The sequence below is a fragment of the Allobosea minatitlanensis genome, assembly GCF_964020775.1.
In genome coordinates this window covers 572,150-628,782 of the sequence record NZ_OZ224509.1, presented here as the reverse complement: position 1 = coordinate 628,782, position 56,633 = coordinate 572,150, and the positions used below count along the sequence as shown (strand labels likewise).

50 protein-coding genes and 1 tRNA gene (1 of these 51 cut by a window edge) are annotated in these 56,633 nt (G+C 67.9%); 17 read left to right on the top strand and 34 right to left on the bottom strand.

Annotated features, from left to right (window positions below):
- Together ACWH43_RS02895 and ACWH43_RS02890 are read right to left on the bottom strand one after the other, a co-directional pair.
- A protein-coding gene (locus tag ACWH43_RS02895; protein WP_158444429.1) for an aspartate aminotransferase family protein crosses the window boundary here: on the bottom strand, positions 1–305 show its 5' end (the start). Its footprint begins 1,141 nt before the window's first position; 305 of the gene's 1,446 nt are visible here — the first part of the coding sequence; the start codon lies at positions 303–305; its stop codon lies beyond the left edge, outside the window.
- Positions 298–990, bottom strand: a complete 693-nt coding sequence (locus ACWH43_RS02890) for an MtnX-like HAD-IB family phosphatase (RefSeq protein WP_158444430.1) — start codon at positions 988–990, stop codon at positions 298–300. Before ACWH43_RS02890 ends, ACWH43_RS02895 begins: the two co-directional genes overlap by 8 nt.
- A 468-nt stretch (positions 991–1,458) precedes the next feature.
- Here ACWH43_RS02890 and ACWH43_RS02885 point away from each other — a divergent pair, with 468 nt between their 5' ends.
- The gene (locus ACWH43_RS02885; RefSeq protein WP_158444431.1) at positions 1,459–3,033 is read left to right on the top strand and encodes a Re/Si-specific NAD(P)(+) transhydrogenase subunit alpha; all 1,575 of its coding nucleotides are present in this window, start codon (positions 1,459–1,461) and stop codon (positions 3,031–3,033) included.
- A gap of 13 nt (positions 3,034–3,046) precedes the next feature.
- The gene (locus tag ACWH43_RS02880; RefSeq protein WP_158444432.1) at positions 3,047–4,480 is read left to right on the top strand and encodes an NAD(P)(+) transhydrogenase (Re/Si-specific) subunit beta; all 1,434 of its coding nucleotides are present in this window, start codon (positions 3,047–3,049) and stop codon (positions 4,478–4,480) included.
- Positions 4,481–4,552: 72 nt separating this feature from the next.
- Here ACWH43_RS02880 and ACWH43_RS02875 read toward each other — a convergent pair whose 3' ends face one another.
- The 10 genes from ACWH43_RS02875 to ACWH43_RS02830 are packed head-to-tail and all read right to left on the bottom strand — an operon-like array spanning position 4,553 to position 13,266.
- Positions 4,553–5,632 (bottom strand): LLM class flavin-dependent oxidoreductase, encoded by a 1,080-nt coding sequence (locus tag ACWH43_RS02875; protein ID WP_158444433.1) that lies wholly within the window; start codon positions 5,630–5,632, stop codon positions 4,553–4,555.
- Between the two features lie 5 nt (positions 5,633–5,637).
- On the bottom strand, positions 5,638–6,573 hold the full coding sequence (locus tag ACWH43_RS02870) for an ABC transporter substrate-binding protein (protein ID WP_448153399.1): 936 nt from the start codon (positions 6,571–6,573) through the stop codon (positions 5,638–5,640).
- A 45-nt stretch (positions 6,574–6,618) separates the two neighbouring features.
- A complete protein-coding gene (locus ACWH43_RS02865) occupies positions 6,619–7,551 on the bottom strand; it encodes an ABC transporter substrate-binding protein (RefSeq protein ID WP_158444435.1) in 933 nt (310 codons plus the stop codon).
- 26 nt (positions 7,552–7,577) lie between these two features.
- The gene (locus ACWH43_RS02860; protein ID WP_158444436.1) at positions 7,578–9,389 is read right to left on the bottom strand and encodes an amino acid ABC transporter permease/ATP-binding protein; all 1,812 of its coding nucleotides are present in this window, start codon (positions 9,387–9,389) and stop codon (positions 7,578–7,580) included.
- 38 nt (positions 9,390–9,427) lie between these two features.
- Entirely contained in the window at positions 9,428–9,964 is a 537-nt protein-coding gene (locus tag ACWH43_RS02855; protein WP_158444437.1) for a GNAT family N-acetyltransferase, read from the bottom strand.
- Between the two features lie 42 nt (positions 9,965–10,006).
- A complete protein-coding gene (locus ACWH43_RS02850) occupies positions 10,007–11,350 on the bottom strand; it encodes an LLM class flavin-dependent oxidoreductase (protein ID WP_158444438.1) in 1,344 nt (447 codons plus the stop codon).
- A gap of 23 nt (positions 11,351–11,373) precedes the next feature.
- On the bottom strand, positions 11,374–12,375 hold the full coding sequence (locus ACWH43_RS02845; protein WP_158444439.1) for an MsnO8 family LLM class oxidoreductase: 1,002 nt from the start codon (positions 12,373–12,375) through the stop codon (positions 11,374–11,376).
- A 14-nt stretch (positions 12,376–12,389) separates the two neighbouring features.
- The gene (locus tag ACWH43_RS02840; protein WP_375797041.1) at positions 12,390–12,776 is read right to left on the bottom strand and encodes a flavin reductase family protein; all 387 of its coding nucleotides are present in this window, start codon (positions 12,774–12,776) and stop codon (positions 12,390–12,392) included.
- Positions 12,776–13,036: a hypothetical protein gene (locus ACWH43_RS02835; RefSeq protein ID WP_260349490.1), complete on the bottom strand. Its 261-nt coding sequence runs from the start codon at positions 13,034–13,036 to the stop codon at positions 12,776–12,778. The genes ACWH43_RS02840 and ACWH43_RS02835 overlap by 1 nt, the downstream gene beginning before the upstream one ends.
- 20 nt (positions 13,037–13,056) lie before the next feature.
- Positions 13,057–13,266 carry a hypothetical protein gene (locus ACWH43_RS02830; RefSeq protein ID WP_158444440.1) on the bottom strand — a complete coding sequence of 70 codons (210 nt, stop codon included), beginning with the start codon at positions 13,264–13,266 and terminating at the stop codon, positions 13,057–13,059.
- Between the two features lie 613 nt (positions 13,267–13,879).
- Here ACWH43_RS02830 and leuA point away from each other — a divergent pair.
- On the top strand, positions 13,880–15,544 hold the full coding sequence (gene leuA / locus ACWH43_RS02825; protein WP_260349489.1) for a 2-isopropylmalate synthase: 1,665 nt from the start codon (positions 13,880–13,882) through the stop codon (positions 15,542–15,544).
- A 64-nt stretch (positions 15,545–15,608) separates the two neighbouring features.
- Here leuA and ACWH43_RS02820 read toward each other — a convergent pair whose 3' ends face one another.
- On the bottom strand, positions 15,609–16,667 hold the full coding sequence (locus tag ACWH43_RS02820; protein ID WP_158444441.1) for a YeiH family protein: 1,059 nt from the start codon (positions 16,665–16,667) through the stop codon (positions 15,609–15,611).
- 278 nt (positions 16,668–16,945) lie between these two features.
- On the opposite strand from ACWH43_RS02820, the gene hmgA reads away from it, so the two are divergent.
- From hmgA to maiA, 3 genes are read left to right on the top strand one after another with little or no spacing between them, the layout of a single operon-like run.
- Positions 16,946–18,301: a homogentisate 1,2-dioxygenase gene (hmgA, locus tag ACWH43_RS02815; protein ID WP_260349487.1), complete on the top strand. Its 1,356-nt coding sequence runs from the start codon at positions 16,946–16,948 to the stop codon at positions 18,299–18,301.
- A gap of 8 nt (positions 18,302–18,309) precedes the next feature.
- Positions 18,310–19,629 carry a fumarylacetoacetase gene (gene fahA, locus ACWH43_RS02810; protein ID WP_158444443.1) on the top strand — a complete coding sequence of 440 codons (1,320 nt, stop codon included), beginning with the start codon at positions 18,310–18,312 and terminating at the stop codon, positions 19,627–19,629.
- 43 nt (positions 19,630–19,672) lie between these two features.
- Entirely contained in the window at positions 19,673–20,320 is a 648-nt protein-coding gene (maiA, locus tag ACWH43_RS02805) for a maleylacetoacetate isomerase (RefSeq protein ID WP_158444468.1), read from the top strand.
- Positions 20,321–20,422: 102 nt separating this feature from the next.
- Here the strand turns inward: maiA and ACWH43_RS02800 are convergent, their stop codons facing one another.
- From ACWH43_RS02800 to ACWH43_RS02775, 6 genes are all read right to left on the bottom strand, one after another.
- Entirely contained in the window at positions 20,423–22,363 is a 1,941-nt protein-coding gene (locus tag ACWH43_RS02800; RefSeq protein WP_158444444.1) for a hypothetical protein, read from the bottom strand.
- 13 nt (positions 22,364–22,376) lie between these two features.
- Complete coding sequence (locus tag ACWH43_RS02795) at positions 22,377–23,354, bottom strand: ABC transporter permease (protein ID WP_158444445.1); 978 nt, start codon at positions 23,352–23,354, stop codon at positions 22,377–22,379.
- Positions 23,355–23,374: 20 nt separating this feature from the next.
- Entirely contained in the window at positions 23,375–25,273 is a 1,899-nt protein-coding gene (locus ACWH43_RS02790) for a sugar ABC transporter ATP-binding protein (RefSeq protein ID WP_158444446.1), read from the bottom strand.
- 176 nt (positions 25,274–25,449) lie between these two features.
- Entirely contained in the window at positions 25,450–26,433 is a 984-nt protein-coding gene (locus tag ACWH43_RS02785) for a substrate-binding domain-containing protein (protein ID WP_158444447.1), read from the bottom strand.
- 54 nt (positions 26,434–26,487) lie between these two features.
- Positions 26,488–27,255 (bottom strand): FadR/GntR family transcriptional regulator, encoded by a 768-nt coding sequence (locus ACWH43_RS02780; RefSeq protein WP_158444448.1) that lies wholly within the window; start codon positions 27,253–27,255, stop codon positions 26,488–26,490.
- A 199-nt stretch (positions 27,256–27,454) separates the two neighbouring features.
- A complete protein-coding gene (locus ACWH43_RS02775; RefSeq protein ID WP_260349486.1) occupies positions 27,455–28,453 on the bottom strand; it encodes a helix-turn-helix transcriptional regulator in 999 nt (332 codons plus the stop codon).
- Between the two features lie 264 nt (positions 28,454–28,717).
- Here ACWH43_RS02775 and ACWH43_RS02770 point away from each other — a divergent pair, with 264 nt between their 5' ends.
- Genes ACWH43_RS02770 through ACWH43_RS02760 form a run of 3 tightly spaced genes read left to right on the top strand, consistent with a single transcriptional unit; the run spans position 28,718 to position 32,622 of the window.
- Positions 28,718–30,988 carry a TonB-dependent receptor gene (locus ACWH43_RS02770; protein ID WP_158444450.1) on the top strand — a complete coding sequence of 757 codons (2,271 nt, stop codon included), beginning with the start codon at positions 28,718–28,720 and terminating at the stop codon, positions 30,986–30,988.
- Between the two features lie 15 nt (positions 30,989–31,003).
- On the top strand, positions 31,004–31,381 hold the full coding sequence (locus ACWH43_RS02765; protein WP_158444451.1) for a hypothetical protein: 378 nt from the start codon (positions 31,004–31,006) through the stop codon (positions 31,379–31,381).
- Positions 31,382–31,425: 44 nt separating this feature from the next.
- The gene (locus tag ACWH43_RS02760; protein WP_158444469.1) at positions 31,426–32,622 is read left to right on the top strand and encodes an MFS transporter; all 1,197 of its coding nucleotides are present in this window, start codon (positions 31,426–31,428) and stop codon (positions 32,620–32,622) included.
- 333 nt (positions 32,623–32,955) lie between these two features.
- Here ACWH43_RS02760 and ACWH43_RS02755 read toward each other — a convergent pair whose 3' ends face one another.
- A complete protein-coding gene (locus ACWH43_RS02755; protein ID WP_260349484.1) occupies positions 32,956–33,294 on the bottom strand; it encodes a hypothetical protein in 339 nt (112 codons plus the stop codon).
- Here ACWH43_RS02755 and ACWH43_RS02750 point away from each other — a divergent pair.
- Positions 33,293–34,129, top strand: a complete 837-nt coding sequence (locus tag ACWH43_RS02750; protein WP_260349482.1) for a polysaccharide deacetylase family protein — start codon at positions 33,293–33,295, stop codon at positions 34,127–34,129. The two genes, ACWH43_RS02755 and ACWH43_RS02750, sit on opposite strands and share 2 nt — an antisense overlap.
- A 30-nt stretch (positions 34,130–34,159) precedes the next feature.
- Here the strand turns inward: ACWH43_RS02750 and ACWH43_RS02745 are convergent, their stop codons facing one another.
- The 10 genes from ACWH43_RS02745 to ACWH43_RS02700 form a co-directional block, all read right to left on the bottom strand.
- Positions 34,160–35,545: an FAD-binding oxidoreductase gene (locus ACWH43_RS02745; RefSeq protein ID WP_260349480.1), complete on the bottom strand. Its 1,386-nt coding sequence runs from the start codon at positions 35,543–35,545 to the stop codon at positions 34,160–34,162.
- The gene (locus tag ACWH43_RS02740) at positions 35,542–36,984 is read right to left on the bottom strand and encodes an aldehyde dehydrogenase family protein (RefSeq protein ID WP_158444454.1); all 1,443 of its coding nucleotides are present in this window, start codon (positions 36,982–36,984) and stop codon (positions 35,542–35,544) included. The genes ACWH43_RS02745 and ACWH43_RS02740 overlap by 4 nt, the downstream gene beginning before the upstream one ends.
- The gene (locus tag ACWH43_RS02735; protein WP_158444455.1) at positions 36,981–38,252 is read right to left on the bottom strand and encodes a Zn-dependent hydrolase; all 1,272 of its coding nucleotides are present in this window, start codon (positions 38,250–38,252) and stop codon (positions 36,981–36,983) included. Before ACWH43_RS02735 ends, ACWH43_RS02740 begins: the two co-directional genes overlap by 4 nt.
- Before the next feature lie 8 nt (positions 38,253–38,260).
- A complete protein-coding gene (locus tag ACWH43_RS02730; RefSeq protein WP_158444456.1) occupies positions 38,261–39,802 on the bottom strand; it encodes an acetolactate synthase large subunit in 1,542 nt (513 codons plus the stop codon).
- Between the two features lie 67 nt (positions 39,803–39,869).
- The gene (locus ACWH43_RS02725) at positions 39,870–40,877 is read right to left on the bottom strand and encodes a dimethylarginine dimethylaminohydrolase family protein (RefSeq protein WP_158444457.1); all 1,008 of its coding nucleotides are present in this window, start codon (positions 40,875–40,877) and stop codon (positions 39,870–39,872) included.
- 47 nt (positions 40,878–40,924) lie between these two features.
- A complete protein-coding gene (locus tag ACWH43_RS02720) occupies positions 40,925–42,523 on the bottom strand; it encodes an amidohydrolase (RefSeq protein ID WP_158444458.1) in 1,599 nt (532 codons plus the stop codon).
- Between the two features lie 19 nt (positions 42,524–42,542).
- The gene (locus tag ACWH43_RS02715) at positions 42,543–43,337 is read right to left on the bottom strand and encodes an ABC transporter permease (RefSeq protein ID WP_260349478.1); all 795 of its coding nucleotides are present in this window, start codon (positions 43,335–43,337) and stop codon (positions 42,543–42,545) included.
- 4 nt (positions 43,338–43,341) lie between these two features.
- Positions 43,342–44,223, bottom strand: a complete 882-nt coding sequence (locus tag ACWH43_RS02710; RefSeq protein WP_158444459.1) for an ABC transporter permease — start codon at positions 44,221–44,223, stop codon at positions 43,342–43,344.
- Positions 44,224–44,317: 94 nt separating this feature from the next.
- Positions 44,318–45,421, bottom strand: a complete 1,104-nt coding sequence (locus ACWH43_RS02705) for an ABC transporter substrate-binding protein (protein ID WP_158444460.1) — start codon at positions 45,419–45,421, stop codon at positions 44,318–44,320.
- Between the two features lie 45 nt (positions 45,422–45,466).
- A complete protein-coding gene (locus tag ACWH43_RS02700; RefSeq protein ID WP_158444461.1) occupies positions 45,467–46,567 on the bottom strand; it encodes an ABC transporter ATP-binding protein in 1,101 nt (366 codons plus the stop codon).
- 167 nt (positions 46,568–46,734) lie between these two features.
- Here ACWH43_RS02700 and ACWH43_RS02695 point away from each other — a divergent pair, with 167 nt between their 5' ends.
- Entirely contained in the window at positions 46,735–47,376 is a 642-nt protein-coding gene (locus ACWH43_RS02695) for a TetR/AcrR family transcriptional regulator (RefSeq protein WP_260349476.1), read from the top strand.
- 16 nt (positions 47,377–47,392) lie between these two features.
- Here the strand turns inward: ACWH43_RS02695 and ACWH43_RS02690 are convergent, their stop codons facing one another.
- On the bottom strand, positions 47,393–48,871 hold the full coding sequence (locus tag ACWH43_RS02690) for an NAD-dependent succinate-semialdehyde dehydrogenase (protein WP_158444463.1): 1,479 nt from the start codon (positions 48,869–48,871) through the stop codon (positions 47,393–47,395).
- A 4-nt stretch (positions 48,872–48,875) separates the two neighbouring features.
- Positions 48,876–50,156 (bottom strand): 4-aminobutyrate--2-oxoglutarate transaminase, encoded by a 1,281-nt coding sequence (locus ACWH43_RS02685; RefSeq protein ID WP_158444464.1) that lies wholly within the window; start codon positions 50,154–50,156, stop codon positions 48,876–48,878.
- 191 nt (positions 50,157–50,347) lie between these two features.
- Between ACWH43_RS02685 and ACWH43_RS02680 the strand changes: the two genes are divergently transcribed.
- The 4 genes from ACWH43_RS02680 to ACWH43_RS02665 all read left to right on the top strand — a co-directional run bounded on the left by ACWH43_RS02680 (position 50,348) and on the right by ACWH43_RS02665 (position 53,102).
- A complete protein-coding gene (locus tag ACWH43_RS02680; protein WP_375797042.1) occupies positions 50,348–51,136 on the top strand; it encodes a cupin domain-containing protein in 789 nt (262 codons plus the stop codon).
- A gap of 198 nt (positions 51,137–51,334) precedes the next feature.
- Complete coding sequence (locus ACWH43_RS02675) at positions 51,335–52,540, top strand: hypothetical protein (protein WP_158444465.1); 1,206 nt, start codon at positions 51,335–51,337, stop codon at positions 52,538–52,540.
- Positions 52,507–52,749: a hypothetical protein gene (locus tag ACWH43_RS02670; RefSeq protein ID WP_158444466.1), complete on the top strand. Its 243-nt coding sequence runs from the start codon at positions 52,507–52,509 to the stop codon at positions 52,747–52,749. The genes ACWH43_RS02675 and ACWH43_RS02670 overlap by 34 nt, the downstream gene beginning before the upstream one ends.
- A gap of 167 nt (positions 52,750–52,916) precedes the next feature.
- Entirely contained in the window at positions 52,917–53,102 is a 186-nt protein-coding gene (locus ACWH43_RS02665) for a hypothetical protein (RefSeq protein ID WP_260349473.1), read from the top strand.
- A gap of 510 nt (positions 53,103–53,612) precedes the next feature.
- Here the strand turns inward: ACWH43_RS02665 and ACWH43_RS02660 are convergent.
- Together ACWH43_RS02660 and ACWH43_RS02655 are read right to left on the bottom strand one after the other, a co-directional pair.
- The gene (locus ACWH43_RS02660) at positions 53,613–54,857 is read right to left on the bottom strand and encodes a DUF6538 domain-containing protein (RefSeq protein ID WP_260349470.1); all 1,245 of its coding nucleotides are present in this window, start codon (positions 54,855–54,857) and stop codon (positions 53,613–53,615) included.
- A gap of 78 nt (positions 54,858–54,935) precedes the next feature.
- Positions 54,936–55,011, bottom strand: a tRNA-Glu gene (locus ACWH43_RS02655).
- A 518-nt stretch (positions 55,012–55,529) separates the two neighbouring features.
- Between ACWH43_RS02655 and ACWH43_RS02650 the strand changes: the two genes are divergently transcribed.
- Together ACWH43_RS02650 and grxC are read left to right on the top strand one after the other, a co-directional pair.
- Complete coding sequence (locus tag ACWH43_RS02650; RefSeq protein ID WP_448153656.1) at positions 55,530–56,282, top strand: ComF family protein; 753 nt, start codon at positions 55,530–55,532, stop codon at positions 56,280–56,282.
- A gap of 47 nt (positions 56,283–56,329) precedes the next feature.
- Entirely contained in the window at positions 56,330–56,587 is a 258-nt protein-coding gene (gene grxC, locus ACWH43_RS02645) for a glutaredoxin 3 (RefSeq protein ID WP_158445845.1), read from the top strand.
- Positions 56,588–56,633: the final 46 nt, after the last annotated feature.

Genomic DNA, 56,633 nt, shown 5'->3' with positions numbered 1-56,633 from the left:
ACCTGCGGCAGCGTATCGATCTGGCGCTTCAGCGCGGTGTTGAGGCGCGGATTGGCGTAGCCGAAATTGACCGCCGAATACCACATCTGCAGGTCGAGGAAGCGGTTGCCGGCCGCGTCGAGCATGAAGGAGCCCTCGCAGCCCGAGAAGATCTTCGGGAACTGCGTGTAGTGCACCGTGTCGCCATGCGAGCAGTACTCGGCTTCCAGCGCGAGCAGGCGGGCCTCCTCGGCGGCGAGCCCGGCCGCGTTCGCCGCGGCGGAAGCGGCCGGGTCGCGGTCGAGCTGGGGGAATCCGTCATCCATCGATCATGTCCTTGGCGTGGTGGCCCGCGACGGCCGGCCTGGCGCCGGTCAGCATTTCGTCCAGGAGACGAGCCGCATCCGCGAGCTGGGAAAAGGGGTGGTGTTCGATACCGTTCGCGCGGCAATGCCCGATCAGCCCGCTCTTGGCGAAGACCCGGTCGGCCCGCTCGGCCAGGCAGAAATCCGAGCGGCCGTCGCCGACGAGGATGGTCGCCAGCCGGCCGAAGCCGCGCGCCACGTCGCATTTGCAGGTGCCGCTGACGCAGCTTCCGTCCCGCGCCGCATGCGGAGAGGTCAGTCGCCAGCGGTCGCCCCCGACGGATTCGAGATGGTTGGCGATGACCGGCAGGCCGGCGAGCCCGGTCCGGCGGAGCACCGCGTGAATCGTGCGGTCGAGCCCGTCGGACACCACCGTCACCGGAATGCCATGGCGCTGGCAGACCCGCACGAAGAAGGCGAAGCCCCAGTCGATCTCGAAGCTGTCGACGAAGGTGTCGAGCACGTCGGGCGAGACCCGCAGCAGGTCGATCTGCCGCTGCATGCAATCGCGCGAACCGATGCGCCCCGCCACCCATTCGGCCTCGATCTCCTCCCAGCCCGGCGCGGCGAAGCGGCCGAGAATCCGGTCCGTCGTGTCTTCCAGGGAGATGGTGCCGTCGAAATCGACGATGGCCTGCCACTGCATCCGTGCTGAAGCTCCGTTACGCGGCGCCCTTCAGCAAGTGCCATGCCACGCATTAAGATATTGTTTTCAGAAGAGATTCGAATGGAGGGACCGGCACCGATACTGCAAAATTAAGAGATTGCTACATTTTTTGTAGCTTCCCCGGCGTTGCCGGAGGACGCCTGCGCCGGGCAGCTCCGCGACCGCGCCCGACCGGGCCCCGGGGACGACGGTTGCGATCGCCCCACACCCGGCCGAAAGAGCCCGCCCGGCCTGCAAAAGGGAATCGATATTTTCCCTCGTGGCATGTAGAGGCAATAGCGGTCATCGGCGGAAGCCGCGACGCGCAGGCTGGCTTGCGCGCCCGGTGTCGCGATCATCGGATTGAGCCTTCCGGCTGCGAGCCGGCGACCGTGGGAGCGGCGCCGGGGGCGGGAAGACGGGCAGGTGCGCGCCGCGACGGCGGATGCGGAGTGGATAGGGGGTACCGTGAGGATCGGATCACCGAAGGAAGTGCTGGCGGGCGAGGCGCGGGTGGCGATGACGCCCGACAGCGCCGTGCAGCTTCAGAAACTGGGCTATGACTGCCTGATCGAGACCGGCGCGGGCATCGCGGCCGGCTTCAGCGACGACGCCTATCGCGCCGCCGGCGTCACAGTGGTCGAGACCGCCGCCGCGCTCTGGGACGAGGCTGACGTCGTCGCCAAGGTGCGCCCGCCCGAGACGGCGGAAGCCGAGCGGCTGAAAGCCGGCAAGACGCTGATCTCCTTCTTCTATCCGGCGCAGAACAAGGAACTCCTGGAGCTCTGCAGGGACAAGGGCGCCAATGTCATCGCCATGGACATGGTGCCGCGCATCTCGCGCGCCCAGAAGATGGACGCCCTCTCCTCGATGGCGAACATCGCCGGCTACCGCGCGGTGATCGAGGCCGGCAACAATTTCGGCCGCTTCTTCACCGGCCAGATCACGGCGGCGGGCAAGGTGCCGCCGGCCAAGGTGCTGGTGGTGGGCGCCGGCGTCGCCGGCCTCGCCGCGATCGGCACGGCGACCGCGCTCGGCGCCGTCACCTACGCCTTCGACGTGCGCCCGGAAGTCTCCGAGCAGATCGAATCGATGGGCGCCCAGTTCGTCTTCCTCGACTTCAAGGGCCAGCAGCAGGACGGCGCCACCACCGGCGGCTATGCCGCCCCGTCGAGCCCCGAATTCCGCGAGGCGCAGCTCAAGAAGTTCCGCGAGCTCGCCCCGGAGATGGACATCGTCATCACCACGGCGCTGATCCCGGGCCGCGACGCCCCGGTGCTGTGGACGAAGGACATGGTCGAGGCGATGAAGCCGGGCTCGGTCATCGTCGACCTCGCCGCCGAGCGCGGCGGCAATTGCGAATTGACCAAGGCCGACCAGAAGATCGTCACCCCCAACGGCGTCACCATCGTCGGCTACACCGACTTCCCGAGCCGGATGGCGTCCCAGTCCTCGACGCTCTACGCCACCAATATCCGCCACATGATGACGGATCTGACGCCGGGCAAGGACGGCAAGCTCGTCCACAACATGGAGGACGACGTCATCCGCGGGGCGACGGTGACCTATGAGGGCGCCGTCACCTTCCCGCCGCCGCCGCCGAAGGTCGCCGCGATCGCGGCGCAGAAGCCGAAGGAGAAGGCGAAAGAGCTGACGCCGGAGGAGAAGCGGGCGCAGGAGGCCGCCGCCTTCCGCGAGCAGACCCGCTCGCAGCTCACCCTGCTCACCGTCGGCACGGTGGTGATGCTGATCGTCGGTGCCTATGCGCCGGCGAGCTTCATGAGCCACTTCATCGTCTTCGCGCTCGCCTGCTTCGTCGGCTTCCAGGTGATCTGGAACGTGTCGCACGCGCTGCACACGCCGCTGATGGCCGTCACCAACGCGATCTCCGGCATCATCGTGCTGGGCGCGCTGCTGCAGATCGGCTCTTCCGGCTGGCTCGTCACCATCCTGGCGATGATCTCGGTGCTGATCGCATCGATCAACATCGTTGGCGGCTTCCTGGTCACGCGCCGGATGCTCGCCATGTTCCAGAAGTCCTGAGGGGGGCTCGGACGTGAGCATCGGTATCGTTTCCGCGGCCTATATCTCCGCCGCCATCCTGTTCATTTTGTCCCTCGGCGGCCTGTCGAACCAGGAGAGCGCCAAGCGCGCGGTCTGGTACGGCATCGTCGGCATGGCGCTCGCCATGCTGGCGACGGTCTTCGGCCCGGGCAGCGGCAAGCTCTGGCTCGTCATCGTCATGTTCGCCATCGCGGCCGCCATCGGCTGGCAGGTGGCGATGAAGGTGCAGATGACCGAGATGCCGCAGCTCGTCGCGGCGCTGCACTCCTTCGTCGGCCTCGCGGCGGTCTTCATCGGCTACAACGCGCATCTTGAGCTGGGAGCGGTCCAGGCGCTCGATCCGGCGGCGCGCGAGGCGCTGACCGGCTTCGCCGCCGTGCTCGCCCACAAGACCGGGGTCGAGATCTCGATCCTCAAGGTCGAGGTCTTCCTCGGCGTCTTCATCGGCGCGGTCACCTTCACCGGCTCGGTCATCGCCTTCGGCAAGCTCGCCGGCAAGGTCGACGGCAAGGCGAAGAAGCTGACCGGCGGCCATCTTCTCAATGCGGGCGCGGCCATCCTCTCGCTGCTGCTGCTGATCCTCTATGTGAAGGGCGCCGGCATCTGGGCGCTCCTGCTGATGACGCTGCTCGCCTTCTTCATCGGCTACCACCTGATCATGGGCATCGGCGGCGCCGACATGCCGGTCGTGGTCTCGATGCTGAACAGCTATTCGGGCTGGGCGGCCGCCGCCATCGGCTTCACGCTCGGCAACGACCTGCTGATCGTCGTCGGCGCGCTGGTCGGCTCCTCGGGCGCGATCCTGTCCTACATCATGTGCAAGGCGATGAACCGCTCCTTCGTCTCGGTCATCCTCGGCGGCTTCGGCAACACCACCGGCCCGGCCCAGGCGATCGAGGGCGAGCAGATCGCCATCGACGTCGACGGCGTCGCCGCCGCGCTGAACGAGGCCGACAGCATCATCATCGTGCCCGGCTACGGCATGGCGGTGGCGCAGGCCCAGCAATCGGTCTCGGAGCTGACCCGCAAGCTGCGCGCCGCCGGCAAGGAGGTGCGCTTCGCCATCCACCCGGTCGCCGGCCGCCTGCCGGGCCACATGAACGTGCTGCTCGCCGAGGCGAAGGTGCCCTACGACATCGTGCTGGAGATGGACGAGATCAACGACGACTTCCCGAATACGGACGTCGTGATCGTCATCGGCTCGAACGACATCGTCAATCCGGCGGCGCAGGAGGACCCCAACTCCCCGATCGCCGGCATGCCGGTGCTCGAGGTCTGGAAGGCCAAGCAGGTCTTCGTCTCCAAGCGCGGCCAGGGCACGGGCTATTCCGGCATCGAGAACCCGCTCTTCTACAAGGAGAACACGCGGATGTTCTACGGCGACGCCAAGGCCTCGGTCGACAAGCTGCTGCCCCTGATCGGCTGAGCGCGGCCGCGAACGAAACGTCGCGCGGACCGGCTCCGGCCCGCGCGACGCTGTGAAAGGACGATGGAAGCGTCAGGCGACGGCTTGGCGCTTCTCTTCGTCGAGGGCGACGCCGGAAGCGGCCTCCGCCGCGGCGTCCCGCGCCCGCCAGCCGAGCCGCGGCGCGATCAGCCCGGCGAAATCCCCGAGGATCTGCCGGTAGTCCGCGGCGCTGAAATTATAGGGCAGCTCCAGCCGCAGCGTGTCCACCAGACGCAGCACCGGGTCGGCCTGCAGGCGCGCGACGATCTCCTCCGCCGTGCCCACGATATCCGGCGCGAACAGGGTCCGCCGCTCGCCCTGCGGCGCGAGGGTGCGCGCATGCCGGCTCGCGGCATAGTCGCGGTAGCGCTGCCGCGTCGCCGCATCGGCTCCGTCGAGGGGCACGATCACCCGGCCGACGGCGATACGCGGCTCGCCCGGCCCGCGCCACTGCGCGCGGAAGCTCTCGACATGGCGCTGCTGCGTCCTGAGGAAATCCTCCGTCTCCTCGGCGGTGTTGATGTTGCCGACGAGCAGGTGGAAGCCGTTCTCCGCCGCCCAGCGCACCGAGCGCAGCGAGCCGCCGCCATACCACAGCCGCTGGCGCAGGCCGGGCGCATGCGGGCGCGGGCGGGGCCGGTGCTCGCCGGCGGCGGAGGAGATGCGCGTTTCCGGCTCCCCGACCCAGTTGCCGTCGATATTCGCCGCCAGCCGGGCGAGGCGGGCATGCGAGAAGTCGATCGCGGCCGGGTCGCCGTCGAAGAAGCGCTCGCCCAGGAGCTTGCCGAAGGGCGGCGGCCCGGCGCTCAAGCCGATGTTCAGCCGCCCGCCGGAGAGCACGTCGACCAGCGAGAGGTCCTCGGCCAGCCGGAACGGGTTCTCGTAGCCCATCTGGATGACGGCGCTGCCGAGCCCGATGCGGCGCGTGCGCTGGGTCGCGGCGGCGAGGAAGGTCGCCGCCGAGGAGACGCCCGGCTCGAGATGGCGCTGGCGCACCCAGGCGCCGTCGAAGCCGAGTTCCTCGCCATAAGCGAACAGCGCGAGCGTCTCCTCCAGGCCGGTGCGCGGATCGGCGTCGTCGTAATTGCCCGGCGTCAGGAAGGCGATGTTGCGGATCGAAAGCTGGCTCATGGCGGTCAGAACTTCGGCAGGCCGGGCGGATTGGTCTCGGAGCGCGGCAGCGCCTCCTCCTCCAGCGCCCAGCGGGCGAGCGCCTGCCGGTACTTGCCGTTGTCGATCAGGTCGTTGAGCGCCAGCGTCAGCGCGTCGACCAGGCCGCTGCCCTTGCGGGTGGCGATGGCCACGTCGGATTTGAGCGGCCAGCCGGCGCTGAGCGTCCCGATCCGCTTGATGTCCTTGTCGCGGGCGGCGACGAAGACGAGCTGGGCATGCGGCTGGACGATCACGTTGGAACGGCCCGAGCGCAGCGAGACCAGGCGCGCCGCCTCGTCGTCGAAGAGCTGCAGCTCGATCGGCTTCAGCCCCGCCGCGACGTTCTGCTTGCTCCATTCGACCAGGATGCGCTCCTGGTTGGTGCCGCCGCCGACCGCGATGGTGAGCCCGGCCGCGTCCTTCGGTTCCCGGATCGCGGCGATCCTGCTGTCCGCCTTGACGAAGAAGCCGTGCAGCCCCTGGCGGTAGGTCGAGAAGTCGAACTTCTCCTTGCGCTGCTCGGTGACGCCGACATTGGAGATGACGGCGTCGTATTTGCCGGAGCTGAGGCCGAGCGGCCAGTCCGCCCAGGCCACCGGCACCAGCTTGAGCGTGAGCCCGAGGCTGTCGGCCACGAGCTGGGCGAGATCGGGGTCGGCCCCGATCACCGTCCTGGCGTCGGTGGCATAGGTCGCCAGCGGCGGCCCGCCGGGGCTGATGCCGACGATGAAGGCGCCAGGCTCGGCGAAGCGGTAATCCTTCGGGATGCGCGCGATCGCGGCGGCATCCTTCTCCGCCCGGATGCGGCCGGGCTGTTCCGGCCCGAGGTCGAAAGGCGCCTCCTGCGCCAGGCCGGGGCCGAGCCCGGCCCCGGCGATGGTGCCGGCGAGGAGCGACAGCAGGCTGCGTCGCGAGATCATGGTAAGCTCCAGTCCTGAGGAAACGATGGGTGCGCCGGCCGGGCCTCAGGCCTTGGGCAGGCCGGGCGGGTTGGTGCGCGATTCCGGGATCGCCTCGGCGGTGAGGTTCCAGCGCGCGAGCACCTTGGCGTAGTTGCCGTTGCGGATCTGGGTGTTGATCGCATGGGTGATCGCGTCGGCCAGGCCCGCGCCCTTGCGGGTCGTCACCGCGATCTCGGCCAGCACCGGCCAGCCGCCGCTGAAATTGCCGGCGAGCCGGGTCTTGCCCTCCTGCGCCGCCTTGAAGCTCAGCAGGGCGTTGGGGCCGAGATAGGCGTCGGCGCGGCCGGATTCGAGCGCCAGATAGAGCACCACGTCGTCGTCGTAATACTGGATCTCGACCGGCTTCAGCCCGGCCTTGACGTTGGCCTCGTTCCAGCGGAGCAGGATCTGCTCCTGGTTGGTGCCGGAGGAGACGATGACCTTGAGCCCGGCCACGTCGCGCGGGTCGCGGATGGTGATCTCGTTGTCCTTCCTGACATAGAAGCCGAGCAGGTCCTTGCGATAGGTCGAGAAGTCGAACTTCTCCTTGCGCTGCTCGGTGACGGTGACGTTGGAGATCACCGCGTCGAACTTGCCGGAGACGACGCCGAGCGGCCAGTCGGCCCAGGCGGTCGGCACGATCTCGAGCTTGCGGCCGAGCGCGTCGGCGACGAGCTGGCCGATCTCGGCTTCCGCGCCGATCACGGTCTTGGTGTCGCTGGCATAGCCGCTGAAGGGAAAGCGCCCGGTGTTGTTGGCGACGGTGAAGACGCCGTCCCTGGCGAATTTGGCGTCCTTGGCGATGAGCCGGATCGCCTCCTCGTCGCGCTCGGCCCGGGGCCGGCCGGGCTGCTCCGGCGAGAGGTCGACGCCCTGCTGGGCGAAGGCGCCGGCGGGGATCAGCGCCGAGGCGGCGCCGCCGGCGAGAAGAGCGAGCGAACTGCGTCTGGTCAGCATGGTCGTGGTCCTTGTCCGAGGGAGGATCAGAGCACCTTGGCGAGGAATTCGCGGGTGCGGGGATGGTCGGGCTCGCCCAGCACCTTGGCCGGCGCGCCGGTCTCGAGGATGCGGCCGGCTTCCATGAAGACGACCTGGTCGGCGACCTCGCGGGCGAAGCCGATCTCGTGGGTGACGATCACCAGCGTCGTGCCGGAGCGGGCGAGCTCCTTGATGACGTCGAGCACCTCGCCGACGAGCTCGGGATCGAGCGCCGAGGTCGGCTCGTCGAAGAGCAGGACCTTGGGCTTGAGGGCGAGCGCGCGGGCGATGGCGACGCGCTGCTGCTGGCCGCCAGAGAGCTGGCGCGGATAGGCGCCGGCCTTGTCGGCCAGGCCGACGCGGGCGAGCAGTTCGCGGGCCTCGGCCAGGGCCTGCTCGCGGGAGAGCCCGCGCACCGCCACCGGCGCCTCGACGATGTTCTCGATCGCGGTCAGATGCGGGAAGAGGTTGAAGTTCTGGAAGACCATGCCGACGTCGACGCGGCGCTTCAGGATGTCCTTCTCCTTGAGCTCGTAGAGCGTCTCGCCCTCCTGGCGGTAGCCGATCAGCTCGCCGTCGATGGCGATGAAGCCCTCGTCGACCCGCTCCAGATGGTTGATCGAGCGCAGCAGCGTCGACTTGCCCGAGCCGGACTGGCCGATGATCGCGGTGACGCTGCCGGGGCGCAGCGCCAGGCTGACATCGTCGAGCACCTTGAGCGTGCCGTAGCTCTTCGAGACATGGCTGATGCGGATCTCGCCGCCGCGGCGCGGCGAGAGCGTCGCGAGGGAGGCCGCCTGCTGCCGCGCCGCGGCCGGCGCCGGGATGCTGGCCGCGGGCTCCGGGCCGGCGGCGGCGGCCGTGGCGGTTCGGCCGCGGCCGAGCCAGCGCAGGGCGCCGTCGATGACCGAGGGCGGCGGGTTGCGCAGCGCGCCGCGGGCGTAGTGGCGCTCGATATGACGCTGGAAGAAGGAGAGCACGCTGAGGATGACGAGGTACCAGACCGTCGCCACCATCAGCAGCGGGATCACCTCGAGATTGCGCCGGTAGATCACCTGGATCGTGTAGAACAGCTCCGGCAGCGCCAGGATGTAGACCTGGCTGGTGCCCTTGGCGAGGCTGATGATCTCGTTGAAGGCGGTCGGCAGGATCGAGCGCATCGCCTGCGGCAGCACGATGCGGGAGACCTGCCGGCGCTTCGGCAGGCCGAGCGCGGCCGCCGCCTCGTGCTGGCCCTGGTCGACCGCGAGGATGCCGCCGCGCACGATTTCCGAGGAGAAGGCGGCGGCGTTGAGTGTCAGGCCCAGCACGGCGGCGTAGAACGGCGTGATGAGCTGCGTCGTCTGCCAGGAGCCGAAGCTGATCCCGGTGAACGGAACCCCGAGCCAGATCGTGCTGTAGAGATAGCCGAGATTGTTCAGGATCAGCAGCAGCACGATCAGCGGGATCGAGCGGAACAGCCAGACATAGCCCCAGGACAGCGAGGCGAGCAGCGGCGAGCCGGAGACCCGCGCCAGCGCCAGCAGCGTGCCGAGCAGGAAGCCCAGCACCGTGCCCAGCAGCGTCAGCAGCAGCGTGCGCCCCAGCCCCGCCAGCACCGGCTCGGCGAAGAACCACTCGGCGAAGACGTCCCAGCCCCAGCGCGGATTGGACAGCACCGAATTCAGGATCGCGAAGATCACGATCCCGGCGAAGATCGTGCCGATGATCCGCCCGGGATAGCGGGCGGGCACGATCCGATATCGGCTGAAATCGCGGTTCGGGGCCGGGTTCTGGGTATGCGCGGGCAGGCCCGCGAAATCGCTGGCGAGGGTCATGGCGGACTCTGGGTTCGGAAGAAGGAGGAGGCGGGCCGTCAGGCGGCGCTGAGCGAGGAGCGGGGATCCGGCGGCCGGGGCAGCACGGCCGGCACCTGCGACAGCTCCTTCTCGAAGGGCAGCTTGCCGTAGGTCTCCGGGTCGACCGCGACATCGAAGAGCGGCCGGTAGCCGGTCTCCAGATAGAGCGCCTTGGCTTCCGGCTGCCGGAAGCCCGTGGTCAGGTAGATCTTGCCGTAGCCCTGGCGCAGGGCCTGCGCCTCCAGCTCCGCGACGATGCGCCGGGCCAGGCCCTGGCGGCGGAAGCCGGCATCGGTCCAGACGCGCTTCAGCTCGGCCGTGCGCGCGTCGTAGCGCTTGAAGGCGCCGCCCGCGATGGCCCGCCCGTCGCGCAGCAGCAGGACGAAGTTGCCGTCCGGCGGCGCGAAGAGCTCGGCCGGATAGCGGCTCATCTCGGCGCCCGGGGGCTCGCCGAAATAGCTGCCGTAGCGGGTGGCGTATTCCCAGGTGAGCTGCTCGACCAGCGGCTGGGCCAGCGGGTGCAGCGGGGTGGTGTAGAAGAACCTATCGGCCATGATCGCGAGCCTTTCGATCTCTGGAGCGGGCTTCGCGGCGGCTCAGCCGGCCCGCCGGACCGGAGCCTTATCCGTGGCAGCGGCATAGCGGCTCTCGCGCCGCGGCAGCCCGAGATGGTCGCGCAGGGTCGCCCCCGGCAGGGTGCGGTCGTAGACGCCGCGCGCCTCCAGCACCGGAATGACCAGCTCGACGAAATCGTCGAGCCCCTGCCCGATCACCGGGAAGCCGAGCACGAAGCCGTCGGCCGCCTGCTTCTCGACGCGCTCGATCAGCCGGTCGGCGACCTCCTCGGCCGAGCCGATCAGCTCGGTGCGCGGCGTCGCCGCCTCCAGCGCCGCCTCGCGCAGGGTCTGACCCTTCAGCGCGGCGTTGCGCTTGATCCGGTCGGTCGTCGAGCGGAAGCTGTTCTTGCCGATGTCGCCGAGCTCCGGAAACGGCGCGTCGAGCGGATAGGCGCTGAAGTCGTGATGGTCGAAGAAGCGGCCGAGATAGGCCAGCGCGTCCTCGATCGAGACCAGCTCGCGGATGGCGCGGTACTTCTCCTCCGCCTCGGCCGCCGTGCGTCCGACGATGGGGCCGGCGCCGGGGAAGAGCTTGACCTCGTCGGCCAGGCGGCCATGGGCGACGGCGCTGGTCTTGATGGCGCGGTAGAAGGCCTGCGCCTCCTCCAGCGGGACATGGTTGGCGAAGACGGCATCGGCATGCTTGCCGGCGAGGCCGATGCCGGCCTCGGAGGCGCCGGCCTGGAAGATCAGCGGCTGGCCCTGCGGCGAGCGCTGGATGTTGAGCGGCCCCTCGACCTGGAAGAAGCGCCCCTTGTGATCGAGCCTGTGCAGCTTCTCGCGGTCGAAGAAGCGGCCCGTCTCGCGGTCGCGGAGGAAGGCGTCGTCGTCCCAGGAATCCCACAGCCCCTTGGCGACGTCGAGATATTCATGCGCGATCTCGTAGCGCAGGGAATGCTCGGGATGCGGGCGGCCGTAATTGCGCCCCGAGCCCTCCAGCGGCGAGGTGACCGCGTTCCAGCCCGCTCGGCCGCCGCTGATCAGGTCGAGCGAGGCGAACTGACGGGCGATGGTGTAGGGGTCGCTGTAGGAGGTCGAGACCGTGCCGACGAGGCCGAGCTTCCGCGTCGCCACCGCCAGCGCCGAGAGGATGGTCAGCGGCTCGAAGCGGTTGAGGAAATGCGGGATCGACTTCTCGTTGATGTAGAGCCCGTCGGCGACGAAGGCGAAGGCGATGCCGTTCTCCTCCGCCTTGCGGGCGTTGCGGATGAAGAAGTCGAGATTGACGCTGGCGTCGGGCGGGTTGCTCGGATGGCGCCAGGCGTTCATGTGGCTGCCGCCGCCCTGGAGCATCAGGCCGAAAGTCAGGTGGGTACGGGACATGGCTGCGATCCTTTGTAAAATGGTCAGGCTGCCAGCGCCGGCGCTTCGCCGGCCAGCAGCAGCACGGAGGCGAGGCGCTTCGCCGGCCCCGCCGCGGGGGTGTCGATGACGAATTCGGAGACGCCGAAGCGCGCCTGCAGCCGCTCGAACTCGGCGCGGACCTGCTCGGCCGTGCCGGCGAGGATTTGCGGCCTGCGGATCTCGGTGCGGTAGCTGGCCGCGCCGGCCTGCCGGGCGAATTCGGCCGCCTGCTCCTCGGTGCCGAGATTGACGCTTTGGCCGTCCTCCAGCGTGACGCGCACCATCTTCAGCCCCTCGGTGACGGCATGGGCCTCCTCGGGCGTCGGCGCCGCCAGCGCCGTCACGGCCAGGATCGGGGGGGCCTTGCCGCCCGCCGCCGCATAGGCCGCGAAGCTGTCCTCGATCGTCTTCTCGTCGCCATTGTGCTGGCCGGCGAAGACGAAGCTCCAGCCGAGCGCGCCGGCCAGCCGGGCGCTGTCGGGGCCGCCGCCGAGCAGGAAGCGCTCCGGGGCCGCGGGCGGCAGCGGCAGGGCGCGAGCCTCCGCCGCCTCGCCGGCCGGGGCGCCGCCGCCGAGAAAGGCATCGAGATCGGCGAGGAGATCCGCGAACGGCCTCGGCCGGCCCGAGGCATGCAGCGTCCTCAGCGCCCGCGTCGAGGCCGGCAGGCCGCCGGGCGCCCGGCCGATGCCGAGATCGATCCGCCCGGGCGCCAGCGTCGCCAGCAGGTTGAACACCTCCGCGACCTTGTAGGGGCTGTAATGCGGCAGCAGCACGCCGCCGGAGCCGAGCCGGATGCTGCGCGTCCGGGCGGCGAGAAAGGCCAGCAGCACCTCCGGCGCCGAGCTCGCCAGGCCCCGGAAGCCGTGATGCTCCGCCACCCAGAAGCGCGCATAGCCGAGGCGCTCGGCCGTCTGCGCCAGCGTCACGGTCCGCTGCAGCGCCGCCGCGGCCGCCTCGCCTTCGGGAATCGGGCTCTTGTCGAGCAGGCTCAAGCTGTAGGCCATGATCCGGACTTTCCTCAGTAAGCGCGCAGGCCGAGCGCGGTCGCGACCTCCTCGGGCATCCAGCCGAGGCGCTCGTAATCGCCCCGCCAGTAGAGCAGCGCCGCGGCGTCGCTCCCCAGCCTGATGCCGCGGATGCGGCCGATGACGATCGCGTGGGAATGGCGCTCGATCAGCTCCTCGACCTCGCAGTCGAGCGAGGCGAGCGCGCCGTCGAGCAGCGCCGCGCCGGTCCGGCCCTCGGTCCAGCGCGCGCCCTCGTAGCGCGCCGGCCCCTTCTCGCCGCCGCGCCCGGCGAAGCGGTCGGCGATCTCCTTCTGGTCCGCCGCCAGGACGTTGACCGCGAAGGCGCCGTGCTCGCGCAGCACCGGAAAGCTCGACGAACCGAGATTGAGCCCGAACATCAGCGTCGGCGGCTCGGCCGAGAGCGAGGAGACCGAGTCGCCACCAGCCCGGTGCGGCTCGCGCCGCGCCCGGTGGTGACGACGCTGACGCCGCCCGCCAGATGCCGCAGCGCCGCGCGGAACCCGCCGAGATCGGCCGTCTGGATCTCCGGCGGGACCGCTGCCCGGGACGGCCCGGTCCCGGCATTTCGGGCCGCGGAATTTCTGGTCAAAGAACTCTTGGCCCCAAAATCCTTGGGCACGAGCGGAACGATCGTCATGGCGGACTCCGGTGGAAGGATCAGGCCGCGCGGCCGAGCGGCCGGTCGCGCGGCGCCCGGCGGGACGTCAGCGCCTTGACCGCGCGCTGCGCCGCGACGACCGAAGGAAAGAGCTGGCCGTCGAGCGCGTCGAAGGCCGGCTGCGAGGAGAAGAAGCGGAAGCCGGCCTCGGCGCCGACGACCAGCCCCGCGGTCTTGCCGCGGATTTCGAGAATGGTGGCGTGAGACATGCGTCATCCTTCGCCGGGAGGCCGGCGTTGCCGTTCGATTGCGCTTGCGGTGGAGAGGCGCCCGCGGGCGCCGTCACGTCATCGGCAACATCGGCGCGCCGTCCTGCGCGCCTGGCGGAATGCGATGAGCCTCGTCATGGATCCGACTCCGTTGCGGAGCCCACGATCGTCTCGTGGTGCTTTTAGCGTTGTTGACGCGGCGCAAGCTGCTCCAGCAAATCCCGCGACCGACCGGCGAGGTGCCGATCGATGCTGGCATTTTTCCGCTGAAACCTCGCCTCGTCAATGAAACCGCTTGCCAAAGATTGCCGGCGGCGGAGGTCAAATCAGCGGTGCGGCAGGCAGCCGGAAGGTGATTTTTACGCGCCGCCGCGCGGCGCAGCCGGCGGCGAAAGCCCGCCGGCCGGCACGCGATCCGGCCGGATCGCGTTGCAATCCGCTCCGCGCCTGCTCTAGAGTGCCGCCATGCGATATCGGTCTGTCATGCGGGATCCGGCCCTTCGACTTAGCCGCCCGGCGCTGTAAGCGCCGGGATTTTCAGGCTGTCGATCGTATCGCGGCGCGAGCGGCCCTGAGCAGGCCGGCGAGGCGCCACCACCGCAAGGGTCCAATCATGTCAGAGATGCCGATTTCCAAGTACCGCGCCTATGCGCCCGTCAACCTGCCGGACCGCAAATGGCCGTCGCAGGTCCTCACCAAGGCGCCGATCTGGTGCTCGGTCGACCTGCGCGACGGCAATCAGGCGCTGATCGAGCCGATGGGCGTCGAGCGCAAGAACCGCATGTTCAACCTGCTCGTGAAGATGGGCTTCAAGGAGATCGAGGTCGCCTTCCCCGCCGCGTCGCAGACCGATTTCGACTTCGTGCGCGCGATCATCGACGCGGGCGCCATTCCCGACGACGTGGCGATCCAGGTGCTGACCCAGTGCCGGCCGGAGCTGATCGAGCGCACCTTCGAGGCCGTGAAGGGCGCCAGGAACGTCATCCTGCACTTCTACAACTCGACCTCGACCCTGCAGCGCGACGTCGTCTTCCGCGCCGACCGGGCGGGCATCACCAAGATCGCCGTCGACGCCGCCGTCCAGATCAAGGCGCTGGCCGAGCAGGCGCCGGAGACCAACTTCACCTTCGAATATTCGCCGGAGAGCTTCACCGGCACCGAGCTCGAATACGCGCTCGAGATCTGCGAGGCGGTCAAGGCCGTGATCAGGCCGACGCCGCAGAAGAAGCTGATCCTCAACCTGCCCGCCACCGTCGAGATGGCGACGCCGAACGTCCATGCCGACCAGTTCGAATGGTTCGGCCGCCACATCTCCGACCGCGACAGCGTGCTGCTCTCGATCCATCCGCACAACGACCGCGGCACCGCGGTCGCCGCCGCCGAGCTCGCCCTGATGGCCGGCGCCGACCGCGTCGAGGGCACGCTGTTCGGCAATGGCGAGCGCACCGGCAATGTCGACATCGTCACCATGGCGCTGAACCTGTTCACGCAAGGCGTCGACCCCGAACTCGACCTGCGCGACGTCAACGAGATCCGCAGCGTGGCCGAATACTGCACGCAATTGCCGGTGCATGAGCGCCACCCCTATGTCGGCGAGCTCGTCTACACCGCCTTCTCCGGCTCGCATCAGGACGCGATCAAGAAGGGCTTCGAGGCGCAGAAGAAGCGCAACGACCCGCTTTTCCAGGTGCCCTATCTGCCGATCGACCCCAAGGATGTCGGCCGCGACTACGAGGCGGTCATCCGCATCAACTCGCAATCGGGCAAGGGCGGCATCGCCTATCTCCTCCAGGCCGACCACGGCCTCGACCTGCCGCGCCCGCTCCAGGTCGAGTTCTCGAAGATCGCCCAGGAGCAGATGGACGCCGACGGCAAGGAATTGACCGCCCCGGCGCTCTGGGCGCTGTTCAGCCGGACCTATCTGCTGAGCGGGGCGCCTCTGGAGCTCGTCTCCCACAGGACCCTGCCGACCGGCCCCGACACCCGCACGCTGACCGCCGATCTGAAGCAGCGGGACGGCACGGTCCGCACCATCGAGGGCGAAGGCAACGGGCCGGTCGACGCCTTCGTCGACGCGCTACAGAAGACCTATGGCGTGACGTTCTCGCTGCTCGACTATCACGAGCACGCCGTCGGCCGCGGCGCCAACGCCACCGCCGCCTGCTATGTCAAGCTCGAGGATGCCGAAGGCCGGATCGTCCATGGCGTCGGCATCGATCCGAATATCGTCATGGCCTCGCTCAAGGCCGTGCTGAGCGGCATGCAGCGGATGATCTGAGACGGGGCGCGCGCCCGGCGGGGGCGCGCCCCCCATCTCTTCGCTTGAGAGCGGAAACGCCCGGTCAGGCGACGCCGAGGAGCCGGATCAGCGCGATGCTGACGGCCGCGAGCGCGATCAGGGAGAGGGTGACCGCCGCCGTCACCCGCCCCCCGGCCCTCGCGACGGAGCGGACATCGACGCCCAGCCCCAGCGCCGCCATCGAGATGATGGTGAAGACGGTGGTGATCCGCGCGAGCGGCGCGAGCGCGGCCTCCGGGATGGCGCCGTGCGAGCGCAGCGCCGCCATCGCCAGAAAGCCGATGATGAACCAGGGCACGAGCTTGTGCACGGCCAGGCGCCCGCGCGCCGGCCGGTCTCCCGCCGTGACATGCGGCGCCGGGGCATCCGGTTCCTCGCGCAGCCGGCTGCCCAGGAGCGAGAGCACGAGGACGACCGGGCCGAGCATCAGCACCCGCACGAGCTTGACCAGCGTGCCGATCTGGACGCTGGCGGCGGCGACCGGCGCCGTCGCGGCGAGGACCTGCGGCACGGCATAGACCGTCAGCCCGGCCAGCACGCCGTATTGCGTGTCGGAGAGCCGCAGCAGCGGCACCAGCAGCGGCAGGCCGAGAACGACCAGCACGCCGAGCACGGCGGTGAAGGCGATCGACGCCGCCACGTCCTCGCCATCCGCGCCGATCACCGGCGCGACCGCGGCGATGGCGGAATTGCCGCAGATCGAATTGCCGCAGGCGACCAGCACCGCCATCCGCTTCGGCAGGCCGAGCATCCGGCCGAGCAGGAAGCTCGCGGCCAGCGCCAGCGCGACGACCACGGCGATGCCGACGATCAGGCCCGGCCCGGCCGCGACCAGCATGGCGACGTTGAGGGAGGCGCCGAGCAGGACGACGGCGATTTCCAGCACCGTCTTGGCCGAGAAGGCGATCCCGGCCCGCCAGGGCGCGGATGGCGTCCAGACGCTGCGGACCAGTGTCCCGATCAGGATGGCCAGCACCAGGGCCTCGAACCAGGCGCGGCCCGCCAGACGGGTTTCGAGATGTTCGAGGCCATAGGCCGCCGCGCTGATCAGCGCGCACAGCAGGAAGCCGGGCAGAAGGCGCCCGAGGGGATGCGAAGCCAAGGTGAGGAATTCCGGAAACAGGAGCGATGGAACGGTTCGGAGATTGAGAAGAAAATTCTTCTCTGCGCAACATCTCCGATCGAAATCATCCGATCCAATGCATAACTTCGAACGTTCCGATCTCCCCGGCCGAACGATGGAGGCCCATCGGCCGGCGGGTCAGGCTCCGGGCGCGGGTGCGTCCGGCTTCAGCCCGAAGGCGCGCGCCACCGATCCCGCGCGTTGTTGGTTACAAAATCAACGGTTACTCTTGTAACAAAATGCGAGAGGGCTTCCCCATGACCAAGCAAGACATCCCGACGGGCGCTTCGGCCGCGACCCAGCCCGAGAGCGCGATCCAGGCGAACTACATGTCCGGCTTCGGCAACGGTTTCGAGACCGAGGCCCTGCCCGGCGCGCTGCCGCTCGGGCGCAACTCGCCGCAGAAATGCGCCTACGGCCTCTATGCCGAACAGCTCAGCGGGTCGCCCTTCACCGCGCCGCGCACAACCAACGAGCGGAGCTGGCTCTACCGGATCCGCCCCACCGTCGCGCATTGGGGCGATTTCAGGAAGGTCGATGCCGGCCTGTGGCGCACGGCCCCGGCCGTCGAAGCCGAGCCGCCGATCGGGCCGATGCGCTGGGATCCGCTGCCGGTCCCGACCGAGCCGCTCTCCTTCCGCGAAGGCGTGCGGACGATCACCACGGCCGGAGACGGCGGCGCGCAAGCCGGCATGGGCGCCCATGTCTATCTGATCACCCGCTCGATGGAGCACGAATACTTCTACAACGCGGATGGCGAGATGCTGTTCGTGCCCCAGCAGGGCGATCTGCGGCTGTGGACCGAGTTCGGCATCATCGACATCGAGCCGGGCGAGATCGCCGTCATTCCGCGCGGCGTGAAGCTGCGCATCGAGCTGCGCGACGGTCCGGCCCGGGGCTATCTCTGCGAGAATTACGGCGGCGCCTTCACCTTGCCGGAACGCGGCCCGATCGGTGCCAACTGCCTGGCCAACCCGCGCGACTTCCTCACCCCCGTGGCGGCCTATGAGGACGTCGACGCGCCCGGGCGCATGTATGTCAAATGGGGCGGAGCGATCTGGGCCGCCGACATCGCGCATTCGCCGCTGGACGTGGTCGCCTGGCACGGCAACTACGCGCCCTACAAATACGATCTGCGGCGCTATTCGCCGGTGGGGCCGGTCCTCTACGACCATGCCGACCCGTCGATCTTCACGGTCCTGACCTCCCCGTCCGAGACGCCCGGCACCGCCAACGTCGATTTCGTGGTCTTCTCCGATCGCTGGATGGTGGCGGAGAACACCTTCCGCCCGCCCTGGTACCACATGAACGTGATGAGCGAGTTCATGGGCCTGGTCTACGGGCAGTACGACGCCAAGCCTCAGGGCTTCGTCCCCGGAGGCTGCTCGCTGCACAATTCGATGCTGCCGCACGGCCCCGATTTCGAGGCCTTTGAAAAGGCCAGCAATGTCGAGCTGAAGCCGCACAAGCTCGAAGGCACGATGGCGTTCATGTTCGAGACCCGGTTCCCGCAGCGCGTCACCGCCTTCGCGGCGGAAAGCAGCGCGCTGCAGAGATCCTACGGCGCCTACGGGCATCAATTGCACAAGCACTTCAATCCGCGGCAGCGCTAAGCAGACCCATGGCTCAGATCGACCACACTCATGATCCCAGGCTGCGAAGCTGGGTGGAATCCGCCAACGGACACCCGGATTTCCCGGTCCAGAACCTGCCGCTGGGCGTGTTCAGCCCCGCGGGGGCCGCGCCGCGGGGCGGCGTCGCGATCGGCGACGCGATCCTCGACCTCGGCGCGCTGGCGGCGACCGGCCTGCTCGAGGGCGAGGCGCGCGAAGCGGCCGAAGCCGCCTCGGGCGAGAGATTGAACGCCTTCCTGGCGCTGGGCGCCGGCCCGCGCCGGAGCCTGCGCCTGCGCCTCTCCGCGCTTCTCACGGGAGGACGCGCCGAAGCCGAGGCGGTGTCGCCCTGCCTCCACCCGGCGGCGGATTGCAGCCTGCATCTGCCGGCGCGCATCGGCGACTATACCGACTTCTATGTCGGCATTCACCACGCGACCAATGTCGGCAAGCTGTTCCGGCCGGACAATCCGCTGCTCCCGAACTACAAATACGTCCCGATCGGCTATCACGGCCGGGCCTCGTCGATCGGTCTGTCGGGCGGCGCGATCCGCCGGCCCAACGGCCAGGCTAGGCTGCCCGATGCGGCCGAGCCCGGCTTCGGCCCGAGCCGACGCCTCGACTACGAGCTCGAGCTCGGCCTCTGGGTCGGCCCCGGCAATGCGCAGGGCGAGCCGATCCCGATCGCCGATGCGGCCAGCCACATCGCCGGCTACTGCCTGCTGAACGACTGGTCGGCCCGCGACATCCAGGCCTGGGAATACCAGCCGCTCGGCCCGTTCCTGGCCAAGAACTTCGCCAGCACCATCTCGGCCTGGATCGTGACGCCGGAGGCGCTGGCGCCGTTCCGCGCCGGCCAGCCGCAACGGCCCGCGGGCGACCCCGCTCCGCTGCCCTATCTGCTCGATGCGGAGGACCAGCGCGCCGGCGCCCTCGATGTCGAGATCGAGGTCCTGCTGCTCACTGACGGCCTGCGCGCGCAGGGGCTTCCGCCGCATCGCCTCGGCCTCTCCAACGCCCTGAACATGTACTGGACCGCCGCGCAGATGGTGGCGCATCACACCAGCAACGGCTGCAATCTCCAGCCGGGCGACCTGCTCGGGACGGGCACGATCTCGGGGCCGGACGCCGCCTCCTGCGGCAGCATCCTCGAGGCGACCCTGGGCGGCGCCGAGCCCGTCGCGCTGGCCTCGGGCGAGCAGCGCCGCTTCCTGGAGGATGGCGACGAGGTGATCATGCGGGCCCGCGCCCGCCGCGAGGCCTATGCGCCGATCGGCTTCGGTGAATGCCGGGCCAGGATCCTGCCGGCCAGGCCGGTTCCGGCTTGAGCGCGGCGTCGCTCCGGCAAGCCCAGCAGAGGGGAATCCCATCCTGAAACTCCACACCTATTGGCGGTCCACCTCGTCCTATCGCGTGCGGATCGCACTGGCCCTGAAGAATCTCGCGGTGGAGCATGTCCCCGTCCATCTGCTCCGCAACGGCGGGGAGCAGAACGCCCCCGCCTATCGCGCGCTCAACCCGCAAGGGCGCGTGCCCAGCCTCGTGCTCGATTCCGGCGTCGTCATCACGCAGTCGCCGGCGATCCTCGAATATCTGGAGGAGGCCTATCCGGCGCCGGCTTTGCTGCCGGGCGACCCGGTGGAGCGGGCCAGGGTCCGCGCGGTCGCGGCGCTGATCGGCTGCGACATCCACCCCCTGCACAATATCGGCCCGCTGCGCTATCTGCGGACCGAGCTCGGCCGCCCGGAGCCGGAGGTCGGCGGCTGGATCGCTCACTGGATCGGTCAGGGCCTGAGCGCCGTCGAGGCGATGATCGGCGACGGGGCGTTCTGCTTCGGCTCCGAACCCGGCATGGCCGATGTCTATCTGGTGCCGCAGCTCTATGCCGCCCGCCGCTTCGACGTCCCGCTCGACGGCTTTCCGCGGATCCTGCGGGTCGAGCGCGTCGCGGCGGAGCATCCCGCCTTTCGCGAGGCCCACCCGGCGAACCAGCCCGACGCCGAGGCTCCGGCGGCATAGATCATCGCGCATCCGGCAGGACGCGTTCACGACGATCGATCGCTTTGTTCCTGCATCGGACCAGAAGGCGGACGCCGTCTTCCGGTCCGATGCCGAACTGGCTCAGTTCAGGCGCAAACGCGCGACCGCATAGGGAGCGAGCCTGCAGATGCTCCCGCCTCCCCGCTCCGTCCTCTCGGAGAGAAGGTCCGGGTTCTTCGTCGCCTCGACGAAGGACTCGGCATCGAGTATCGCCCGTTCGGCGATCGCCTGCTCCAGATGCAAGGTCTGCGCCGCGCCGGTGAGATTGGCGAGCCAGAGCTCGATGCCGTCCGCGCGCTCGACGGCGATGCCCTGGACCGCCGAAGGGTCGGACAGCTCCACCCGGCGCATCGCCGCGCCGCCGAGCCCGCCGAGCCCCTTCAGCACATGGAAGACCGGGAACAGCCCGCCATGGTCGTCGAACCAGGGCTGCGGCCAGGAATGGCGCCGGTGGAGCACGCCAAAAGCGCCGGTGGTGCCGCCCAGCGTGATCGCGCTGGCCCCGCCGGCCGCGAACCGGGCGAAGAAGCCGAGCGTCCAGGCCGCCCCCAGCAGCCCGCGCTGGCGAGGGTCGTTGAAGTTCATCGCCTGCCGGATATTGCCCGAATTGGCGAGCGGCGCCTCGCCATAGGGGTTCATGCGCATGCCGATGGCGCTCGGCCCCACGGCCCAGGGCTTGCCGCCGGCGATGGCCTGCGCCGACAGCGCCATGGCCGGCAGCGATTCCAGCCCCTCGGTGATGGAGTGATCGTCGCCCGCATGCAGGGTCGCGGTCGTCGTGAAGCTGACGAGATCGAGGAGATCGCTCGGCGGGCGCTTCCGGTTCATCTCCGTGAAATAGCTGAACATGCCGCCACCGAGCCGCGCGCCCGGAAAGGCGTTGCGGGCGGCCTGGAAGAAGTCGCGGGGCGGGGGTGCCGGCGGCCAGGGGCTGCCCGGCAGCGTGCATTTGAGATCCGGCGCGGGCGAGACCAGCACGACCGGAAAAGGCGAGCCCAGCGCCCGCACGTCGCGGCCGAGCGCCGCGATCTCCCCGGCGAAGCCGTCGACATCGGCGATGACCGCTTCCAGCCAGGGCTCCGCGCCGATCGCCTCGGCCGCAGCCGCCAGTTCCCGCAAGGTCTCGCGGTCATGCCCGCGCCGCGGATCGTGGAAGCCGACCAGATGCCGGGCTCCGATGCGCCGCAGGGTGGCGGCCTCCTCCCGCGTCGCCGCGATCTCGTCGGGGTCGAGCCCCAGCCCGAGCGGCGGAACGACGCCTGCCGCGGCGCCGACATGGACGGTGACCGCCTCGCCCGCGGGCGCGCGGCCCGCCGGCCGGCCGGATGCCGTCAGGCGGACGGCCTGCTCGAGCCTTTCGCCTTCCGCCAGCGTGTAGGGCCAGGGCAAGGCCAGCGGCCGGACATAGGTCTTGTAGGAAGCGTCCGTCCAGTTGCGCTGGTCCTCCATCTCATAGACGTCGCCCTCCATGCGGCAGGTCACGCGCAGCCCCGGCGCTGCCTCATGCGTCAGGGCGCGCAGATTCATCATCGGCTGGACGGGATCGATGATGTCGGGGAAACGGCCTTCCTCGCGCGAGCCGTCGGCATGCGCGATGGTGACGGGCAGGCCCGACGCCGCGCTGGGATGCAGAACCACGAACCCCGTGCGGTTGGTCAGGAAGGGCGTGTCGGCCGTGCCGGTGACCGAGAAATCGAGGGTGCCGCCGGCGCTGGCCGCGATCCGCGCCTTGTAGCCGAAGCTCTGGCGCTCATCGCGTGCGACCGCGGAATAGGCGACCGTGAAGCTGTCTGCGGCCTCCTCGACCGCCAGATCGGCGATCGTCGGGTTGTAGGTGCCCCAGTTGCGGTCGCGCACGATGAAGGACACCGCGCGGATGATCTCGACGCCGTGATAGCGGATATGGCGCAGATTGCCGGCGTCGAGCTCTGCCGTCAGCGGGCCCGCCCTGAGGATGCGCGGCAGCACCGCCGGCTCCTCCGTACCGAAGAGGGCCACGGCGAGCGAAGGTGTGGATGTCATCGCTTTCTTCCTCCTAGCGGCTCGCGCGGCTGCTGACGAGACGCTCCACCAGCAGGGCCAGAATGATGATGGTGCCGATCGCGGAGCCCTGCCAGAACGGCGAAACGCCCATCAGATTGAGGCCGTTGCGGATCATCACCATGATGAACACGCCGATGAGCGTGCCGATCATCGAGCCGCGGCCGCCATAGAGGCTTGCCCCGCCGATGACGACGGCCGCGATGGCGTCGAGCTCCATGGCATTGCCCATCAGCGGGTCGGCCGACAGCAACTGGCTGATCGAGAAGGTCACCGCGACGGCCGAGAGCGCGCCCGACAGGACGTAAGGCAGGACCGAATAGAACAGCGTGTTCAGGCCTGCGGCACGGGCCGCCTCCTTGTTCGACCCGACCGCATAGATGGTGCGGCCGCCCTTGGTGTAGGTGAGATAGGCCCAGGCGACGATGTAGAGGGCGATCAGGAACAGGATGTTCGAGGGCACGCCGAGGATGTTCGTGTAGACAATGTCCTGCATTCCCTCGGGAATATCGGAGATCGCGGTCTGCCCGGACAGGATATACGCAAGGCTGCGGCCGATCGCCATGACGCCGAGGGTGACGACGAAGGCCGCGAGGCCGAACAGGTTGATGAGCAGCCCCGAGACCAGGCCGATGCCGCCGCCGGCGAGAACCGCCACCGCGATCGCCGGCACGATCGGCATGTGCTGGAGCGACAGGCCCAGGATGATGCCCGTGAGGCCGGCGACGGAGCCCACGGACAGGTCGATGCCGCCGGTCAGGATCACGAAGGTCATGCCCACCGCGACGATGCCGATCACCACCGACTGGTCGAGCATGTTGAAGATGTTGGAATGGGTGAGGAAATAGGGCGACAGCAGCGACAGGCAGAACCCGATGACGAGGGCCAGGGCGAGCATGCGCACCTCGAGCCGCTGCGCCAGCATCTTGAAGCGAGAGCCGCGCATCGGCGCGCCGGCAGTGGTCGATGCCATGGAAGAAGGCTCCTTGATGGTCACAGCGCGGCCGCGATGCTGTCGATGCGGGCCTTGATCGCCTCGGGCTGCGGCAGCTCCGCGTCGGGAAAGAGGGAGAGGCCGACCCAGCCCAGATCATGCCCGCGGGAATTGCGCATGGGCAGGAGCAGCGTGGTGCGGCCGTTGTCGGCCTCCGGCACGAAGATGGGCTCGCGCCGGCTCAGGGCGCGGGGGATCTGCGTCTGCGCGGCGACGCAGGCCTCGCCCGCCTTGAAGCCGGGATCGAGCGCGGCATTCGCCACGACCGCGTTCAGGCAGATGATGCGGTCCTCCTCGACCAGGGCCCAGAACCCCGCCCCGCCATGCTCCCGGGCGAAATGCTCGAGCATCGCCGTGTTGTGCGCCATCGAGGTGCGGGGAGCGGCCAGGAGCGTCAGCTTCTCCTCGTCGAGCATGGCGCTCGGCAGGTCGGCGATGGTGCAGCCGTCGCTGACCACGACGATGCGGTCGCTGATGCCGAGCAGCTCCTCGAAATCCGACGATACCACGATCACCGCGGCCCCCTCCGCCACGATGTCCCGGAGCATCGCGTAGATGCCGGCGCGCGTGCCGATGTCGACCCCCTTGGTCGGCTCGTCGAGGATCAGCACCTTCGGCGAGAGCAGGAGCCAGCGCGCCATGATGATCTTCTGCTGCATGCCACCGGAGAAGTTCAGCATGGAGGCGTCCATCAGCCGCTCCTCCGGCAGGCCGAGCCGCTGCAGCAGCTCGCTGACCTTGCGCTTGCGCGACTGATAGCCGCGCAGGAAGCCGCGATGCGCGCCGAGATGGGCGAGCAGCAGATTCTCCTTCACGCTGAGATCGGGCACGATGTTCTGCGTCCGCCGGTCCTCGGCGACGAAACCCAGGCCCGCGCGGATCGCGGCCTGCGGGTCGTTGGCCCTGAGATCCCGCCCGGCGAGGCGCACCTCGCCGCCGGAGCGCGGCCTCAGCCCGAAGATGGCCTCGACGGTCTCGGAGCGCCCCGCGCCCACCAGCCCGCCGAGGCCGAGGATTTCCCCGGCCCGCACGGAAAAGGACACGTCCTTCACCTGCGGCTGCGCCGCAAGATGGCTGACCTCGAGGATCGCCGGGCCATGGCGGGCCTCGCCTTGCCGATGCGGCTCGGTGTAGATCGCGCCGAGCTCGGCCCCGACCATGGCCCGGATCAATTCCGCCTGGCTCAGATCGGCGGTCGGGTGGGCCTTCAGCACCGTCCGCCCCTCGCGCATGACGGTGACGCGGTCAGTGATCGAGAAAACCTCCTCCAGCCGGTGCGAGACGAAGACCAGGCCGCGGCCGGTTTCGCGCAGCCGGGCCATCACGTCGAACAGCCGGCTCACCTCGCCGGGGCTGAGCGCGGCGGTCGGCTCGTCGAAGATGATGAGCTTCGCGCCGACGCCCAGCGCCTTGGCGATCTCGACGAGCTGCTTCTGCGCCGAGGAGAGCTGCCGGACCTTCCAGTCGAACGGCAGGCTGTCGGACTGGCCGAGGCTGTCGAGAATGACCCTGCCGCGCTCCCGCATCGCGGCATAGTCGAGCCGCCCGGGGCGGCCGAGCTCCGGCAGGAAGATGTTCTCCAGAACCGTGAGGTCGGGAACGAGGCTGGTTTCCTGCATCACGATGGCGATGCCGATGCGGAGCGCGTCGCGCGTATTGCGCAGGCGGATCGACTGACCCCGGTAGAGCATCTCGCCGGAATCGAAGCTGTGATGCCCGGAAATGATCTTCGACAGGGTCGACTTGCCGGCGCCGTTGGCGCCGAGCAGGCCATGGATCTCGCCCTCCGCGAGCTCGAAATCCGCCCCGGCGAGCGCGCGCGTGCGGTCGAACGTCTTGGTGACGTCGCGGGCGGCGAGAAGCAGCGGCTTGTCGCCCTGCGGCGGGGGATGCTGCATGGAATCTGTCCTCGGCTCGCGGCGCCGGCGCGCCGGCGTGCATGAAGTGACATGGAGCGTGCCCGAAAGGCGGAAGAGACGGGCCGCGGCCCGCCTCGCCCAACGCCGCCCAAGGCGGCGGCGCGCCGCCTGCGGAACCGCTATCCGCAGGCGGCGCGCTGAGCGCTCGGGCGCGATCAGACCTCGTCGGCGAAGACGGTCTTGCGGATCGTCGGCAGCTCTTTTTCGATGTTGTCGCTGGTGATCGCGACGATCGGCACGGTGATCTCCTTTTCGGGAGACTTGCCCGCGAGCGTGGCCAGGATCGCCTCGCCGGAACGCACGCCCATCAGATAGGGCTGCTGCATCCCCGACACGACGAGCTGGCCGGACTTGAGCAGATCCACGAAGTCGGGGATGCCGTCGAAGGCGGCGACGAGAAGCTCGCCGTCGCGCCGCGCCGCCTTCACGGCCCGGAGGGCGCCGATCGCCGGCTGGTCCGTCTGGATGAACAGGCCGCGCATGCCGGGATTGGCGGTCAGCATGTCCTGCGTGAACTTGAAGGTCTCGTCGGCGGTGTAGGACTGCATCTGCTGCATCCCGGCCTGCTTGCCGGTGAAGCCGCCCTCCTTGAGTCCGTCGAGGAAACCCTTCGTGCGGGCCTGGCCGTTCTTGCGGGCCTGCGAGATCGCGATGATCCCGACGGAGCCGTCCTGCCAGCCCTTCTTCTTCAGGCTCTGGGCCAGCGCCACGCCGACATCGTGGGCGCCCTTGTAGTTGTCGGAAATGATGAAGGACGAATACTCGCCGCTATTGGTCCCGATATCGGCGATCACGGCCGGAATCTTGGCGCGCTTGGCGAGCGCCAGCACGCTGGGCGCCGTGGACGAATCGGTCGGCGAGATCACGATTCCGGCGACGCCGCGCGCGATCGCGTCCTGCGCGTTCTGCAATTGCGTCTGGGCGCTGTTATGCGAGTCCAGCGCCTGGAAGTTATAGCCCTGCGCCTTCACGGTGGCCTCGACGCCCTTGGCCAGGTAGCGCCAGAAGGGCAGATCGAGGCCCGGCGTCAGATAGACGATGTCCTTGCCCGCGGCCATCGCCGCCTGCAGGCCGCCGAGCCCGGTGCTCGCACCGAGCAGGGCTCCGATCGAAAGCTTCAGGACAGTTCTGCGTTCCATAGCGTTTCTCCATTGCGTTTTTATGTTTGAGCCGCCCGGAAAGGACGGCGGGCTTCAGTTTCGGTCTTGCCTGCCGTCCTTCATGGCCGATTGCGTTGTCTGGTAGATCCGGTCGGTATGCACGGCGAACGCCGCCACCGCCGCATCCGGATCATGGTCGCGCAGCGCAGCGACGATCGCGGCATGATCGGCATAGCTCGTCGCGATCGCCCCCGGCCTGGCGACGGCCGTCCGGCGGTATTCCATCATGTAGGTGTAGAGATCTGCGGCGAAGTCCGCGAGCAGCGCGTTGCCGGAAGCGCGGTAGATCGTGGCGTGGAACTCCCGGTCGCAGATCAGGAAGCCGACAGGATCGTCGAAGGCCTCCTTCTGCACGGCCAGGAGCCCGTCGAGCGCCGCGAGCGCGGCCTCGTCGATCCGCCGGGCGGCATCCGCCACCACCCGGCGCTCGATCAGGAGCCGCGCGTCGTGGACGGAATCGATGTCGTAGGCGTTGATCGCCCGCGCCTGGCCGAAGCCGATCGTGATCTCGCCGACATCGCTGCGAACGACCCGCGTGCGCGCGCCGTGGGAGATCTCGAGAATACCGCGCGACGCCAGGAGAAGGATCGCTCCGCGCGTCGTCTCGCGGCTCACATTGAGCGACGATGCAAGCTGGCGTTCGCTCGGCAAGGTATCCCCGACTTGAACGAGCCCGGAGGCGATCAGCCCGGCGATCCTGTCCGCGATCACATTCTTCAGCGAGCGTTTGACGATCGCGTCGCGGAACGATGGAACCTCGGCCAGAACGATGGCTTCCGAACCCTTCGGAGATGCTGACATGCCCCTCTGATCCACTGGTCCATCCAGAAGACCAGATCAGCAAGCCGTGTTTTTCCAACCCTGTCAAGCCGGCGGAAGCAGGCAGGCGAGGCAGGACATCGCGAAGGCCTGATGAGGGGATTTCGACCCGAACGGCGGCGGCGCCGTCTTCGCGAGCCCTGCTTTCGGCGCCAGCCATCCGGCTCGCCCGGCCCGCCTTTCAGGCGCCTGCCGCCTTTGCCTCGGAAGGCGAGCAATTGAAGCGCTTGCGGAAGCAGCGGTTGAAATAGGAGAGGTCGCCGAAGCCGACTTCATAGGCGACGGCGCTGATGGCCGGCGCCACGCCCTCCGTCGTCACGAGCCGATGCCAGGCGCGGTCGAGCCGCCGCTCCAGCACATAGTCGGAGAACGTCCGGCCATCGGTTTCGAAAAGCTTCTGGACGACGCGGGCGCTGACGCCATGCAGGGTCGCGATCATCTCGACTCCGAGATCCCGCCGCTCCAGCCGCGCCTCGATATCCGCCTTGATGGCGGCGAGACGGCCGGCCCGCCTGTCCGCCGGAACCGCCGCCACCGCAGGCTCCCGGTCCGACAGGGCGGCGCCGACCAGGTCGTGGACATGTGCCCTGGCGAGGGCCTGAAGCTCGGCGGAATTCAGCGGCAGCAGGCCGCGCAGCAGGAGCGCGCCGTAATGCGCCAGTGCCTGCAAGCCCGGATTGGAGCGTGGGATGACCCGCATCAGCCCGGCGGCCTCGCCGGCCAATAGCGGCAACAGGGCCGCATCGAGCTCGATCACGTCGATGCGGCCGGGCTGGGCCAGCACGAACTCCGCAGCTTGATCCAGGGCGAGCGCCGCCGCCTCGCGGGCGCGTAGCGCGATCCGCCCGCCGCCCTGGCGGATCACCACCCGCCCCTCCGCCGGACGGATGAGGATATAGGACAAATCCCCTTCGTTCCGCCGCGGCGGCCAGACCCAGTGCAGGGCCGGGCCGAAGCAGGAGCGCAGTCCGATATCCGGGCGCGTCGTCAGCACGCAGCGCGCATCGAAAGGCAGGGGCAGATCCGGCGTCTCGGCTTCCCGCGCCGTGGCATGGCCGAGAATGCGCCGGGACAGGGCGCTCGCCTCGTCACGGCCGACCTCGGCGGAAACCAGCCAGAACGGCGCGAAATTCCGGGCCTCCGGAGCCGCCTCGCATCCGGGGCGTGTCGCGACAGCCACATTGCCCGTTTTCGACACCGGATTCGTCTCAGTCCTATGGCGCGTTCGCGGAAGTCCAAGCTTAGACCGCAGAAATATCATTACAGCAACAGCTAACAACGGCCCCAACACGCACCGGCAATCGAATCCGTGATGAAATCAAGTTACTTTACTAAAATTCTAAAAAGCAAATCCTGAAACAAGCCAAGTAAACCACCTTCAGAACGGCATCGACTCCGTGCCCAACACATGGGCCGGGCGGCGGCCGGCGCCACGGGTAGAACCATGACCAGACCGATCAGCCTCGCCACCAGCCTTGCCGCGCTCCTCGCCTCCTCGATCGCGGTCGCGCAGGTTTCGCCCCAGTCCGCAACGCGCCCGGCCGGGCCGGGCCGGGTCGCGGACACGCCGACCACGATCGATCTCGACACGATCACGGTCACCGCCGCCCGCGCCGAGCGCAGCACCGCCGAGACGCCGCAATCGGTCCAGGTGATCGACCGGACGGAGATCGAGCAGCAGCTCAAGTTCAGCCCCAATGCCGCCGCCGTGCTCGGCAAGCTAGTGCCGGGCTATTCGATGTCGACGCAGACGGTCTCGAGCGCCTCGGAGAACTATCGCGGCCGCGACCTACTGGTGATGATCGACGGCGTGCCGATGAACACGCCGCTGCGCGACGTCTCGCGCATCCTCGCGCTGATCGACCTCAACACGGTGGAGCGGATCGAGGTCGTCGCCGGCGCCTCCAGCCTCTACGGCGCGGGCGCCACCGGCGGGACGGTCAATTTCATCACCCGGAAGGCGGCCGAAGGCAGGCCGCGCGTCACGGTCAACACCGCGATCCGCGGCTTCACCCACAATATCGGCCGCTCGCTGGCGCCGGAGGCCTCGGTGACGGTCTCCGGCAAGGTCCCCGACGGCGTCGACTACCTGTTCTCGGGCCAGATCCGCGGCGCCGGCCGCACCTATGACGGCGCCGGGCGCGAACTGCCCTCCGACGGGCTGCTCGGCCAGGGCGGCGGCGACCGCTACAAGGCCGGCAACCTACTCGCCAAGCTCGGCTACGATTTCGCCGGCGGCAAGCGCATCGAGCTCAACGCCTCCTGGATCGGCTTCGACCAGGCTCCGAAATACCTGACCAACTACGCCGCCCCCTTCGCCCGGCCGGACCGGACGCAGCTCTATACCGGCCAGAGCGTGCTGGAAGACACCAAATCCGTGTCGCTGCGCTATAGCGACGCCGATTTCGCGCTCGGCAAGCTCAGCCTGCTCGGCTACTATAACGACATCAAGAAGCGCTTCAATTTCTCGACCTTCTCCTATCCCTACAACAGCCAGGTCTACTATTCCTTCAACCCGCTCTCGCCGACGAGCCGGGACAACCAGACCACGCTCTATTCGCAGCGCGGCGGCCTGAACGTCACGATCGACACCCCGCTCGACGCGATCCTGCCCGGCGCCAAGCTGACCTGGGGCGGCGACCTGATCCAGGAGAAGACCTGGCAGACCCTGACCAACGGCCAGGACGTCTTCACGCCGCTGAAGCAGACGACGGCGGCCGGCTTCGGCCAGCTCCAGATCCCGATCGGCGAGCGCGTCGTGCTGCGCGGCGGCCTGCGCTACGAGCATTTCTCGCTCTCGGTCAGCGACTATACGCGGCCCGCCGCCTATGCGGCGGTCGCCGCGAACAATGCGCAGGGCTATCAGGCCTTCGTGCTGCCCGCGCTGCGGGTGCTCGGCGGCGATTTCGACTATTCGGCGCTCACCGCCAATCTCGGTGTGACGATCAAGCTCACCGAGACCAGCGAGATCTTCGGCGGCTTCTCGCAGGGCTTCGCCCTGCCCGATGTCGGCGCCTTCACCCGCCGCGCCGGCATCTCGACGCAATATGCCTGCCCGCTGCAGTCGCCGAACTGCCTGCCCGCCAGCCGGCAGACGGTGAGCTATTCGTCGATCGCGCCCAAGGCGCAGATCGTGAACAATTACGAGCTCGGCATCCGCGGTAGCTATGACCGCTTCAAGGGCTCGCTGACCGGCTTCATCAGCACCTCCGACGACGGCGTCACCTTCGATTCGGTGACCAACACGATGTCGCAGCAGAAGGAGCGGATCTGGGGCGTCGAGGCGACCGGCGACGTCGCCGTCACCGACGCCTTCACCATGGGCACGGTCCTGTCGTATCGCGAGGGCCGCTACGACACCAATGGCGACGGCAAGCTCGACAGCAACCTGCCCAACAACCGCATCGGCTCGCCCTGGCGCGGCATGCTCTATGGCAGCTACCGCTTCGTGAACGGCATGCAGCTCCGGGTCGAGGGCGAGGCCTTCTCGGATCGGGACGTCGCCATCGACCTGCGCGGCACGCGCTACAAGCTGAAGGGCGCCGCGACCATGAACGTCGCGCTCACCGCCCCGGCCTGGCAGGGCGAGGCCTATGTCGCGGTCAACAACCTGTTCGACCGCGCCTATCAGAACCCGACCGCGACTTCGGTGCGCAACCTGCCGAACTATGGCTGGGGCCGGACCGTCACCCTCGGTTTCCGCAAGACCTTCTGAGGGGCATTCTGGGTCATGGTGAGCCTCGAGATCGACGCGGACGCGGTGGTGACGCTGCGCTTCATGCCGCCCTATCGGCCAGAGGATGAGCGCGCCTATCTCGACGCGCTGCATGAGATCGGACGGCGCGAGGAGCCCTATACGCTGCTGACCGTCTTCGGCGGCGGACGAGCGCTCTCGCAGGCGGGCGAGCGCGAGCAGGCGCTCTGGTTCAAGACGACGCGGGAGAGGGTCTCGCGCGCCTGCCGGGCCTGCGCCATCGTGCGGCCCGATGCCAGCGAGAAGACGGCCGAGACCTTCCGCCGGCTCTGGCCCTTCCCGATCGTCGCCGCGCGCGAGGAGGCGGCGGGCCGGGCCTTCCTCATCGGCCATGACAGCCGGGCGACATCGTGAGCAGCGCGATCGGCCCCCTCCACGCAGGCGCCGCGCCCGCGCCGATGCGGCGCTACCGGCTTTTCGCCGTGCTGGGCGGGCTCTATCTCGCGCAGGCGATCCCCTCCTATCTCTTCGTCGCGGCGCTACCGCCGATCATGCGCGAGCTCGGCGTCTCGCGCACCGCCATCGGAGCGATGAGCATCCTGCTGCTGCCGCTCGTCCTGAAATTCCTCTGGGCGCCCTGGGTCGACCGCCTCCGGCCCTTCGCGCGGGCGCATCGCGCCGGCTGGATCCTGATCACCCAGAGCCTGACGATCCTCGCCATCCTCGCCCTGATCCTGGTCGGACCGACGCAGGTCGATGCGATCATCGCGATCGGCTTCGCCGCCTCGCTGCTGATCTCGACGCAGGACATCGCCACCGACGGCTATGCCGCGAAATATCTGCCCGCGGCAGACCGTGCCATCGGCAACGCCATCCAGGGCGCCTCGGTCGCCTTCGGCGTCGTCATCGGGGGCACGCTCGGCCTCGTGCTCTACCACCATATCGGCTGGACCGGGATGCTGACGACCATCGCCGCGATCTCGCTCTTGCCGCTGATCGCCGCCGCGATGATGCGCGAGGACGATCCCGTGCCGGGTGCCTCCCCCGCCCCGCGCCCCTCGATCCGTGCCTTCCTGAAGCGCCCCGAGGCACGCCAGATCCTCTGGATCGCCCTGACCTATCGGGCGAGCGAGGGCCTCGTGAAGGCGATGGAGGGCTCCTATCTCGTCGACGCCGGCATCCCGCTCGACCAGATCGGCTATCTCTCCGGTCTCTCGGCCACGACGGCGGGGCTCGCAGGCTCGGCGCTCGCCGCCTGGATGGTGAAGAGCCGGGGGCTGTCCTTCGTGCTCGCCCTGCTCGGCGGGCTGCGGACGATCTGTTTCGCCCTCTTCGCGGCCCATGCGCTCGGCGCCGTGGTCGGCGTCTGGCCGCTGTTCGGCGCCGCCGGCTTCCAGACGCTGATCCGCTACATGGAGATCGTCGCGCTCTATTCGCTGTTCATGGCCGTGACGACCTCCGACCAGCCGGGCACGGATTTCACCATCCTCGCCTGCGCGCAACTCCTGGTCTATCTCGCCGGCTCGATGCTGGCCGGGAAGATGGCGGACGCCCTGGGCTATGGCTGGCTGTTCGGCATCGCGAGCTTCGTTTCGGCCCTGGCGGTGATTGCGACCATCCGGATGATTTCCGGCTTCGAGGCAAGGCTCCGCTAAAAGCGGCGCCCGATCCCGGCGGGCATCGGCCTCGCGGGCGCCTCGGGGTCGGGTCGATCCGGCCCCGGACGCTTCCGATGGCCGCGCTCAGCGTCATTCCGGGTCGGCTCGGCGGCTCCGGATCAGCTCCGCGATAGCGTTCCCGATATCATGCGTGCCGTGGCGCCCGCCGATATCGTAGCTGCGCAGGTTCCGCTTGCCGAAGGCGTGGTCGACGCCGCGCTCGATCGCACGAGCGGCATCGCGCGCAGCGGCGCTCCGAGATCGTCGCGAACTTCTCCTCGCCCGCCCAGCTCACAACCGCCGCGCATAAGCCGTCGGCCAACTGCAAAATCAGCCACCCGATGAGCTTGGAGGGTGCGCCCGCCATGGCGATGCGGGAAGCCTGTTCGGCAGTGCCTGCACTTGCACCTTCGGACTTGTCGAAACGCAGCTCGCCGATTGTTCCTGGTGCGGGATAAATGAACAGCCGGCGGTCATTGCGCCGATATTTGCCCAGAATTCCGTCATTGCACTGAACTGTTCGCGTGCAGATTTCCCGACGACTTCACTGTAATACGCGTCTCGTGCGAGAGAGATTAAGAATTGCAGCTCTGGGCCGCCGTCGATGATAAGCAACCCGATTCCATGGCCTGGCAACGCCCGTTGCGCGGTCGCTTTCACCTTCGACATGGACGGCGAGGCTCTCCTCCATGTCAACTTCCATCAGCAGGCACCGGACCGGGTCGCGCTGGCCTCGATGCTCCGCTATGAGCCCCAGGTCGCCGTGCCCCGGCTGCTGGAGATCTTCCGCCGCTTCGGATTGCGGCAAACCTTCTTCATCCCGGGATGGTGCGTCGAGGCCTATCCGGCAACCGTCGAGCAGATCCTGGCGGCGGGTCACGAGCTCGGCCATCACGGCTATCTCCATATGCGGCCGAACATGCAGAGCCGCGATCAGGAGGCCGAGAGCCTCGCACGCGGAATCGAATCTCTGGCGAGGCTGAGCGGGCTTCGACCGGCCGGCTATCGCGCGCCCGCCTACGCCTTTTCGCGGCACACGCTGGAATTGCTGCTGGAGAGCGGCTTCCACTACGACAGCTCGTTGCTGGGCGACGACCAGCCCTATCTGATCGGCAACCAGCGCGGAAACCTCGTCGAGCTTCCCACCGACATGTCGCTCGACGACTGGACGCAGTATGTTTGCATCAAGGAATTCGGCTACATGCTGCCGATCGCCTCGCCGTCACGCGCCATGGAGGTCTTCCGGGCGGAGTTCGACGCCGCCTGGCGCCATGGCGGGCTCTGGAATGCTGTTTGGCATCCGTTCGTCTCGGGCCGGCCCTCCCGCGCGGAAGCCTTCGCCGGGCTGATCGAATACATGCAGGACAAGGGCGACGTCTGGTTTGCCAGCCTGGGCGAGATCGCCGCCCATGTGCGCGGTCTCGCCGAGACGGGAACCTGGCGGCCGCGGCTCGATCAGGTGCCGTACTGGCCGCAGCCCCTGCAGGACCGGGAATTGTCGTGATTTCCGGCGCTGCGGCCGCTCGCCCGGGCCTCAGGCCAGGATGCGGCCGCGGTTCAGGATCCCAAGGGGGTCGATCGCCTGTTTGAGCGTCCGCATCAGCGCAAGCTCTGCGTCGGAACGGCTGTAGCCGAGATAGGGCCGCTTGAGCACGCCGATGCCGTGTTCGGCCGAGATGCTGCCCTCGACACGCTGAACGATGCCGAAGACCACCTCGGCCAGCCCCTCGAAGCCCGCCCCCTCGGCCGGGTGGATCGAGAGATGCAGATTGCCGTCGGCGATATGACCGAACAGGATCAGCGTCGCGCCGGATGCGCTTTTCCCGATCCGGTCATGCAGGAGATCGGCGGCCTCCGCCATCGCCGCGAGCGGAACGCTGATGTCGAAGTGCAGCCCCGCCGTCAGGCCCCGGTAGAATTCCGAGCTGGCCTCGCGATAGGCCCAGAAGCGGGCGCGTTCCCGGCTCGATTGCGCGACAAGCACGTCTTCGAGCAGCCCCTCCTCGGCCAGAGCCGCGAGCGCCGCCAGGAAGAGATCCGCATAAGCCTCGCCAGCCGGAAGCGCGGCCTCCACCAGCAGCGTCAGCGCAGGCCCCGGCGCGAAGGGCGGCGCCTGCCCCGCATGGGCCTCGGCCGCAGCCAGATAATCGGGCCACATCGCCTCGAAGGCCAAAAGGCCGGCAGGCAGGCGCGCCTCGAGGCGGTCGAGCACCCGCAGCGCCTGGGGCACGCCCGCAACGGAACACAGCGCGGTGTGGAGGCTCGGCACGGCCGGCTGCAGCGCCAGCAGGACGCGCGTGACGACGCCGAGCGTGCCCTCGCTGCCGATCAGGAGCTGGGTCCAGTCATAGCCGGCATTGTTCTTGATCAGCTTAACGAGGGAGCTGACGATGCGCCCGTCCGGCAGCACCGCTTCGAGGCCGAGCACGTTGCGACGGGTCATGCCGTAGCGCAGGACCTGCACGCCACCGGCATTGGTCGCGACATTGCCGCCGATCGTGCAGCTACCGCGCGCGCCGAGGTCGACGCCGTAAAGGAGCCCGGCTTCGGCCGCCCGTTCCTGAATGACTTCCAGCGGAGTACCGGCGAGGACCGTCATCGTTCGGCCGACCGGATCGATGTCCTCGATGCCGTTCATGCGTTCGAGCGAGAGCGCGATCTCGCCCGCGATCGGATGCGCGCCCCCGGCGAGCCCGGTCAGGCCTCCCTGGACGACGACAGGGAGGGAGAAGCGGTGACAGATCGCGAGCGCCTCCGAGACCTCGGCGGTGCTGCGCGGCAGCAGCAGGGCCGCCGGGGCGCAGGGCGGCAGGCCGGCGCTGTCGGCATGGTTGCGCACGGGAACAGCCGCACCGACGCGGATCTGGTCCTCGCCGAGAGCCGCGGCGAGCGCCGCCAGCGCGTCCCGCGGGAGGCTCACGATTCCACGCCCTCGCGCCCATGGCCGAAGACCGTCTTGACCTCGAGGAAGTCCTCGAAACCGAAGATTCCGCATTCGCGACCATTGCCGGATTGCTTGTAGCCGCCAAAGGGCGCGGCGCTGTCGAGAGGCGCGCCGTTGAGATGGACCATGCCGGCCCGCATCCGGCGCGCCACATGGCGGGCACGATCGCGGTCGCCGGAGGTGACGTAGCTCGACAAGCCGTAGGGCGTGTCATTGGCGACGGCGATCGCCTCCTCCTCCGAATCATAGGGAATGATCGCCAGCACGGGGCCGAAAACCTCTTCGCGTGCGATCGTCATGTCGTTGCTCACATCTGCGAAAATCGTGGGGCGGACATAGTAGCCGCGCTCGAGCCCATCCGGCCGGCCGAGGCCGCCGGCGACAAGCGTCGCACCTTCCGCGATCGCGATGCCGATCAGCCGCTGGATGCGCTCGAACTGGGTCGCGCTGACGACGGGACCAAGCGCCGTGCCGGCGGCGCGGGGCGGGCCGACCCGCAGCGCCCCGGCCGCCTGGCCGGCCAGCGCCACCACCTCGTCATGGCGAGCCCGCGGCACGAGCAGGCGCGTCGGAGCGTTGCAGGACTGCCCGCTATTGCCGAAGCAGCTCCGCACGCTGCGCGGAACGGCGCTGGCGAAATCGGCATCGTCGAGCAGAAGATTGGGCGACTTGCCTCCCAGCTCCTGATGGACGCGCTTGACGGTGTCCGCCGCCGCCTTCGCCACCAGGACGCCGGCACGGGTCGAGCCGGTGAAGGACACCATCTCGACATCGCGGTGGCGCACCAGCGCCTCGCCGGCGGTCGGCCCGTCGCCGTTGATCATGTTGTAGACGCCGGCAGGGATGCCGGCTGCGTGAACCATCTCGCTGAAGAGAAGTGCCGAGATCGGCGCCACCTCGCTCGGCTTCAGCACCATGGTGCAACCGGTGGCCAGAGCCGGGGCGACCTTGCAGGCGATCTGGTTCATCGGCCAGTTCCAGGGCGTGATGAAGCCGCAGACGCCGACCGGCTCGCGCGTGACGAGGGCGTCGTTGATGAAGCGATCGAAGCGGTAGTCGCGCAGAACCGCCACCGCCTGCTGCAGATGGTCGAGCCCGGCCGGGGCCTGGGCCCTGCGCGCCAATTCCAGCGGCGCGCCCATCTCCAGCGAGATCGCTTCGGCCATCTCGTCCTGACGCTTGCGATATTCCTCGATCAGGGCTTCCAGCAGTTCGATCCGCTCCAGCCGGCTCGTGCGCGCATAGCCGTCGAAGGAGCGTTTCGCCGCCGCGACGGCGGCATCGACATCGGCCGCGCTGGCCAGCGCGATCTCCGCGAAAGCTGCTTCGGTCGACGGATCGACGACCGGAAGCACCGCGGTTCCGACCGCGGCAACCCAGCGGCCGTCGATATAGAACTCGCGATAGGACGTCATGGGCTCTCTTCCTGCCGTCCCTCGGCGAGCCGGCGGTCGTAGTCGAGCACGGCCCGGAGCAGGACCTGCGCTCCGGCGCCGCAATCGCCGAAGGAGGCCTCCTCCGCCTCGTTGTGGCTGAGGCCCCCGGCGCAAGGCACGAAGATCATCGCCGTCGGCGCGACGCGCGCGATATAGGCCGCGTCATGCCCGGCTCCCGAGGTGATCTCGCGCATGCGGTAACCGAGGCTGCCGGCAGCATGGCGCACCGAGGCGAGGCAGCGCGGATCGAACGGCACCGGCGGCGAATCCCAGATGCGCCTCAGCGTTCCGGAGACGCCCTGTTCCGTGCAGATCGCCGCGAGAGCCTGCTCGATCGCGGCTTCGATCCCGTCGAGCGCGCCCGCATCGGGATGGCGCAGATCGACCGAGAGGGAAGCGGCACCCGGAATGACGTTACGGGATCCGGGATGGACCGCGATCGTGCCCACGGTCGCGACGGCGCCCGGGCAGGCACGCGCCGCGCCCTGGACGGCCAGCACCAGCGCGGCAGCGGCGGGAAGCGCGTCCCTGCGCATCGCCATCGGCGTCGAGCCGGCATGCGATTCGCGGCCGCCGATCTCGACATCGTACCAGCGCATGCCCTGGACGCCGGTGACGACGCCGATCGTATCGCCTTCGGCCTCGAGTATCGGCCCCTGCTCGATATGCAGCTCGAACATCGCGCCGATCCGCGTTGCTCCGGCGGGGACGTCACCGCGATAGGAGATCGCCTCGATCGCGTGCGCGAAACTGGTCCCCTCCGAATCCAGTCGGCTGTCGGCATAGGCCCTGTCGAAGACGCCGGCATGCACGCCCGAGCCGAGCATGGCGGGCGCGAAACGCGAACCTTCCTCGTTCGTCCAGTTCACCAGCATGATCGGCGCATGGGTCTCGTAATCGGCCGCATGCAAGGTGCGCAGGCATTCGAGCCCGGCCAGGACCCCGAGCACGCCGTCGAACTTGCCTCCCGTCGGCTGGGTGTCGAGATGGCTGCCCATCGCGATCGGCGGCAGCGTCCCGTCCCGCCCCGGCCTGGTCGCGAACATATTGCCGACCTCGTCGACCTGCACCGTGCAGCCGAGCTTCTCGCATTCGGCTTTGAACCAGTCGCGAACGCGCCGGTCCTCCTCGCTCAACGTCAGGCGCCGGATGCCGCCCCTGGCGGTGCCGCCGATCCGCGCCGTCTCCATGAGGTCGTTCCAGAGCCGCTTCGCGTCGATGCTCAGGTTGTTCGCAGGCTTCGTCATGAGGTCTCTCAGCAGGGAACTTCGATCAGGAACGGACCCGGGCGGCCGAAGCTCGTCCGTACCAGTTCGATCAGGCGTTCGACGCTGTCCGCACGGGCTCCCTCCACGCCCATGCCGCCGGCGAGCTTGACCCAGTCGAGATCGGGGCGGCGCAAGTCGAGCATGTCGAGCGCCGTCCGCCCGGGGTTCAGCGCACCGACATTGAACAGCTCGGTCTCGAGGCTCTGATAGGCACGGTTGGCGAAAATGATGGTGGTGACATTGAGGTTCTCGCGCGCCTGCGTCCACAGGGCCTGCAAGGTGTACATGCCGCTGCCATCGGCCTGCAGCGCCACCGTACGCCGTTCCGGGCAGGCCACCGCCGCGCCGGTCGCCAGCGGCAGCCCGATGCCGATCGAACCGCCGGTGAGCTGCAGCCAGTCATGGGCCGGAGCGCCGGCCGTATGCCGATAGCAGAAGCCGGCGGCATTGATGCTCTCGTCGACCAGAATCGCGTCCTCGGGCAGCAGCGCGCCGACGACGGCGGCGGCGGCTTCCGCGGTCAGCGCACCGGAGGGCAACCCCGGGCGGGCCAGCGCCTGCAGGACCGGCGGCGCACCGGCACCGATCAGTTCGGCGAGACGCTCGAGCGCATCATCGAGATCGTCTTCCGGCGCCGCGAGGCAATGGACCGTGCAATCCGGCGGCAGAACGAGGCTGGGCTTGCCGGGATAGGCGAAGAAGGCGACCGGCTCCTGCGCGCCGATCAGCACGACGCGGCGCAGCTCGCCAAGCTGCGCGAGCGCATCGGTAACGGGGTAGAAGACCCGCTCGAGCACGACGCGCCCCGCGCCCCGCGCGATGCGGGCATTGGACGTCGGCGCCATCAGGCGCACGCCATGCGTCTGCGCGATACGGCTCGCCAGCTCCAGCGGCCGGGCGCGCAGGGCGCGGCCACCGACCAGCAGCAGTGTCGGCTCGCCGGATCGCAGCGCGGCCGCAGCCTCCCTCAGCGCCTCGTCCGAGACCTTCGGGCGCGCGGGCGGTGCCAGGCGCGGGGCCGGACCGTCGGCATCGTTCCAGGCGGTATCGGCCGGCAGGATCAGCGTCGCGACCCGACCGGCACCGGACAGCGCCGCCGCCACCGCCTCGGCCCCGTCACGGGCGACCGCACGGGCGTCCTTCGAGGTCCTCACCCAGTCCGACATGGGGCGGGCGACACCTTCCACATCCGAGGTCAGCGGCGCGTCATAGAGGCTGTGATGCGTGGCGTGATCGCCAACGATGTTGACAATCGGAGTATTGGCCTTGCGGGCGTTATGCAGATTGGCCAGCGCGTTGCCGAGGCCGGGGCCGAGATGGAGCAAGGTGGCCGCCGGCTTGTCCGCCATGCGGGCATAGCCATCGGCCGCCCCGGAAACGACGCCCTCGAACAATCCGAGCACGCAGCGCATGCCGGGAACGCGGTCCAGAGCCGCGACGAAATGCATTTCGGACGTGCCCGGATTGGCGAAACAGGTATCGATTCCGCTTGCGATCAGCGTCCTGACCAAGCTTTCCGCGCCGTTCATGCCCTTTTTGTCCCGTCTTGTCCTGCCGGAAGAATGGAGGGCCGGGCATCAGCCCGGCCCGCTGTGGTCAGAGCGGGTCGCGGATCAACGGCGAGGTCGAGCAGTGAATGCCGCCGCCGCCGAGCGCGACCTTGTCGTATTCCACGACGCGGACGGTGATGCCCGCCTTGTCGAACTTGGCCTGCGTCCGCTCGGACAGGCCGCCCGCCATGATCACCCTGCCCGGGCGCACGGCGAGGCAATTGATGACCCAGTTGCCGTCGTCCGGGCAGACCTCGATCTGGCGAATTCCGAGCTGCGTCAGCCGCTCGAGGAACCAGAAGGGCAGCAGCGTCGGGTTCACGAAAGCGGTCTCGGCGTCGACCATCACGAACATGCCGTCGATATGCAGCCGATAGCCGGTGAGATCGACCCGGAGCAGCTCGACCCCGTGGACACGCAGCACTTCCTCGAGCTGACGAGCACCTTCTTCGTTCACCCGGCTCGACAGGCCGACGACGGCGACCTTCGGCGTGATGAAGGCGAAGCTGCCGCCTTCCATCAGGCCGGTGCCGCCGATCGTCCGCAGGATCGGCATGCCGAGCTTGGCGAGGGTGCGCGTGACCGGCAACTCCTCGCCGCGGCGGATCGGCGGGCCGAGCCGTGTGACGATCGCGCCGCCATCGATGGCGATGACGCTGTCGCGGGTGTAGACCGACTTCATCTTGCCCGGAGCGCATTCGTCCAGGAAGACGACCTCGGCCCCCTCCTCGCGCAGGGCGGCGACGAGCTTGTCGTGCTGGGCCTGCTGGGCCGGAAGATCGGGGATCGAATCGCCGCGCCAGTACCAGCCCTGCTCGGGGTCGCCGAAGGCGCCGATATCCGGGATGCGCTTGCTCGGATCGACGATGTCGAGCTCGGGGCCGGGGCGGTGCATCAGCACCTTGCGGATCTGGCCGACATCGTTGTTGCAGCCCCAGCGGCGCCCCCAGACCTCGACCTGCTCGGACTCGGCCTCGAAGGCCGGCTCCGCCCGCGAGGCGAAGGTTTTGATCAGCATGTTGTAACGGTATTCGTGTTCCGAAATGATCGACATGTTGTTCTCCTGAATCCGGCGCTGAACGGCTGTCTCGCAGCGGCTTCTCAGCCGGCAGCGGTCGGAATGGTCCATTCGTGGCCGCGGGCGGTGGTGACGTATTCCGGCCAGCGATAGTTGACGGGCGCCTCGAAATCGGCGGGCAGGAGCGGCGCCACCCACCTCTCGCCGCCGATGCCGCCGCCGGTGCGCTCCTTGAACTCCTCCTGGGCGGCGGCGAGGCTGGTGCCGTCCGTCAGAAGATCCACGATGGTGGTGGCGATCACCCTGGCGGCCGTGCTCCACATCGGATCGATGCAGGCCGGCATGCCGCCCATGGCGTAGCGGGTCCATTCCGGATAGCGGTAGCCGGGCGGCGCCTTGAGCGTCGGGCGCCCGACATAGAGCCGTACCGTTGGCGCATGCCACGTGTAGTCGACATAGTCGTCCGCAGCGAGGTTCTTCTGCCAGGCGGGCAGTTGGGCGCGGAAGGCCGCCTCGCCGTCCCACGGCGCCGTCAGCCGCTGGATCTCCGGCATGAAGGGATCGTCCATCGGCTCCAGGCCGAGATTGCGCTGGATCTCGCGGCCGAAGGCGCGGGCCTCTTCCCCCCATCGCGGTGCGCCGATCGCGGCGAAATTGCGCCAGGCCGCTTGCGCCATTGCGTGGTTCGGAAGGCCGGCCCTGGTGCGGGTGATCCAGGCCGGGGTCACCGTGCAATGGCTCATCGCGGCGCAGTGCTCGGCGTTGCGATCGAGGACGGCAAAGACGCGCTCGCACATGTCGAGGGTCGGCGCGCGCAGGGAGTACTGGATCTGGGCGAGGCCGGGAGCGAGATTATCCGCGGCCGCATAGCCGGCCTGGACGATGTACTCGTTGAGGGTCCAACTGCCGTGATGCGGCAACATGGATTCCTTCATGTATTTGGACGAGGTGTACATCAGGCAGACCGCATCGATCGCGCCCGGCGCTCGCGCGGTCGAGTGACTATGGGTCACGCCGGCGAAGGCGCCGGTCTGCTGCCAGGTCTCGGGATCCGGGCATTCGAAGGTGTAGATCCGGCTCCAATAGGGAGCGCTGTGGGTGTCCCAGAAGCAACTGTTCGCCAGCGCCGGGAACGAGTGCGGGTGGAAGCTGATCGCCGCATCGAGATCATTGTAATAGCCCTTCGCCGCATGCACCGGCTTCGAGCCGCACATCTTCTCGGCCGGCTCGCCGAAGAACTTGATGCGGCCCTTGATGCCGTGCTTTTCCATGGCGTGCTTGGCGGCCAGGAAACCGGCGAAGGAACCGATGCCGAGCGCCGAATGCGGGTCGGTGTGGCCGGCGGCGTGACGGCTGACGCCCGCGCGCGGCTTGCGGAAGGGAACGGCCTCCTGCGAAGTTCCCGGCACGGCGTCGTACTCGGCGTAGCCGCCGATGGTCGGGCCGTTGCCATTGGACCATTCGGCGCAGAATGCCGTCGGCATGCCGCCGGACCCCTCCTCGACGGTGAAGCCCTCGGCACGCAGCCGCTCGACATACCAGGCGACCGAGCGGTACTCGCGCCAGGACGGCTCGTGCAGGTCCCAGATCGTCATATGGTCGGCGGAGAGGCGTTCTGCGTTCTGCTCCAGCCAGGCGAGCGCGCTATGCTTGGCTGCGCCGAAATCGCTGATATCGGACATGGTTCTGCCTTTCGATGCTTCAGCTCCCGCGCCGCGAGCGCACATAGGCGTCCGCGCACAGCAGGCTGACGGTGACGGCGATGAGGACTGCGGCGACGGCGGCCATGGTGGGGTCGAGCGACTCGTTGATGCCGTCCCACATCCGGCGCGGCAGGGTGAAGACGGCCCGGCCCGCGATGAAAAGCGCGAGGACGAGTTCGTCCCAGCTATGAATGAAGGCGAAGATCAGCCCCGAGACGACGCCGGGCATGATGTTCGGGATGATCACGAGGCGAAGGGTCTGGCCCATGCTGGCCCCCAGGCTGAGCGAAGCCTGCTCGAGGCGCGGGTCGAAGCCGGCGAGCGCCGTCGAAACCGTGATCACCACATAGGGAATGCCGGTGACCGCATGGGCGATGATCAGCCCGGCATAGGTGTCGAGCAGGCGCAGATCGATCCAAAACTGGTAGATGCCGAGCGCGTAGACGATGGTCGGCACCATGATCGGCGCCAGCATCAGCATGCGCACGAGGTCGCTGGCGCGGCTGCCGAGGCGCCAGCAGCCGATCGCGCAGAGCGTCCCGGCAACGACGGCGACGGCCGTCGAGGCGCAGGCAATGACGAAGCTCTGCAGAATGCTGGTCAGCCAGGGACCGCTGCCGAACAGGTTCCGGTAATACTGGAAGGAGACCCCCGACTCCGGCAGCGAGAGATAGTGCCGGTCCGTCACCGAGACGGCGAAGACCACCGTGATCGGAAGCACGAGGAAGCAGATGATCGCCCAGGCCAGCGAGCGCGTCATGATCGAGATGTTGCCGAAGCCGCTGCCGATCATGGTCTCAGCCCGCCCCAAAGAGTTTGCGCAGGTTGACGAGCCGGCTCAGCATCGCAAGGAGCACGCCGATTACGATCAGCAGCACGGCGGCCAGCATGCTGGCGACGCCCCACCGGACGACCTCGAGAATCTGGACCTTGATGTATTCCGCGATCATCAGCGTCTTGCCGCCGCCGAGCAGGGCCGGAGTGACGAAGAAGCCGAGCGAGAAGATGAAGACCAGGATGCCCGCGCCGACCACCCCCGGCAGCGAAAGCGGCAGGAAGACCCGCCGGAAGGCCTCGAACCGCGACGCGCCGAGGCCGCGGGCGGCGGCGATGCAGCGCTGGTCGATGTCACGCATGTTCGAGAAGATCGGCAGGATGCCGAGCGGCAGCATGTAGTGCACCATGCCGATCATGACGCCGGTTTCGTTCCAGATCAGGTTCAACGGGGAATCGGTGACGCCCGTCGCCATCAGCGCCGCGTTGATTAGCCCTTCCCGACGCAGCAGCACGAACCAGGCGAAGGCGCGCACCAATACCGAGATCCACAGCGGGACCAGCACACCGAGGAACATCCAGCGCTGGGCCTTGGCGGAGGAATGGACGAGCGCATAGGCCACGATATAGGCCAAGAGCAGCGTGAGAACCGTGGTCAGCACGCTGATCCGGGCCGTGGTCCAGAGCATGCGCTGGATCGAGGCGCTGCTCGCGAGAAGAGCGTAATTGTCGAAGCCTGCCGCCGGCACGGTGACGCTCATCCAGAGCACGCGGCCGATCGGGTAGAAATAGAACACCCCCATCAGGAGGAGAGCCGGCGCGATCAGCAGCCAGTAGCGCGCCGCAGGCGACGCGAGGAGGCTGCGACCGGCCCGGCTGCGCGCTGGGTCGGCGGGAGCAGTCATCACATGTCCGATCGGGTGGGATGGCGCTTGGAAAGCGCACCCATGCCCGCGCGGGCGGGCATGGGCCGTCTCAGGTCGCGTGGAGGGCGAAGCCTTACGAGGAGATCAGGTCCAGGAAGTTCTGGAACGTCTTCGAATGGTTGGCCTTGTACCACGCGGCGTCGATCTTGGCCTGGACCGCGGCATTGGCGGGATCGGACGGGTTCTTCTGCTTCAGCTCAGGCGGCACGAGCGCGTCGGCGGCGGGATTCGAGGGGCCGTTGCCCATCGCCGCCAGGAGCTTGATCTGGCCTTCCGGCTGCTGCATCGAGGCAATGGCCCGCATGGCCTCCTTGCCGGCGGGATTGCCCTTGGGCACGACCCAGAGACCGGGCTGGAGCAGGCCGTCCTTGAAGGTGTAGGTGACGCGTCCCTGCGTCTCGTCCGCCAGCACATTGGCGCGGGTGTGCCAGAGGAGGCCCATCACGCATTCGCCGTCGCGCATCAGGCTCTGGCTCTCCGAACCGCTGCTCCAGAACAGCAGGTCCTTCTTGATCGTCGCGATCTTGGCGAAGGCGCGCTTGACGTCGAGCGGGTAGAGCTTGTCCCTGGGGACGCCATCGGCGATCAGGGCCAGCTCGAGCATCGCCTGCGAGTCCTTGCGCATCATGCGCCGGCCCGGATATTTCTTCGTGTCGAAGAAGTCGGCCAGCGTCGGCTCGCCGGAAATCTTGCTCTTGTCCCAGGCGAGGACGGAGCTGAACATGTAGTTCACCACCCCCTCTTCATAGGCGAATTCCGGCGTCAGCTTGGTCTTGTCGACGATCGAATAGTCGATCTTCTCCAGCGCATTGTGCGGGCCGAGCTCGGCCAGGGTCGTGATGCCGGCGTCGCAAATGTCCCAGGTGACATGGCGCGACTGGACCATCGTCAGGATCTTGCCGTTGAGCGGGCCGCTGCCGTCGAGCACGAGCTTGCCGCCCTGCGCGGCGAACGGCTTCACATAGGCTTCGTCGAAGGCCTTCATGGCGACGCCGCCGTAATTAACCAGCACGACCTCCTTGCCGGCCTGGGCCCGCGCGGCTCCGCTGCCCAGAGCGAGCGCCGCCGGCGCGACGCCGAGCGCGAGCGCGCTGCGGATCAGGTCACGACGTGTCTGCCCGCCGCCGATCTCGGTCGCCAGGACTCCGCAATCTTCCGCAAAGCTCTGCTTTTCCATCTCAATCCCCTGTTTTTGTTGATGATCTCGACAGGCGCGCGATCGCTACGCCTCTTGCACTTCCATGCCCGCCCCTGCGCTCCAGCCCAGCTCCAGGGACTGGCCCACCTCCGGAGAGACGCCGGCGTTCCAAGCCGGCAGCGCGACGCTGATCGGGCCGCAGGATGGGGTATCGACCAGGATGCGGAACTCCGAACCGAAATAGTTCCATTCCCTGACGACGCCGCTCAGCCGATTGTCGCTCTCGGCGCCGGGAGCGAGGATCGAGAGCTTTTCCGGCCGCAGGGCGACCGTGACGCCGGAACCGATATCCGGCTTGGCGTCGCGGATCTGCTGCATGAAGCGCGCCCCGCCTCCGGAGAAGACGAAACCGCCCTCGACATGGGATTCGACCCGGCCGCGCACGAAGTTGCTCTTGCCGAGGAAGTCGGCGACGAAGGCTGTCCGCGGACGATCGTAGAGCTCGAGCGGCGTGCCCTGCTCGACAAGCCGCCCGTCGCTCATCACGACGATGCGGTCCGACATCGACAGCGCCTCGTCCTGATCATGCGTGACATAGATGAAGCTCAGGCCGAGCTTGCGGTGCAGGCGCTTCAGCTCCTCCTGAAGCTCGGCGCGCAGCTTCTTGTCGAGCGCGCTCAGCGGCTCGTCGAGCAGGAGAAGATGAGGCGTGAAGACAAGCGCGCGAGCCAGCGCCACACGCTGCTGCTGCCCGCCCGAAAGCTGGCGCGGCAAGCGCTGGCTTTGCGTGGTCAGCTTGACCAGATCCAGCGCGGCCTTGACTTTTTCCTCGATTTCGGCGCGCGGACGCCGGCGGACCTTCAACGGAAAAGCCACATTGTCGAAGACCGACAGATGCGGGAACAGAGCATAGCCCTGAAACACCATTCCGAAATTACGGGCTTCCGGCGGCAGATGCGTGATCGGCTGGCCGCCGAGATGAATGCCGCCCCGATCAGGCTGAACGAACCCCGCGATCATCATCAGCAAGGTGGTCTTTCCCGAGCCGGAAGGACCAAGCATGGTAAGAAATTCACCACTCTTGATGTCGATGGAGACATCTTTGACAGCTTTGAACGTGCCAAAAGTCTTGGATATACCAGAGATCGAGAGATCTCGACCTGGTTTCGTCGCCGTCGTTGTCAAATCAGCCCCTCTATTATATTTGTCACGACCTTGGCTGCGTGGTCGAGCGCTTATGGAATTTAGCCGCCACAAATCGAGAGTCAACTATAAAAAAATAGCTGACTCTAATTTTTTTCGCTGGGCTGGCCCGCGAGCAGGAGGATGTTTTGGCCCGTAAAGTGACCGGATTGAGAGAGCGGAATCGGCAGCATCGCATCGCGCTCATCCTGAGCGCGGCCTCTCGCCTGTTCGCCCGGCACGGCTATGAGAGCACGCGCATCGAGGAAATCGCCGAGGCCGCCGAGGTCGCGCCGGCAACGGTCTACAACTACTTCACGAACAAGGCGAATATCCTGACGGCGCTGGCGGCCCGGCACGCCTACAGTTCCTGGTCGGAGCGCAGCAGCTTCGTGCAGAGCCCTCCGGAGGATCCGGTCGCAGCCGTGCAGGGTTTCGAGCGCCTGCTCGCGGATCAGGCCATGCGCACGCTGGGACGCGAGTGCTGGCGGATCATCCTGGCCGCGCCTTACGCCCAGCCGGGCAGCCGCCTGCACCGCGCCGGAATCAGCTTCGGCTGGCTGATCGAGCGCCATTACCGGCGCATGCTGCGGACCTTTCAGGAGCGCGGCCGGATCGGCGCCGATGTCGATATCCGGGCCCTGGCCGAGCTCATCACCGCGATCGGAACCTATCATTTCGGCCGCTTCATCTCGGACGAGTCCATGACTCTCGACATGCTGAAGGAACATATCGAGAAGCATGTCCTGATCATCTTCCTCGGCGTCGTCCCGCGGACGGCCGGGATGGAAGCGGAAGCGGCCCCGCCCTGATCCGACCCGCCCGATCCTAGACGCCGAGGCAGAGGTATTTGATCTCGAGATAGTCCTCGATACCGTATTTCGACCCTTCCCGGCCGAGGCCCGACTGCTTGATGCCGCCGAAGGGAGCGACCTCCGTCGAGATCAGCCCGGTGTTGATGCCTACCATGCCGTATTCCAGCGCCTCCGCAACGCGGAAGATCTTGGAAACGTCGCGCGCGTAGAGATAGGAAGCGAGGCCGAATTCGGTGTTGTTGGCCAGCGCGACGACCTCCTCGACGGTCTCGAAGCGGAACAGAGGCGCGACCGGACCGAAGGTCTCCTCCCGCGCAATCTTCATCGTCGCGGAAGCGCCGGTCAGCACGGTCGGCTCGAAGTACAGGCCGCCGCGCCGGTCGCGCCTGCCGCCGGCGAGCACTTGCGCGCCCTGTGCGACTGCATCGGCGATATGCTCCTCCACCTTGGCCAGCGCCTTGCCCGAGATCAGCGGGCCGGTCAGCGTTCCAGCCTCGAAGCCGTCCCCGACCTTGATCTGCCTGACCCGGCCGGCGAGCTTTTCCGCGAAGGCGTCGTAAATCCCGGCCTGGACGTAGAGCCGGTTGGCGCAGATGCAGGTCTGGCCGTTGTTGCGGTATTTCGCGACGATGGCGCCTTCCACCGCCGCATCGAGATCGGCATCGTCGAAGACGATGAAGGGGGCGTTTCCGCCGAGTTCGAGCCCGAGCTTGAGCACCTGGTCGGCTCCCTGGCGCATCAGGATCTTGCCGACATTGGTCGAGCCGGTGAAGGTCAGCTTGCGGATCTTCGGGTTCTCGCAAAATGCGCGACCGACGGAAACCGCATCGGTCGAAGTCAGCACGCTGAACAGCCCTGCCGGCAGCCCGGCACGGTCGGCGAGAACGGCGAGTGCGAGCGCCGAAAGAGGAGTTTCGGCAGCCGGCTTCGCGACCACGGCACAGCCGGCGGCCAGCGCGGGCGCCAGCTTGCGCGCCAGCATCGCATTGGGAAAGTTCCAGGGCGTGATCGCCGCAACCACGCCGACCGGCTGCTTGACGACGATGATCCGCTTGTCGGGCTGATGGCCCGGGATCGTGTCGCCATAGATCCGCTTGGCCTCCTCGCCGAACCATTCGACATAGGCCGCGCCATAGAGGATCTCGCCCCTTGCCTCGGCCAGCGGCTTGCCCATCTCGGCGGTGAGGATCGCCGCGAGATCGTCGGCATTGGCGACCACGAGATCGAACAGGCGACGCAGCACCGCCGCCCTGTCCTTGCCGGTGAGGGCAGCCCAGCCGCGCTGCGCCTCCTGCGCGGCGTCGATCGCAGCCGTGACTTCTTCGCGATTCAGGTCCGGCAGGGTCGCCAGGACGTCGCCCGTCGCGGGATTGGTGACCTCGAATGTCCGGCCCGTCGCCGCGGCAGCGACGGGCCGGCCGGCGACGAAGCCGCATTCGGCGACGAGGGAGGCGTCCTTGAGCCGCGCGAGAAGGCTTGCTGCAACCGCCATCGTCTCAGGCCTCCGCCGCGCATTCGCGCAGGCTGTCCTCGAGGATGTCGAGCGCTTCGGAGAAGATCTCGTCGCCGATGGTCAGCGGCGACAGGAAGCGGATCACATTGCCGTGGACCCCGCAGCTCAGCAGGATCAGGCCTTTCTCGAGCGCCCGCGCGCGGACCTGATTGGCGAAATCGGGAGCGGGCGTCTTCGTGCCCGGCTTCATGAATTCGACCGCATTCATGAAGCCGGGGCCCCGGATGTCGGCGATCTGCGGAACGTCCGCCGCCAGGGATTGCAGGCGCTGCTTCAGGCGGGCTCCGAGCTGCTCTGCCCGCGCGCACAGCCCCTCATCGGCAATGACGTCGAGCACGGCATGCGCGGCCGCGACACCGATCGGGTTGCCTCCATAGGTTCCGCCGAGCCCGCCGGCACCGGGGGCGTCCATGATCTCCGCGCGCCCTGTGACCGCCGCGATCGGGAAGCCGCCGCCAAGCCCCTTGGCCATGGTGGTGATGTCCGCGGCCACGCCGGTCCGTTCCATCGCGAACATCCGGCCGGTTCGGGCGAAGCCGGTCTGCACCTCATCGGCGATCAACAGGATGCCATGCTGGTCGGCCAGAGCCCGCAGGGCGGCCATGAAGGAGCGCGGCGCCTCGTAGAATCCGCCTTCGCCCTGGACCGGCTCGATCATGAACGCCGCGACGCGGGAAGGGTCGACATCGGCCTTGAACAGCCTGTCGAGAGCGGCCAGCGACGCTTCCACGGTCGCCCCATGCAGCTCGGCCGGGAAGGGGATATGGTAGACTTCCGGCATCATCGGGCCAAAGCCGATCTTGTAGGGAGCCACCTTCCCGGTCATCGACATGCCCATGAAGGTCCGGCCGTGGAAACCGCCGGCAAACGCGATCACGGCGGAGCGGCCGGTCGCCGCGCGGGCGATCTTGATCGCGTTCTCGGTCGCCTCGGCCCCGGTGGTGACGAAGATGGTCTTCTTGGCGAAATCGCCCGGAACGGCCTGGTTCAACCGTTCGGCCAACCCGACATAGTTCTCATAGGGCACGACCTGGTGGCAGGTATGCGTGAAGCGCTCGAGCTGCTGCTTCACCGCCGCGATGACCCGCGGATGACGGTGGCCGGTGTTCACCACGGCGATGCCGGCGGCGAAGTCGATATAGCGCTTGCCCTCGGCATCCCACAGCTCGGCATTCTCCGCCCGTTCGGCGTAAATCTGCGTCACGACGCCGACGCCGCGGGAAATCGCCGCAACCCTGCGCGCTTCGATGGCGGAATTGGACATTGCTCTCACCCCTCGGTCGCCGCCCCTGCGCCGGCGTCCCTGAGATGTTTTCTTGCAGTTTTTCTGCAAGAAAACAAGATGGCCGCCTGACGTGTTCCGCCATAGGTTTCACCGCGGTCGCCGTGACGATCGCGACAGCCCCGGGACCGGATGTGGAGCCTGTTCGATTTCGCATTGCCGAGGCTGCCCGCATGACGGGCGTCTCGGCCTCGACCTTGCGGCTCTGGGAAGCCCAAGGCCTGGTCGAGCCGATCCGGACAGCCTCGGGGCAGCGCCTTTACAGCCGCGAGCAACTCGACCGCCTGCAGGAGATCGCCTGGCTCCGGCGCGAGCGGGGCCTCAACCCGCCGGCGATTGCCGAGCGCATGCGCAGGGAAGACGCCTGCGATCCGCCGACCGGAGCATCGAAGGGCGCTGCGGAGATGCCGGTGCGCGAGGTCACGGTCGGGCTGAAGATGCGGCGGCTACGCCAGACCGCGCGCGAGACGCTGGAAGACGTCTCCCGGGCGACGTCGATTCCGGTCTCGGTGCTTTCGACCTTCGAGCGGACTTCGATCGGCCTGTCGTTCAAGGCCCTGCACGAACTTGCCCGCCATTTCGGGACGACCGTCGCGGCGATCAGCGGGCAGGAGGATTACGACCAGCGCGAATCCCTGGTGCGCTCCGGCGAATGGACGACATGGCCGCCAACCTCGCCCGGCGTGTCCGTCCAGGCGCTGGCGCGCGGCCCGACCCTGATGGAATGCCATCGCTTCGAGCTCGCTCCGGGCGCCTCCAGCGAAGGTACCTACGAGCATGAGGGCGAGGAATTCCTCCACATCCTCTCGGGCCGCCTCGAGATCGTTTTAGACGGAGATCGGTTCTTCGTCCTGGAGGCGGGAGACAGCTTCTACTTCGAGAGCCGTAGACCGCATGCCTGGCGCAACGTCGGCGAACAGGAGGCAGTGGTGATATGGATCAACACGCCATCGACCTTTTGATAAACGAAGAACGGAATATACCATACAGCGATAAGAAAGATAATATACGATAAAATAAAATAATTTTTCTTGCCAATCATAGGAGTGATTACACATTTAGACATACAATATCATCGTCAAAGTACATTAATATTATAACATTACATGATAACATACGATTCACGCCATGAATCGGCGTAAGGAACGACGGCCCTGAATATGGCCGAGGAGATTGTTGCGTGCGATCCTGCCATCGAGCATCGTCCGGCTCGCCAACTGCTTAGCTTTCGGCGCGTAGCTGGATCCCTTGACGGGAAGCCAACGAGAAAAGATGAGCCGCTTGGCGCTCGGGCCGGGCAGGCGTCGTCCGCCTTCCAGTCGTCGCCGCTCAACTACACCTCCGACATGTCGAAATACACGCTCGACCAGAGCACCATCGACAGCCTGAACAAGCAGTTCGGCGACATCTCGTCGTCGGCCTCCGGCGTCGCGCCCAACCTGACGCAGCTCGATACGAACCTCGCCAATACCGCGACGAACCTCGGCACCAACGGCACGCAGCTCAACAGCAACATGCAGCAGGCGAGCAACGCGGTTCAGACGTCCGGCGCGCAGATCGGCACGTCGATGACGACGGCTGCCGCGACCACGACCACGGGCGGCGTCGCTGTCGGCACGGGCCTGACCACCACGGCCACCACCGTCACGGCCGGCGGTGCGCAGGTCGGCGCGGCCCTCCAGACGGCGGCTGCCAACATCAGCGCGTCCGGCTCTGGAGGCGGTGGCATCTTCGGCTCCATCGGCAACGCCATCAGTGGATTCTTCGGTTTCGGAGGCTCCGGCGTCGCTGACAGCGCAGTCGGAATGGCTCGCGTGGGGTTCAACCACAAGGGCGGGCTTGCCGGACGGAGCAGCGGCATCAGCCGCGCGATGCACATGAGCGCGTTCGACGGAGCCCTGCGCTTCCATAAGGGCGGTCTGGCGCGCCGGGCGAGTGACGCGGCGAATGCCGGCCTCGGCGCCAAGGAAGCAGCCATCATCGCTCAGAAGGACGAAGCGATCCTCCCGACCGTGCGCCTGCCCAACGGCAAGTTCGGTGTGAGCGCGGCTGGTATCGGTGACAGCGGTGGCGGCGGGACCATGAACGTCGGCGACATCAACATCACCGTGCAGAGCAGCGGCACCGGGGGAGCGGAGCAGGATCAAAATCAGGCGAAGAACATCGCCCGCGAGGTCCGCTCGACCTTCAAAGGCCTCATCGCCGAGTGGGCTCAGAACGAACAGCGCCCGGCGGCGCGCTCTTCAAGGGAACTTAGACCATGGCTACCGATAGACAGAAACGGGATGCTAGCGCGTTCCAGAAGTTCGCCGTGTTCGGGGCGGAACTGCGAATGGCTGGTGCCACCTCGGTTGCACAGCACCTGATCGAGCAGCCCGGAACAACGGACCTGATCGTGCGCACCGTCTTCGCCGGAACCCGCTCGAAGGTCGAGGAGCTTTGCCGCAAGGCTGTCCATCGCTGGAGGCTGGCCGGGTGGGCCGTGCTGCATGCCCCCATCGAGCAGCCGGAAGGGCTGGACCTCCACGAGCACGAGGCCACCTTTTACCTCGCTGTCGACAACCGGCGGCCCTAATCATGTCCTGCGCAGCCTGCCGCCACCCACAGCGGAACGCTATCGAGGCTGCCTTGGCGACGGGGCGGCCTCTTCGATCTGTTGCAGCCGACTATGGGGTATCGAAATCGGTGCTGGACCGTCATCGGAAGCAGTGCGCGCCCTCTCCAGCCAGCTTTGGACAAGATATGATCGGCGGTACGCTGAACGCGCTCGTTGCCCTCTTCGTCGTGACGGTCGCTCACGCGGGCGAGCGTGTCAGTCCATTCGTCGACAAGTTCGGCACGGTCCTCGCTGTCGACTGGAGGGTTCATGGCAGCAGGCTCAAGCACTTCGCGGAAATAGCCGGTCACCACCTTCCCGTGCCCCGTTGAGGTTCCCCCTCGGCGGGGCATTTTTACGTTAGAACCCTCTGGAAAATCCCATGCCATACAAAGACCCCGCCGTCCGTAAGGAGCGGATGCGCGACTACATGCGCGACTACATGCGCCGGAAACGGGCGGCCGAACGGGGTGTTAAGTCCCCTGTTAGGCCCCAGCCTGTTAAGTCCCCTGTTAGTGCCCGCCCTGTTAAACCCCAGCAGGGCCTAACGCCCCTGATGAAGGCGCGGGCGGCGAAGATATGGAAGCTGACAAGCTCCCCGACCGAGACGCCCGGATCGAAGGCGGCGGCACGTCAGCGCTTTGCCGAGATTGCCGAGCAGGCAGGCATCACCTCGGCGCAACTCCTCGCGGCGATAGGCGGGGGTTAAAGGCGCCTTGCCGAGTCTAGGGAGGCCGCAGGCGGCCGATGGGCAGTTGCCGCTAGGGTGACATAGGCCAGCCCGTGAAGGGGCCTGAGCGAGTCCCTCAACGTCTCTCACACTCAAAACATGAGAGACCGGCTCAAACCGGATGCTTCACCTTCTCCACCCATTCCTTCAGCTCGGACGCCCTCCGGCCCTGCGAGTAGATTTTGTAGGTGATCCCGAGCGGGGCGTGGCCGACCAGCCGGGCAGCGATGTCCTCCGGGCAGTTGGCTCGCTCTAGGGCCGTCGTGAACGCCTTGCGAAGGGAATGGAAGGTCTTGCCCTTGGGCATTTCGATGTCCCGCATAAGGCGACCGTAGCGGACCGAGAGGGCACTTGCCTTCACCCCCTTCGGGGCGACGACATCCTTGAGCTTGGGATGGACGGGGACCACGCGGGCGGCGTTATCGGTCTTCCCGCTCTTGAGCACGAAACACTCGACACCGTGGAGCGTCTCCCGCTCGGCCCGGAGGCACTCGTCCAGACGGAAGCCGGTATAGATCGAGATCAGGAAGACAGGCCGCAACTCGTCATCACCCGCAACGGCGGCATAGGCCCGCTTCAGCTCGGCGTCGCTGTAGTGCCCGTGACTGGTCGCCTCCCTGCCCTTCGTGCTCACCGCCTTAATCAGGTCATCGAAGGGATTACGGGGTGGATCTTCCTCTTTCCGGTGCGCCCATGACCACAGGTGCGCCATCACCGTTCTGTAACGCTTCACGGTGTCTTTCGCTTTCCCCTCCGCGATCCCTTCAAGCCATTCGATGGCCTGCTTACGGGTGACGCCGTTAATGGGCGTGTCGCCATGTGCTGCCTGCCACAGCTTCACCGTCGTCTCGTAGTTCTTCGCGGTGGTGGCGTTCCGCTTGGGGTTTGCCGCTAGGTAATCCTTGAGGATTTCCGATACGGGGTCGCGCTCTTTGACGTGATCCCCGACCGCCCGCCAGACCTCGGGGCTCTCGACGCCCGACTCCTCTAGCCTCTCGACAAGGGCGTCTAGATCGGGGTTCCGCATCTCCTCGCCGTCGAATGCGTTGACGACGAGCGCGGGGCCGACCTCCTCACGGAGCTTGGCGCGGAAGGCGGCATAGGACATCTCGGCCTCGCTCAGTCCCCCCGTAGGCTTCCCCTTGTTGAGCGCCTTAGCGAATTTTGCCTTGGCTACCGTCAGCACATCCCAGCGTCGTTCACGCGCTACAGCGATGTCGGAGGTGTCGAGCGCCTTGCGATAGTAAGGCCCCATCTCTCCCCGGAGCTTGTTCGGAACGGGGATACGGGCATACCAGCGCGAGCCGATGCGCTGGAGATAGCGGGTGTCGGATTTGGAAGCAGCCTTCGCCTTCATGATGCCCGCAAGCTACCTAGCTGGGGCCTTTGTAGGCAAGCCCTGTAGGCAACGGAAGTGCCTATACGGGCTAAGTTATGGCGCTCCCTAGGGGACTCGAACCCCTGTTTTCGCCGTGAGAGGGCGACGTCCTAGACCGCTAGACGAAGGGAGCAGCGCTGGCCGAGGGCGCCTATGTAGTCGGAGTGCCTCGCCGCCGCAACTGCTTTTTAGCGCTCCGCCACAAAAGATTGCCCACCGCGTCCCGAATCCACGAAAGCACGTCAAACGGGCCGGAAATCCCTGCCCAAGATGGCTCGGGCACCCACGTTTCGCAGCCCTTCCCCGGTGGTCGTCGAACCACCGCACTCGCGCCGGCCCGCCTTCCGCCCATTGGCCCGTTTGCGGCCGAAGGCGCCTCTCCGGCAGCAAAGCCGATACCGCATCCCGGCCCGCTGCCGCGTTCCGGCCACGGCCGCGGCAGTTGCCCTTTGCCGCGAGAGACCTGATGCTGGCGGGCCTGAGGCGATGGCACAGGGCCTTCCCAGCCGCGGCCGTGCGAAGGAGCGTCGTGCAATGGCGGGACGGATGCCGGCCGTGTTCAGCGACGACGAACCGCCTTCCGAAGCCGTCGGCGCCGGCGCGGAACGCCGTCCGGCCAGCGCTCCCAGGGCCGGAGCCGGCTTCCGGGCCTTGGCTCTGGAGCCGCCCCGCCGCGCGCTCGCAGCGGCGCTGCGCGGCCTGGTTGCGCTGGTCTACCCTCCGGTCTGCATCGCCTGCCGCGCCGCCACCGGCGAGGCACAGGCCCTCTGCGCCCATTGCTGGGGCGAGATCGGCTTCATCGAGCGCCCCTATTGCGAGCGCCTCGGCACGCCCTTCGCTGTCGATCTCGGCACCGGGCTGCTCTCGCCGGCGGCGATCGCCGATCCGCCGGTCTTCGCCCGGGCCCGCGCCGTTTGCCGCTTCGAGGGCGTGGCGCGCGAACTGGTCCACCGGCTGAAATACGGCGACCGGGCCGAGCTCGCCCTCACGCTCGGGCGGATGATGGCGCAGGCCGGCCACGAACTGATCGCCGAGGCCGACATCGTGACCCCGGTGCCGCTGCACCGGACGCGGCTCTGGCGGCGGCGCTTCAACCAGGCCGCCCTGCTGGCCGGGACCGTCGCCCGGCTCGCGGCGCTGCCCTACGAACCCGCGCTACTCGCCCGCATCCGGCGCACGCGCCGGCAGGTCGGGCTCAGCCGCAGCCAGCGCGCCGACAATCTGCAGGGCGCCTTCCGGGTTCCCGAAGGCGCCCGCCGCTTGGTGGAGGGCCGGCGCGTCCTGCTGGTCGACGACGTGCTGACCACCGGAGCGACGGTCAATGCCGCGGCGCGCATCCTGCTCAGGGCGGGCGCGCGCCAGGTCGATGTGCTCACCTTCGCCCGGGTCGTGACGGATGCGTGACGACGCACTACATGGAGGAGACGCAACGCCGAAGAGAGCCTGTCCCGATGCCGCCGGTCACGATCTACACCACCTCCTGGTGCCCTTATTGCAAGGCCGCCAAGGCCCTGCTGTCGAAGAAGGGCGTCGCCTTCGAGGAGATCGACGTCGAGACCGGGCCGGGGCTGCGCCAGGCGATGACGGCCCGCGCCGGCGGGCGCACCTCCGTGCCGCAGATCTTCATCGGCGAGACGCATGTCGGCGGCTCCGACGACCTCCATGCGCTCGAGGCGCGCGGCGAGCTGGACAAGCTGCTGGCGGCCTGAGGCGCGCCATCGCGGGCCGCCTTGCCGGCCGCCTCCGAAAGCCCCA

Excerpts from the sequence above, each read along its gene's own strand:
- ACWH43_RS02720 (WP_158444458.1), bottom strand. The coding sequence starts at position 42,523 with ATGTCCGATATCAGCGATTTCGGCGCAGCCAAGCATAGCGCGCTCGCC.
- ACWH43_RS02785 (WP_158444447.1), bottom strand. The coding sequence starts at position 26,433 with ATGGAACGCAGAACTGTCCTGAAGCTTTCGATCGGAGCCCTGCTCGGT.
- ACWH43_RS02705 (WP_158444460.1), bottom strand. The coding sequence starts at position 45,421 with ATGGAAAAGCAGAGCTTTGCGGAAGATTGCGGAGTCCTGGCGACCGAG.
- ACWH43_RS02780 (WP_158444448.1), bottom strand. The coding sequence starts at position 27,255 with ATGTCAGCATCTCCGAAGGGTTCGGAAGCCATCGTTCTGGCCGAGGTT.
- ACWH43_RS02665 (WP_260349473.1), top strand. The coding sequence starts at position 52,917 with ATGATCGGCGGTACGCTGAACGCGCTCGTTGCCCTCTTCGTCGTGACG.
- ACWH43_RS02765 (WP_158444451.1), top strand. The coding sequence starts at position 31,004 with ATGGTGAGCCTCGAGATCGACGCGGACGCGGTGGTGACGCTGCGCTTC.
- ACWH43_RS02750 (WP_260349482.1), top strand. The coding sequence starts at position 33,293 with ATGGACGGCGAGGCTCTCCTCCATGTCAACTTCCATCAGCAGGCACCG.
- ACWH43_RS02795 (WP_158444445.1), bottom strand. The coding sequence starts at position 23,354 with ATGGCATCGACCACTGCCGGCGCGCCGATGCGCGGCTCTCGCTTCAAG.
- ACWH43_RS02860 (WP_158444436.1), bottom strand. The coding sequence starts at position 9,389 with ATGACCCTCGCCAGCGATTTCGCGGGCCTGCCCGCGCATACCCAGAAC.
- ACWH43_RS02675 (WP_158444465.1), top strand. The coding sequence starts at position 51,335 with ATGGCCGAGGAGATTGTTGCGTGCGATCCTGCCATCGAGCATCGTCCG.
- ACWH43_RS02800 (WP_158444444.1), bottom strand. The coding sequence starts at position 22,363 with ATGACATCCACACCTTCGCTCGCCGTGGCCCTCTTCGGTACGGAGGAG.
- ACWH43_RS02715 (WP_260349478.1), bottom strand. The coding sequence starts at position 43,337 with ATGATCGGCAGCGGCTTCGGCAACATCTCGATCATGACGCGCTCGCTG.
- ACWH43_RS02850 (WP_158444438.1), bottom strand. The coding sequence starts at position 11,350 with ATGTCCCGTACCCACCTGACTTTCGGCCTGATGCTCCAGGGCGGCGGC.
- ACWH43_RS02855 (WP_158444437.1), bottom strand. The coding sequence starts at position 9,964 with ATGGCCGATAGGTTCTTCTACACCACCCCGCTGCACCCGCTGGCCCAG.
- ACWH43_RS02870 (WP_448153399.1), bottom strand. The coding sequence starts at position 6,573 with ATGATCTCGCGACGCAGCCTGCTGTCGCTCCTCGCCGGCACCATCGCC.
- ACWH43_RS02760 (WP_158444469.1), top strand. The coding sequence starts at position 31,426 with ATGCGGCGCTACCGGCTTTTCGCCGTGCTGGGCGGGCTCTATCTCGCG.
- ACWH43_RS02835 (WP_260349490.1), bottom strand. The coding sequence starts at position 13,036 with ATGACGATCGTTCCGCTCGTGCCCAAGGATTTTGGGGCCAAGAGTTCT.
- ACWH43_RS02735 (WP_158444455.1), bottom strand. The coding sequence starts at position 38,252 with ATGACGAAGCCTGCGAACAACCTGAGCATCGACGCGAAGCGGCTCTGG.
- ACWH43_RS02685 (WP_158444464.1), bottom strand. The coding sequence starts at position 50,156 with ATGTCCAATTCCGCCATCGAAGCGCGCAGGGTTGCGGCGATTTCCCGC.
- ACWH43_RS02790 (WP_158444446.1), bottom strand. The coding sequence starts at position 25,273 with ATGCAGCATCCCCCGCCGCAGGGCGACAAGCCGCTGCTTCTCGCCGCC.
- ACWH43_RS02845 (WP_158444439.1), bottom strand. The coding sequence starts at position 12,375 with ATGGCCTACAGCTTGAGCCTGCTCGACAAGAGCCCGATTCCCGAAGGC.
- ACWH43_RS02690 (WP_158444463.1), bottom strand. The coding sequence starts at position 48,871 with ATGGCGGTTGCAGCAAGCCTTCTCGCGCGGCTCAAGGACGCCTCCCTC.
- ACWH43_RS02890 (WP_158444430.1), bottom strand. The coding sequence starts at position 990 with ATGCAGTGGCAGGCCATCGTCGATTTCGACGGCACCATCTCCCTGGAA.
- ACWH43_RS02730 (WP_158444456.1), bottom strand. The coding sequence starts at position 39,802 with ATGAACGGCGCGGAAAGCTTGGTCAGGACGCTGATCGCAAGCGGAATC.
- ACWH43_RS02740 (WP_158444454.1), bottom strand. The coding sequence starts at position 36,984 with ATGACGTCCTATCGCGAGTTCTATATCGACGGCCGCTGGGTTGCCGCG.
- ACWH43_RS02755 (WP_260349484.1), bottom strand. The coding sequence starts at position 33,294 with ATGTCGAAGGTGAAAGCGACCGCGCAACGGGCGTTGCCAGGCCATGGA.
- ACWH43_RS02875 (WP_158444433.1), bottom strand. The coding sequence starts at position 5,632 with ATGAGCCAGCTTTCGATCCGCAACATCGCCTTCCTGACGCCGGGCAAT.
- leuA (WP_260349489.1), top strand. The coding sequence starts at position 13,880 with ATGTCAGAGATGCCGATTTCCAAGTACCGCGCCTATGCGCCCGTCAAC.
- hmgA (WP_260349487.1), top strand. The coding sequence starts at position 16,946 with ATGACCAAGCAAGACATCCCGACGGGCGCTTCGGCCGCGACCCAGCCC.
- ACWH43_RS02770 (WP_158444450.1), top strand. The coding sequence starts at position 28,718 with ATGACCAGACCGATCAGCCTCGCCACCAGCCTTGCCGCGCTCCTCGCC.
- ACWH43_RS02680 (WP_375797042.1), top strand. The coding sequence starts at position 50,348 with ATGACGGGCGTCTCGGCCTCGACCTTGCGGCTCTGGGAAGCCCAAGGC.
- fahA (WP_158444443.1), top strand. The coding sequence starts at position 18,310 with ATGGCTCAGATCGACCACACTCATGATCCCAGGCTGCGAAGCTGGGTG.
- ACWH43_RS02865 (WP_158444435.1), bottom strand. The coding sequence starts at position 7,551 with ATGCTGACCAGACGCAGTTCGCTCGCTCTTCTCGCCGGCGGCGCCGCC.
- ACWH43_RS02660 (WP_260349470.1), bottom strand. The coding sequence starts at position 54,857 with ATGAAGGCGAAGGCTGCTTCCAAATCCGACACCCGCTATCTCCAGCGC.
- ACWH43_RS02710 (WP_158444459.1), bottom strand. The coding sequence starts at position 44,223 with ATGACTGCTCCCGCCGACCCAGCGCGCAGCCGGGCCGGTCGCAGCCTC.
- ACWH43_RS02725 (WP_158444457.1), bottom strand. The coding sequence starts at position 40,877 with ATGTCGATCATTTCGGAACACGAATACCGTTACAACATGCTGATCAAA.
- ACWH43_RS02840 (WP_375797041.1), bottom strand. The coding sequence starts at position 12,776 with ATGTTCGGGCTCAATCTCGGTTCGTCGAGCTTTCCGGTGCTGCGCGAG.
- ACWH43_RS02830 (WP_158444440.1), bottom strand. The coding sequence starts at position 13,266 with ATGTCTCACGCCACCATTCTCGAAATCCGCGGCAAGACCGCGGGGCTG.
- grxC (WP_158445845.1), top strand. The coding sequence starts at position 56,330 with ATGCCGCCGGTCACGATCTACACCACCTCCTGGTGCCCTTATTGCAAG.
- ACWH43_RS02670 (WP_158444466.1), top strand. The coding sequence starts at position 52,507 with ATGGCTGGTGCCACCTCGGTTGCACAGCACCTGATCGAGCAGCCCGGA.